Source organism: Bacillus sp. FSL W8-0645, assembly GCF_038007905.1.
Lineage (GTDB): Bacteria > Bacillota > Bacilli > Bacillales > Bacillaceae > Bacillus > Bacillus pumilus.
In genome coordinates this window covers 1,556,944-1,614,614 of sequence record NZ_JBBOYC010000001.1, presented here as the reverse complement: position 1 = coordinate 1,614,614, position 57,671 = coordinate 1,556,944, and the positions used below count along the sequence as shown (strand labels likewise).

57 protein-coding genes, 1 riboswitch and 1 other annotated feature (2 of these 59 only partly in view) are annotated in these 57,671 nt (G+C 42.9%); of the genes, 1 reads left to right on the top strand and 56 read right to left on the bottom strand.

What is annotated here, in order from left to right:
- From rlmN to NST39_RS08070, 11 genes are all read right to left on the bottom strand, one after another.
- Positions 1-136, bottom strand: partial view of a 23S rRNA (adenine(2503)-C(2))-methyltransferase RlmN gene (gene rlmN, locus NST39_RS08120; RefSeq protein ID WP_265208346.1) — the 5' portion only. 947 nt of this gene lie to the left of the window's left edge; only the first 136 of its 1,083 coding nucleotides appear in the window; it begins with the start codon at positions 134-136; its stop codon lies beyond the left edge, outside the window.
- A gap of 3 nt (positions 137-139) precedes the next feature.
- Positions 140-1,483, bottom strand: a complete 1,344-nt coding sequence (gene rsmB / locus NST39_RS08115; RefSeq protein WP_113767653.1) for a 16S rRNA (cytosine(967)-C(5))-methyltransferase RsmB — start codon at positions 1,481-1,483, stop codon at positions 140-142.
- Positions 1,470-2,423, bottom strand: a complete 954-nt coding sequence (fmt, locus tag NST39_RS08110; RefSeq protein ID WP_265208345.1) for a methionyl-tRNA formyltransferase — start codon at positions 2,421-2,423, stop codon at positions 1,470-1,472. Before fmt ends, rsmB begins: the two co-directional genes overlap by 14 nt.
- A gap of 5 nt (positions 2,424-2,428) precedes the next feature.
- On the bottom strand, positions 2,429-2,911 hold the full coding sequence (gene def, locus NST39_RS08105) for a peptide deformylase (protein WP_003211767.1): 483 nt from the start codon (positions 2,909-2,911) through the stop codon (positions 2,429-2,431).
- A 15-nt stretch (positions 2,912-2,926) separates the two neighbouring features.
- A complete protein-coding gene (priA, locus tag NST39_RS08100; protein ID WP_341027831.1) occupies positions 2,927-5,335 on the bottom strand; it encodes a primosomal protein N' in 2,409 nt (802 codons plus the stop codon).
- Positions 5,332-6,549 (bottom strand): bifunctional phosphopantothenoylcysteine decarboxylase/phosphopantothenate--cysteine ligase CoaBC, encoded by a 1,218-nt coding sequence (gene coaBC, locus NST39_RS08095; protein ID WP_341027830.1) that lies wholly within the window; start codon positions 6,547-6,549, stop codon positions 5,332-5,334. The genes priA and coaBC overlap by 4 nt, the downstream gene beginning before the upstream one ends.
- 117 nt (positions 6,550-6,666) lie before the next feature.
- On the bottom strand, positions 6,667-6,870 hold the full coding sequence (gene rpoZ / locus NST39_RS08090) for a DNA-directed RNA polymerase subunit omega (RefSeq protein WP_003211647.1): 204 nt from the start codon (positions 6,868-6,870) through the stop codon (positions 6,667-6,669).
- Between the two features lie 3 nt (positions 6,871-6,873).
- On the bottom strand, positions 6,874-7,488 hold the full coding sequence (gmk, locus tag NST39_RS08085) for a guanylate kinase (RefSeq protein ID WP_044141952.1): 615 nt from the start codon (positions 7,486-7,488) through the stop codon (positions 6,874-6,876).
- Positions 7,489-7,497: 9 nt separating this feature from the next.
- Entirely contained in the window at positions 7,498-7,767 is a 270-nt protein-coding gene (gene remA / locus NST39_RS08080) for an extracellular matrix/biofilm regulator RemA (protein ID WP_008344898.1), read from the bottom strand.
- Between the two features lie 76 nt (positions 7,768-7,843).
- Positions 7,844-8,719 carry a YicC/YloC family endoribonuclease gene (locus tag NST39_RS08075; protein WP_065097253.1) on the bottom strand — a complete coding sequence of 292 codons (876 nt, stop codon included), beginning with the start codon at positions 8,717-8,719 and terminating at the stop codon, positions 7,844-7,846.
- A gap of 82 nt (positions 8,720-8,801) precedes the next feature.
- Positions 8,802-11,477 (bottom strand): calcium-translocating P-type ATPase, SERCA-type, encoded by a 2,676-nt coding sequence (locus tag NST39_RS08070; protein ID WP_065097252.1) that lies wholly within the window; start codon positions 11,475-11,477, stop codon positions 8,802-8,804.
- A gap of 164 nt (positions 11,478-11,641) precedes the next feature.
- Between NST39_RS08070 and NST39_RS08065 the strand changes: the two genes are divergently transcribed.
- On the top strand, positions 11,642-13,351 hold the full coding sequence (locus tag NST39_RS08065) for an Rqc2 family fibronectin-binding protein (protein ID WP_341027828.1): 1,710 nt from the start codon (positions 11,642-11,644) through the stop codon (positions 13,349-13,351).
- Positions 13,352-13,381: 30 nt separating this feature from the next.
- Here NST39_RS08065 and NST39_RS08060 read toward each other — a convergent pair whose 3' ends face one another.
- The 45 genes from NST39_RS08060 to NST39_RS07840 all read right to left on the bottom strand — a co-directional run.
- Positions 13,382-13,885, bottom strand: a complete 504-nt coding sequence (locus NST39_RS08060; protein WP_341027826.1) for a precorrin-2 dehydrogenase/sirohydrochlorin ferrochelatase family protein — start codon at positions 13,883-13,885, stop codon at positions 13,382-13,384.
- The gene (locus NST39_RS08055; protein WP_111911487.1) at positions 13,866-14,651 is read right to left on the bottom strand and encodes a sirohydrochlorin chelatase; all 786 of its coding nucleotides are present in this window, start codon (positions 14,649-14,651) and stop codon (positions 13,866-13,868) included. Before NST39_RS08055 ends, NST39_RS08060 begins: the two co-directional genes overlap by 20 nt.
- 74 nt (positions 14,652-14,725) lie before the next feature.
- Positions 14,726-15,481: a uroporphyrinogen-III C-methyltransferase gene (gene cobA / locus NST39_RS08050; RefSeq protein WP_065097248.1), complete on the bottom strand. Its 756-nt coding sequence runs from the start codon at positions 15,479-15,481 to the stop codon at positions 14,726-14,728.
- A 29-nt stretch (positions 15,482-15,510) separates the two neighbouring features.
- A complete protein-coding gene (gene cysC, locus NST39_RS08045) occupies positions 15,511-16,104 on the bottom strand; it encodes an adenylyl-sulfate kinase (RefSeq protein WP_044141963.1) in 594 nt (197 codons plus the stop codon).
- Positions 16,105-16,118: 14 nt separating this feature from the next.
- Positions 16,119-17,255 (bottom strand): sulfate adenylyltransferase, encoded by a 1,137-nt coding sequence (gene sat / locus NST39_RS08040; protein ID WP_106065260.1) that lies wholly within the window; start codon positions 17,253-17,255, stop codon positions 16,119-16,121.
- 57 nt (positions 17,256-17,312) lie between these two features.
- A complete protein-coding gene (locus NST39_RS08035; protein ID WP_341027823.1) occupies positions 17,313-18,377 on the bottom strand; it encodes an inorganic phosphate transporter in 1,065 nt (354 codons plus the stop codon).
- Between the two features lie 13 nt (positions 18,378-18,390).
- The gene (locus tag NST39_RS08030) at positions 18,391-19,092 is read right to left on the bottom strand and encodes a phosphoadenylyl-sulfate reductase (RefSeq protein WP_003211029.1); all 702 of its coding nucleotides are present in this window, start codon (positions 19,090-19,092) and stop codon (positions 18,391-18,393) included.
- Positions 19,093-19,133: 41 nt separating this feature from the next.
- Positions 19,134-19,271, bottom strand: coding sequence for a DUF2292 domain-containing protein (locus tag NST39_RS08025; protein WP_113754944.1), 138 nt, complete (start codon positions 19,269-19,271; stop codon positions 19,134-19,136).
- Between the two features lie 68 nt (positions 19,272-19,339).
- Positions 19,340-19,442: riboswitch (SAM riboswitch) on the bottom strand.
- Positions 19,443-19,731: 289 nt separating this feature from the next.
- Entirely contained in the window at positions 19,732-20,370 is a 639-nt protein-coding gene (gene pyrE / locus NST39_RS08020) for an orotate phosphoribosyltransferase (RefSeq protein ID WP_180309033.1), read from the bottom strand.
- A 7-nt stretch (positions 20,371-20,377) separates the two neighbouring features.
- Positions 20,378-21,082 carry an orotidine-5'-phosphate decarboxylase gene (pyrF, locus tag NST39_RS08015; protein ID WP_341027818.1) on the bottom strand — a complete coding sequence of 235 codons (705 nt, stop codon included), beginning with the start codon at positions 21,080-21,082 and terminating at the stop codon, positions 20,378-20,380.
- On the bottom strand, positions 21,054-21,986 hold the full coding sequence (locus tag NST39_RS08010; protein ID WP_341027816.1) for a dihydroorotate dehydrogenase: 933 nt from the start codon (positions 21,984-21,986) through the stop codon (positions 21,054-21,056). Before NST39_RS08010 ends, pyrF begins: the two co-directional genes overlap by 29 nt.
- Positions 21,980-22,756 (bottom strand): dihydroorotate dehydrogenase electron transfer subunit, encoded by a 777-nt coding sequence (locus NST39_RS08005; RefSeq protein ID WP_044141971.1) that lies wholly within the window; start codon positions 22,754-22,756, stop codon positions 21,980-21,982. The genes NST39_RS08010 and NST39_RS08005 overlap by 7 nt, the downstream gene beginning before the upstream one ends.
- On the bottom strand, positions 22,753-25,968 hold the full coding sequence (gene carB / locus NST39_RS08000; RefSeq protein WP_341027814.1) for a carbamoyl-phosphate synthase (glutamine-hydrolyzing) large subunit: 3,216 nt from the start codon (positions 25,966-25,968) through the stop codon (positions 22,753-22,755). Before carB ends, NST39_RS08005 begins: the two co-directional genes overlap by 4 nt.
- Positions 25,953-27,047 carry a carbamoyl phosphate synthase small subunit gene (locus NST39_RS07995; RefSeq protein ID WP_065097241.1) on the bottom strand — a complete coding sequence of 365 codons (1,095 nt, stop codon included), beginning with the start codon at positions 27,045-27,047 and terminating at the stop codon, positions 25,953-25,955. Before NST39_RS07995 ends, carB begins: the two co-directional genes overlap by 16 nt.
- Positions 27,044-28,330: a dihydroorotase gene (locus tag NST39_RS07990; protein ID WP_341027813.1), complete on the bottom strand. Its 1,287-nt coding sequence runs from the start codon at positions 28,328-28,330 to the stop codon at positions 27,044-27,046. The genes NST39_RS07995 and NST39_RS07990 overlap by 4 nt, the downstream gene beginning before the upstream one ends.
- Positions 28,314-29,237 (bottom strand): aspartate carbamoyltransferase catalytic subunit, encoded by a 924-nt coding sequence (locus tag NST39_RS07985; protein WP_341027812.1) that lies wholly within the window; start codon positions 29,235-29,237, stop codon positions 28,314-28,316. The genes NST39_RS07990 and NST39_RS07985 overlap by 17 nt, the downstream gene beginning before the upstream one ends.
- Before the next feature lie 130 nt (positions 29,238-29,367).
- The gene (locus NST39_RS07980; RefSeq protein WP_319610797.1) at positions 29,368-30,696 is read right to left on the bottom strand and encodes a solute carrier family 23 protein; all 1,329 of its coding nucleotides are present in this window, start codon (positions 30,694-30,696) and stop codon (positions 29,368-29,370) included.
- 154 nt (positions 30,697-30,850) lie between these two features.
- The gene (gene pyrR / locus NST39_RS07975) at positions 30,851-31,393 is read right to left on the bottom strand and encodes a bifunctional pyr operon transcriptional regulator/uracil phosphoribosyltransferase PyrR (protein WP_012009892.1); all 543 of its coding nucleotides are present in this window, start codon (positions 31,391-31,393) and stop codon (positions 30,851-30,853) included.
- 170 nt (positions 31,394-31,563) lie between these two features.
- Positions 31,564-32,478 (bottom strand): RluA family pseudouridine synthase, encoded by a 915-nt coding sequence (locus NST39_RS07970; protein WP_341027809.1) that lies wholly within the window; start codon positions 32,476-32,478, stop codon positions 31,564-31,566.
- Complete coding sequence (gene lspA / locus NST39_RS07965; RefSeq protein WP_012009890.1) at positions 32,475-32,942, bottom strand: signal peptidase II; 468 nt, start codon at positions 32,940-32,942, stop codon at positions 32,475-32,477. The genes NST39_RS07970 and lspA overlap by 4 nt, the downstream gene beginning before the upstream one ends.
- Positions 32,943-33,036: 94 nt before the next feature.
- Complete coding sequence (locus NST39_RS07960) at positions 33,037-33,411, bottom strand: TraR/DksA family transcriptional regulator (RefSeq protein WP_265208337.1); 375 nt, start codon at positions 33,409-33,411, stop codon at positions 33,037-33,039.
- Between the two features lie 160 nt (positions 33,412-33,571).
- Positions 33,572-36,337, bottom strand: coding sequence for an isoleucine--tRNA ligase (gene ileS, locus NST39_RS07955; protein ID WP_341027806.1), 2,766 nt, complete (start codon positions 36,335-36,337; stop codon positions 33,572-33,574).
- 59 nt (positions 36,338-36,396) lie between these two features.
- Positions 36,397-36,633 (bottom strand) — a binding site (T-box leader).
- 59 nt (positions 36,634-36,692) lie between these two features.
- On the bottom strand, positions 36,693-37,187 hold the full coding sequence (locus NST39_RS07950) for a DivIVA domain-containing protein (RefSeq protein WP_044141980.1): 495 nt from the start codon (positions 37,185-37,187) through the stop codon (positions 36,693-36,695).
- 26 nt (positions 37,188-37,213) lie between these two features.
- Positions 37,214-37,990 (bottom strand): YlmH family RNA-binding protein, encoded by a 777-nt coding sequence (locus NST39_RS07945; RefSeq protein WP_265208335.1) that lies wholly within the window; start codon positions 37,988-37,990, stop codon positions 37,214-37,216.
- A 53-nt stretch (positions 37,991-38,043) separates the two neighbouring features.
- The gene (locus NST39_RS07940; protein WP_217013039.1) at positions 38,044-38,325 is read right to left on the bottom strand and encodes a YggT family protein; all 282 of its coding nucleotides are present in this window, start codon (positions 38,323-38,325) and stop codon (positions 38,044-38,046) included.
- Positions 38,326-38,331: 6 nt separating this feature from the next.
- Positions 38,332-38,790, bottom strand: coding sequence for a cell division protein SepF (gene sepF, locus NST39_RS07935; protein WP_003212271.1), 459 nt, complete (start codon positions 38,788-38,790; stop codon positions 38,332-38,334).
- Position 38,791: 1 nt separating this feature from the next.
- Complete coding sequence (locus tag NST39_RS07930; RefSeq protein ID WP_044141983.1) at positions 38,792-39,481, bottom strand: YggS family pyridoxal phosphate-dependent enzyme; 690 nt, start codon at positions 39,479-39,481, stop codon at positions 38,792-38,794.
- Between the two features lie 6 nt (positions 39,482-39,487).
- Positions 39,488-40,327 (bottom strand): peptidoglycan editing factor PgeF, encoded by an 840-nt coding sequence (gene pgeF, locus NST39_RS07925; RefSeq protein WP_341027805.1) that lies wholly within the window; start codon positions 40,325-40,327, stop codon positions 39,488-39,490.
- A 237-nt stretch (positions 40,328-40,564) separates the two neighbouring features.
- Positions 40,565-40,801: a YlmC/YmxH family sporulation protein gene (locus NST39_RS07920; protein ID WP_008344958.1), complete on the bottom strand. Its 237-nt coding sequence runs from the start codon at positions 40,799-40,801 to the stop codon at positions 40,565-40,567.
- A 79-nt stretch (positions 40,802-40,880) separates the two neighbouring features.
- Positions 40,881-41,657 (bottom strand): ABC transporter ATP-binding protein, encoded by a 777-nt coding sequence (locus tag NST39_RS07915; RefSeq protein ID WP_341027802.1) that lies wholly within the window; start codon positions 41,655-41,657, stop codon positions 40,881-40,883.
- A gap of 130 nt (positions 41,658-41,787) precedes the next feature.
- Entirely contained in the window at positions 41,788-42,144 is a 357-nt protein-coding gene (locus NST39_RS07910) for a PTS glucitol/sorbitol transporter subunit IIA (RefSeq protein WP_007499733.1), read from the bottom strand.
- 26 nt (positions 42,145-42,170) lie between these two features.
- Complete coding sequence (srlE, locus tag NST39_RS07905; RefSeq protein ID WP_044141984.1) at positions 42,171-43,181, bottom strand: PTS glucitol/sorbitol transporter subunit IIB; 1,011 nt, start codon at positions 43,179-43,181, stop codon at positions 42,171-42,173.
- Between the two features lie 13 nt (positions 43,182-43,194).
- A complete protein-coding gene (srlA, locus tag NST39_RS07900; protein WP_003210918.1) occupies positions 43,195-43,725 on the bottom strand; it encodes a PTS glucitol/sorbitol transporter subunit IIC in 531 nt (176 codons plus the stop codon).
- Between the two features lie 18 nt (positions 43,726-43,743).
- On the bottom strand, positions 43,744-44,175 hold the full coding sequence (locus tag NST39_RS07895; RefSeq protein WP_003212289.1) for a transcriptional regulator GutM: 432 nt from the start codon (positions 44,173-44,175) through the stop codon (positions 43,744-43,746).
- Between the two features lie 12 nt (positions 44,176-44,187).
- On the bottom strand, positions 44,188-45,432 hold the full coding sequence (locus NST39_RS07890) for an NAD(P)H-dependent oxidoreductase (RefSeq protein WP_012009880.1): 1,245 nt from the start codon (positions 45,430-45,432) through the stop codon (positions 44,188-44,190).
- Between the two features lie 243 nt (positions 45,433-45,675).
- Complete coding sequence (locus NST39_RS07885) at positions 45,676-46,614, bottom strand: sugar-binding transcriptional regulator (RefSeq protein ID WP_050945093.1); 939 nt, start codon at positions 46,612-46,614, stop codon at positions 45,676-45,678.
- A 151-nt stretch (positions 46,615-46,765) separates the two neighbouring features.
- Positions 46,766-47,545: an RNA polymerase sporulation sigma factor SigG gene (gene sigG, locus NST39_RS07880; protein WP_003211879.1), complete on the bottom strand. Its 780-nt coding sequence runs from the start codon at positions 47,543-47,545 to the stop codon at positions 46,766-46,768.
- Positions 47,546-47,688: 143 nt separating this feature from the next.
- A complete protein-coding gene (sigE, locus tag NST39_RS07875; RefSeq protein ID WP_007499746.1) occupies positions 47,689-48,408 on the bottom strand; it encodes an RNA polymerase sporulation sigma factor SigE in 720 nt (239 codons plus the stop codon).
- 59 nt (positions 48,409-48,467) lie between these two features.
- A complete protein-coding gene (gene spoIIGA, locus NST39_RS07870; RefSeq protein ID WP_003211533.1) occupies positions 48,468-49,397 on the bottom strand; it encodes a sigma-E processing peptidase SpoIIGA in 930 nt (309 codons plus the stop codon).
- Positions 49,398-49,634: 237 nt separating this feature from the next.
- Positions 49,635-53,138, bottom strand: coding sequence for a S8 family serine peptidase (locus tag NST39_RS07865; RefSeq protein ID WP_341027799.1), 3,504 nt, complete (start codon positions 53,136-53,138; stop codon positions 49,635-49,637).
- A 290-nt stretch (positions 53,139-53,428) separates the two neighbouring features.
- Positions 53,429-54,574, bottom strand: a complete 1,146-nt coding sequence (ftsZ, locus tag NST39_RS07860; protein WP_106065245.1) for a cell division protein FtsZ — start codon at positions 54,572-54,574, stop codon at positions 53,429-53,431.
- A 33-nt stretch (positions 54,575-54,607) separates the two neighbouring features.
- On the bottom strand, positions 54,608-55,930 hold the full coding sequence (gene ftsA / locus NST39_RS07855; protein WP_044141988.1) for a cell division protein FtsA: 1,323 nt from the start codon (positions 55,928-55,930) through the stop codon (positions 54,608-54,610).
- 159 nt (positions 55,931-56,089) lie between these two features.
- Positions 56,090-56,458, bottom strand: coding sequence for a small basic family protein (locus tag NST39_RS07850; protein WP_003210988.1), 369 nt, complete (start codon positions 56,456-56,458; stop codon positions 56,090-56,092).
- On the bottom strand, positions 56,458-57,183 hold the full coding sequence (locus NST39_RS07845) for a DUF881 domain-containing protein (protein ID WP_341027797.1): 726 nt from the start codon (positions 57,181-57,183) through the stop codon (positions 56,458-56,460). The genes NST39_RS07850 and NST39_RS07845 overlap by 1 nt, the downstream gene beginning before the upstream one ends.
- Before the next feature lie 20 nt (positions 57,184-57,203).
- A protein-coding gene (locus tag NST39_RS07840) for a DUF881 domain-containing protein (protein ID WP_003211621.1) crosses the window boundary here: on the bottom strand, positions 57,204-57,671 show its 3' portion. It continues 222 nt past the right edge of the window; 468 of the gene's 690 nt are visible here — the last part of the coding sequence; the start codon falls outside the window, past its right edge; its stop codon occupies positions 57,204-57,206.

Genomic DNA, 57,671 nt, shown 5'->3' with positions numbered 1-57,671 from the left:
GCCACTCAAAAATTTGCGCTGCGCGGAAAGGCTTTTCGTCTTGTTCTTTTAACCATTCTTTCATTTCGTGAAGCTCAAATGAATAGATCGACGGCATATCTGTTTTCAGTTCTTTTCTTACTTTTTGTTCTGTCATTTTTTATCCCTTCTTTCTCATGCTGCAAATAAAGAAACCATCTGTTCCGAAATAATGAGGAAGAATTTGCACACTTCCGTTTTGAACAAACGGAGCAACCTGCTCAGGCAGCCGTTCATTAAGAGATAGATCGGGTTCGAAGTCTTGGTGTTCTTGTAAAAACGCATGGATCACTTGTTGATTTTCTGTTGGGTCCATTGTACATGTACTATATACAAGGGTTCCGCCAGGCTTTAAAAGCGGAGCTGTTTCTTTTAAGATTGCCTGCTGAATTGCAGCAAGCCTTGCTGAGTCTTCTTTAGACTTTGTATATTTCATATCTGGTTTTCGTCTAATGACGCCAAATCCAGAACACGGCGCATCAATCAGAATCCGGTCAAATGAAGCTTCGCTGTAATCGCCCTTTGCTTTCCTTGCATCAAGCGCTTTTGCCTCAATTTGAGTAAGGTTCAGACGTTTTGCTGCTTGTTTGATGAGTTTCACTTTATGTTCGTGCAAATCAAGTGAAACAATTTGTCCTTCGTCATTCATACGCTCTGCGATATGTGTTGATTTTCCGCCTGGAGCCGCACAGGCGTCAAGCACAGCTTCTCCCGGCTGAGGGTCTAGTGCTCTTGCGACAAGCATTGAGCTTTCATCTTGAATGGTCACATAGCCTTCTTGAAAAGAAGGGGTTGAAACGATGGACCCTTTCATCAGCTTAAGTGCATCTTCTGATAAGTCGCCAAGCTCCGTTTCAATTCCGGCATCCAGCAGTTCTTGCTGCAGTGCTGCGCGGCCGGTTTTCAATCGATTGACACGAAGGGTTTGCTTTGGCGGCACTAAATGAATGCGGCACATGCTTTCTGCCGCTTCAAATCCGTACGACTGAACCCATTCCTGCACGAGCCATAATGGGTGGCTTGTCTCAATCGAAAGCCGCTTGACTGGATCTTTGATGTCATCAAAAGCCGGAACGCCTTCTCTTTGCACGGATCGAAGAACGCCGTTCACAAGTGAAGATATGCCCTTGTGCCCTCTCTTTTTCGTTAGCTCAACTGCTTCATGGATGGCTGCACGATCTGGAATCTTTTCAAGGTACACCATTTGATAAAGGGACATCCGCAAAAGTTGCATGACCCACGGAGCCACCTTTTGCGGTTTTTTCACAAATGGTGCCAGCATATAATCTAATGCCAGCTTGTTTTGCAGTGTACCGTACACAAGCTCTGTTAAGAGCGGTTTGTCCTGATCTGCCAAGTCTTTGTCTTTCATGACTGACTGCAAAAGTAAATTACTGTAAGCTTGGTTTTGTTCGAGTTTGATTAAAGCGTCCAGCGCTACTTCTCTCACATTACTTTTCTTCATTCATTAACCCTAATTTCTGTCCCATTTCGATATTTGCGCCTCTTAGGAAGTCTTCGCCGCTCATTTTTTTCTTACCAGCTGGCTGTACACCTGTTAATAAAAGGCCTTGTTTATTCCCAGTTCCAATGACTGGACCTTCTTTTTGAAGCTCAATCACTTTCCCAGGTTCTTCTTGCGCTTCGAGTGGAACTTTTTTCGCTTCCCATACTTTTAGATGAGCCCCGTTCCATTCAGTATAGGCAACTGGCCACGGATTTAAGCCGCGAACTTGGTTGTAAAGCTCTTCACCAGTTTTTGCCCAATCTATTCTTTCTTGCTCCCGCTTAATATTAGGTGCGTACGTTGCCGCTTCTTCATTTTGCGGAATTGGCGAAATAGATCCGCTCAGAACATTTGGCACAGTATCTTTCAATAGTGCAGCGCCTGCAACACTTAATTTGTCATGCAATGTTCCGACATTGTCTAATTCGTCAATTTCTACTTCTACTTTACTGATCATGTCCCCTGCATCAAGTCGTTCCACCATGTACATGATCGTGACGCCTGTTTTCTTTTTGCCTTGAAGGATCGCATAATGGATCGGCGCGCCCCCTCTTAGTTCTGGCAGCAGTGAGGCATGTACATTGATACAGCCAAACTGAGGTTCATCTAGTAATCGTTTTGGCAAAATTTGTCCAAATGCCGCCGTGACAATTAAATCCGGCTTTAAGGCAAGCACTTTATCAATTTCTTCATCAAGGCGCACCTTTTCAGGCTGCAAGACCGGAATGCCGTGCTTTAAGGCTTCCACTTTCACAGGAGGCGGCGTGAGTACTCGTTTTCTGCCTTTCGGGCGATCTGGCTGCGTGACGACCCCGACAACTTCGTATCCTTCTGTTATGAGTGTCTGCAGCACAGGTACTGAGAAATCAGGGGTTCCCATAAATATAATACGTGCCATTTTCTTCACCCTTCCATTTCCGCAAGTTCTTTTTCTGTATAGGTTTGAATGATTTTCGACGTAAATAATATCCCGTCTAAATGATCAATTTCGTGCAATAAGGCTCTTGCTAAAAATCCTTCTGCTTCTATTGTAAATGGTTTGCCTTTCTTATCAAAGGCTTTTACCTTCACATAGCTCGGTCTTTCTACTGTGCCGTATAAAGATGGAAAGCTGAGGCAGCCTTCAATATCTGTTTGACTTCCTTTTATTTCAAGAACCTCAGGATTCACTAAATCAATTCTGCCAGGTTCTTCTCCGATATCGACAACAGCAATTCTTTGTGAAATGCCAATTTGTGGTGCTGCTAGTCCGACTCCATCTAGCTCAAGCATTGTATCATACATATCATCAAGCAGTTTTTTGAGCTTTTTATCGAACGTATCGACAGGCTCTGCCTTTTGTTCAAGTACTTCTGCCGGATGCATGACTATTGGTTTTACTGCCACTTAAAGCCCTCCGTTTTACATCATCATATATGGATTCATATCTATTGAAATCATCAATTGTTTTTGTTCCATTTCCTTTTGATAATGATCTTGTATTTTCCGTAGTAAACTTGCCAGTTCATTTTCCCTTTTGTATTTTATCACGCATTGATATCGATATCTATCTTTGATCTTAGCGATTGGTGATGCAGCCGGACCAAGAATTCTTGTATTCGGTGCACAGTTCATTTTGAGGAACTGAACAATTTGATCCGTGACATGTGCTGCCTTCGTCACTTCCTCATGTGATACTGTCACCATCGCCAAAAAGTAATACGGCGGATAGGACTGGTGGCGGCGATGCAGCATCTCCTGTTCATAAAAGGCTTCGTAGTCATGCTGCTTCGTTAATTCAATACTATAGTGAGAAGGCGTATACGATTGAATGATCACAGAGCCCTCTTTTTCATGTCGTCCTGCCCTGCCGCTGACCTGCGTGAGAAGCTGAAATGTTTTTTCACTTGAACGGAAATCAGGGATATGAAGAGACGTATCCGCACTTAGAACACCAACAAGTGTGACATCTGGGAAATCTAGCCCTTTTGCAATCATCTGCGTCCCAAGCAAAATATCTGCTTCTTTATTGCCAAAAGATGTGAGGAGCTTTTCGTGAGCACCTTTACGAGACGTTGTATCCACATCCATTCGGATGACTCTTGCCTCTGGCAGTACTTTTGTCAGCTCTTCTTCTACACGCTGCGTACCCGTACCAAAATAGCGAATATGCTCACTATGGCATTCTGGACATTCAGCTGGCACCGGTGCCTCGTGACCGCAATAATGGCATTTCAGCCGTTTTTGATAGCGGTGATAGGTGAGAGAAATTTCGCAATGAGGACATTGCTCCACATATCCGCAATCACGGCACATCACAAAGGATGAATAGCCCCTTTTATTCAGAAATAAGACGGCTTGTTCTTTTCTTTCAAGCACTTCCTTTAATCTGAGCATTAATTCTTCTGAAAACATGGACCTGTTGCCATTTCTCAATTCTTCTCTCATATCAATTAACGAAACGTGCGGCAGCTGCTGCTGGTTGACTCGGTTTTTGAGCGTCAACAATGTAAACACGCCTTTTTTGGCACGCGCATAGGTTTCAAGTGAAGGAGTTGCACTACCTAAAACAACTGGGCAACGATGCCTTCTGGCTCGTTCAATGGCGACGTCCTTGGCATGATAACGAGGCATTTCCTCTTGTTTATAAGAAGATTCATGCTCTTCATCTATGATAATCATGCCTAGATTTTCAAATGGTGCGAAAACAGCCGATCTCGCGCCCACGACAAGTTTGACTTCCTTGCGGTGGATTTTCCGCCATTCATCATATTTTTCCCCTGTCGATAAGCCGCTATGAAGTACAGCCACATTTGAACCGAATCGTTCTTTAAACCTCTGAACCATTTGAGGGGTTAACGAGATTTCTGGAACGAGGACGATCGCTTCTTTTCCTTTTTGTAGGGCATGATCAATCGTCTGCAAGTAAATCTCCGTTTTACCGCTTCCTGTCACCCCGTGCAGCAGAAAGGTTTCATGCCGGTCGTCACTGACTGCTTGATGAATATGTTTTGCCGCTTCTGCTTGTTCTGGCATAAGGTCAAGTGAAGCAGAAGGTGTAAATGCCCGGTCACGATAAGGATCCCGGTAGACCTCTTCATAGCTTTCTGTTAGCAGCCCCTCTTGAATAAAGGTTTTAAGCGTTTGAGAACTCGCGCCTGTTTGCTGCTGCAAGTCTTTCGCTAAAAAGGTCGTCTCACTCGCTTGAAGCAAAAAGGAGAGCAGAGCCTTTTGTTTCACCGCATTTTTCTTCAGCTGCTGCTGTTTTTCTTCAAGCTTATCTTTTGATGCAGCTAGTTGGAGCGTGCGCACTTTTTTCTTTCCAGATTTTTGCGAGACGTGATACCTTACCTCTAAATGACCTTTTTGGACATGCTTTTGAATCTGTTTTAGTTGTTCGGCTGGGATGTCAGCGTAAAGAATGCTGTCTCGCTGACCGAAAAGCTCTTTCAATGACTGCGGAAGTTCTTCATCTGACAGCACTTGAATTTCTTTTTCATACTTCGCCTTCATGGCTGCAGGCAGCATCGATTGAAGTGCCGTAATGTGATAGGACAATGTTTTTTCCGTCAGCCAGTGGGAAAGCTCCAATAGCTCATCTGTCAGAACAGGTGATAAATCAAATAAATCGACAATGCCCTTTATGCTTCCTGTTTTTACATCTGTTTCTTCTTTGACTTTTGTCACAAACCCTTGAATCTTCCTCGGGCCAAAGGGGACGACCACCCTCATTCCCGCTTTGACGAGATCTTTGAATCGATCTGGTACACGGTAATCGAATGGCCGGTCAATGGCTTTCGTTGTGACATCTACGATGACTTCAGCAATCATGCGCGATCACGCTCTTTTGGCAACAGCTGTTTTGCCTCCTTTAAGATTTCAAAAGCGAGGTCTTTTTTGCTCATCATCGGCAGTTCTGTTGTTGTACCATCTGCTTTGATGATTGCTGCTACATTTGTGTCTGTGCCAAAACCTGCACCTTCTTTTGTGACATTGTTGGCTACAATCATATCTAAATGCTTGGATTCGATTTTCTTTTTCGCATAATATTCTACATCCTGCGTTTCAGCTGCAAAACCGACAAGCACTTGATGCTCTTTTCTTTTCCCCAGCTCTTTTAAAATATCTTTTGTCCGGGTGAATTCAATTTCTAAGCCGCCGTCCTGTTTTTTCATTTTATGAGGATATGAGGTCACAGGGGTATAGTCGGCGACTGCTGCTGATTTAATGACAAGGTCCGCTTCCTCGTACACAGCTAATGAGGCTTGATACATGTCCTCTGCCGATTCAACGTGTACCACATGTACATGATCAGGTGCCGTTAAAGAAACAGGTCCTGAAATAAGCGTGACATCAGCCCCCATCTGCTGCGCAGCCTCTGCAATTGCATAGCCCATTTTTCCTGACGATCGATTTGTAAAGAAACGCACAGGATCGATGACTTCTCGTGTAGGACCTGCTGTCACCACGACTTTTTTACCTGAAAGTGGTAAATTTTTTAGCTCTTCAAAAAATGCACGGATGTGCTCAACTATTTTTTCAGGCTCCTCTAATCGCCCTTTTCCAATATAGCCACAGGCTAAATAACCTTCACTCGGTTCAATAAACCGGTAGCCGTCCTCATATAATGTGCGAATGTTCCGCTTTACAGCCGGGTGATCATACATATGCACATTCATAGCTGGTGCGATCCATACAGGAGCAGTTGAAGCAAGTAAGGTCGTCGTGAGCATATCATCTGCAAGCCCTGCCGCCATTTTGCCAATCGTATGTGCTGTTGCAGGGGCAACAAGAATGAGGTCGGCCCAGTCAGCTACGTCAATATGCGCAATGACTTTTGGATTGTTTTCTTTAAATGTATCCACATACACCTCATGCCTAGACAGTGCTTGGAAGGTAAGCGGAGACACAAACTCACGGGCAGATTCTGTCATAATCACTCTTACATTTGCGCCCGCCTGTACGAGTTTACTAGTAAGTGCAGCTGCTTTATATACGGCGATTCCTCCGCTGACGCCGAGCAAAATATTTTTTGACTGTAACATTCGTTTGTCCCCCTTAACGGCCTTTTTCACAAATTCGTCTACAATTCAAAAAAGTCAAAACCAATCATAGTTTTGACTTTTTTGAACGTATCGTATCTGCATAGCAGAAGCGATGTGTTATTCTTGATCCTCTTTTTCAAATGTCAAAAGACCGGCATCAATTTCTTCAAGTGCTTTGCCTACAAATTTGTAAGACTTTGTATTTTCAATTTGCTGATCTTGATGGATCTGCATTTCACGTGCACGGCGTGCAGACACTGTCACAAGTGTGTATTTTGAATCAAGTTTGTTCATCAATGAGTCAATTGAAGGATCTAACATAGTTTATTCTACCCCCAGCATTTTTTTATATCTTGGTGCGACTCTGTCTCTGCGCAGGTGTTCTGCAAGGACGATCGCTTTGATTCTTTCACAAGCAAGCTCGACATCATCGTTTTCCACGACATAGTCGTAAGCATCCATCATTTCAATCTCTTCTTTTGCAGCAGCCATTCGATTTCGAATGAGCTCCTCAGACTCTGTACCACGTGTAATGATGCGGTTCTGAAGTTCTGAAAGACTAGGCGGTGCAAGGAAAATAAAAAGACCTTCTGGGAATGCTTCTCTTACTTGAAGTGCACCTTGCACTTCGATTTCAAGGAAAACATCTTTTCCTTCGCTTAATGTCTGTTCTACATAGTCAACAGGCGTGCCGTAGTAATTCCCGACATACTCTGCCCATTCTAACAGCTTTTTGTTTTCAATCATATGTTCAAATTCTTCCCTGGATTTAAAGAAATAATCGACACCATTTCTTTCACCTTCACGCGGTTTACGTGTTGTCACAGAAATTGAGTATTCAAATTTCGTATCTTTCTGGGAGAAAATGGCTTGTCTGACCGTTCCTTTTCCAACTCCCGAAGGTCCAGAGAGAACGATTAATAGTCCTCTTTCTTTCATAATGGCGTATTACCCCTGCCCTTCATCTATGATTTCTTCTTTTACAGAAAGTCTTTGCGCGACAGTCTCAGGCTGAACGGCAGATAAGATGACATGGTCACTGTCCATAATGACAACAGCACGGGTTCTTCTTCCGTATGTAGCATCTATGAGCATGCCTCGATCTCTTGCGTCTTGTATCATTCGTTTAATCGGTGCTGATTCCGGACTGACGATCGAAATCATCCGATTCGCTGAAATGATGTTTCCAAATCCGATATTGATCAACTTTATGGTCATCTTCTAACGTCCCCCTGTATTATAAACGTCTCTAGTCTCGCCGAAAGAGACGTACTGTAAACAGCATACACAATGACTATTCTATATTTTGCACTTGTTCTTTTATTTTTTCAATAGCACTTTTCATTTCAACCACCAGCTTTGTTAAGTGATGATGGTTCGCTTTTGAGCCAATGGTGTTCACTTCACGGTTGAGCTCCTGTACAAGAAAATCAAGTTTTCTGCCAGCAGCACCGCCTTGCATCAAGATTTGCTGGAATTGCTGAAAGTGACTTTTCAATCTCGTAATTTCTTCTGTAATGTCACAGCGGTCAGCAAAGATCGCAGCCTCTGTTGTCAATCTGCTTTCGTCAAGCGCCTCTCCGATCCATTCTTGCAATCTCTGATTGAGCCTGTCTTTATACTGACTCACAACCTCTGGTGCAAAGACTTTGATTTCTTCTGTATAGGCCTCTAATTCAGAAAGCCTCAGCTCACAGTCTTTTTGAAGTGATGTTCCCTCCTGCTCTCTCATGAAGCAAAGCTCCTTGACAGCCGTTTCACAAGCTTCCATCAGCAATTGCTCTAATTGCTCATTTCGGCTGGACGATTCTTCTACTTGAACGGCATGCTCTAGCCCCAGTAAGTCATGTGCATGCTGAATGCCTGAAATGTGATAGCGTTTCTCGAGATCTTTTGCGGCTTTCATGTATTCATCAAGCAGCGGCCAGTCGATCTGCAAGGACCGGCTTGCTAGTTTACCGCCTTCAATCGTAACAAACAACTCAATTCTACCACGCTGCACGTGACGAAGAATGATTTTTTTTAATATGTCTTCGAAATATAAAAGCGGCCTCGGCAAACGGGCATGAACCTCTTTAAAACGGTGATTGACCGATTTTAACTCAACTGACACTGTCAGTTCTCCATCCGTTTTACTCGCTTGACCGAATCCCGTCATACTGCGTATCATGTCAAAACACCCAATTCTTTCATATTAATAAATGAAAAAGGTAATAGCAGACACTATTACCTCAAAATTATACCATAACGAATTATTTTTTTCTTGTCAAAAGTGATCCTGCCAGTAAAAAAGTTGGCAGTGCAGACATACCGATGATCAACAGCCAATCAATTGGTGCAATCGCCACCGTTTTGAAAATCGGCTGAAGCGGCGGATAATAAATGACCACAAACATCAGTAAAAGTGATGACAAAACCGCACCGATTAAGTAGAGATTCCCGAATGGATTGCGTTCAAAGATAGATCGTTCACTTCGGCAGTCAAATACATGAATGAGCTGCGCCAACACAAGCGTACTAAATGCAACAGTCTGTGCATATGGCAGGTTGTTTGGATCACGGTGATACACAAACATAAATGCTAAAAGGGTCGCAAGTCCAATGAGGAACCCTCTAGATACAACCTTCCAGCCGAGCCCTCTAGCAAAAATCCCCTCTTTCATATTCCTCGGCTTCCTTTTCATGACATCGCCTTCTGGCTTATCCATACCAAGCGCCATCGCCGGAAGACCATCTGTGACAAGGTTGACCCATAAAATTTGAATAGGAACGAGAGGAAGCGGAAGCGCTAGAAGCATCGCAAACAGCATAACCAAAATTTCTCCCACATTTGATGCGAGCAAATAGCGAACAAATTTACGAATGTTTTCATAAATATTTCGGCCTTCTTTAATGGCCGATTTAATGGTCGCAAAGTTGTCATCAAGTAAAATAAGAGAGGACGCTTCCTTGGCTACGTCTGTTCCAGTGATGCCCATGGAGATACCGATATCTGCTTGCTTAATTGCAGGCGCATCATTGACCCCGTCACCTGTCATCGCTACAATATGTCCATTTTTTTGATAAGCCTTCACAATTCTCAGCTTATGCTCCGGTGATACCCGTGCAAAGACGTATACATTTTCAGCCGTTTGCTCAAGCTCTTTGTCACTCAGCTGATCCAGCGCTTTTCCGTCGAGCACCTTTCCTTGCTTTGGTAAAAGGCTCAAGTCTTTTGCGATCGCTTTGGCTGTTTCCACGTGATCCCCTGTAATCATGACTGTTTTTATGCCCGCATCCCTACACTCTTTAATCGCTCGTCTCACTTCAGGACGAGGCGGGTCGATCATGCCCTCTAGTCCGATAAATGTTAAATCAGTTTCAGCCTGCTGGACAGTGGTGATTTTCTCTGTCAGACCAACTTTTTTATACGCAATGGCAATCGTTCTCAGCGCTTGTCTTGCTAATCCTTGAATCGCAGCCTCTGTTTCTTGCCTGTGAGTGGTTGAAAATGAAGCTGTGCGTCCGCCGTGCATGATATGGCTTGAACGGTTCATCAAGACATCCGGCGCACCTTTTGCAATGACGTACCGCTCTTTTTGATTCGTTTCGACGACGACTGACATCATCTTTCTTTCTGAATCAAAAGGAAACTCTTCTACTACGTGAAATCCTGCTTCAATGAATTGCTCTGTAAAACCCGCTTTACGTGCTGCGGTGAGAAGTGCCCCCTCTGTCGGATCACCATCAAGCCTCATTTCGCCATCTTTTTCAACGATGGTCGATGTATTACAAAGCGCCCCGTATAATAACACCTTTTGCAGGCTTGGATGTTTGTCTACATGGACAAGTTCTCCGTTCAAGGTGAAATCACCAGATGGCTCATAGCCCGTACCAGAAATATTCCACGTTTTGCCCTCTGCCCATACATGGGTCACAGTCATTTTATTTTGCGTCATGGTTCCTGTTTTGTCTGAGCAAATAATCGACGCACAGCCAAGAGTCTCCACCGCCGGGAGCTTTCTGACAATCGATTTTTGTTTGATCATCCGCTGTACTCCTAAGGAAAGTGCGACGGTGACAATCGCCGGCAGCCCTTCAGGAATGGCAGCAACCGCAAGAGATACTCCCGCCAGGAACATATGATACAAATCATGTCCTTGCACAATGCCAAGAACCACAACGAGCACAGTTAAAAATAAAGCAGCCACAATGAGGATTTTCCCCAGCTGTTCGAGACGTCTTTGCAGCGGTGTTTCCATATTCCCTGCTGCATCCAGCATGCCGGCAATTTGTCCCATCGCTGTATTCATTCCTGTACCAATGACAACGCCCATGCCGCTTCCTCTAGTGACAAGCGTCCCCATAAAGGCCATGTTCGTCAAATCTCCAAGCGAGACATGATTACTAGAAAGCGGACTTGCGTGTTTGACTGCTGGAATGGATTCGCCAGTGAGAGCAGACTCCTCGATTTCCAGGCTCTTTGTTTCTAGTAATCTAATATCTGCCCCAATCCGGTCTCCACTTGAAAATTTCACAATATCCCCTGGCACGAGATGTTTGGACGGGATCTTGATCCATTCATTATTTCTCTTTGCATATACATGCGGGGTTGATAATTCCTTTAGCGCTTGAAGGGATTTTTCCGCCCGGCGTTCTTGATAAAATCCGAGCACTCCATTAATTAGAACAATCGCTACAATGGCGACTGCATCAATGTATTCGCCTAGAAAAGCAGAAATGATCGTTGCTGCAAGCAAGATTAACACCATAAAGTCTTTAAATTGCGCTAAAAAAATGATCAGAGCCGACGCCTTTTTCCCTTCTTGCAATTCATTTGGCCCGTGTTTTTCAAGCCGTTTTTGTACATCTTTTTCTGACAGTCCGTCACCTATCGATGTATTCATTGTTTTTAATAAATCGGTTTGGTTCAGTTCATGCCAATTCATTTGACCTCGTCCACTCCTCTTTTGTTCTCTCTCATATGCAGTGTTCTATAAGCCAGTTTATTCAGACTCGTCCTAAATCATGCTATAATAATAAGACTGCCTAAAGAACGAGAAATGAAAGGTTCTTTCAGTAGATTTGTGTGAAAGAAGAGGGTGTATCCAACATGTCATTTGACGGCATTTTTACATATGGTATGACAAATGAATTGCAAGAGACATTAACTGGTGGAAGAATTTCAAAAATTCATCAGCCATATAAGCACGAGTTGATTTTTCATATCCGGGCAAACGGAAAAAATCACAAGCTCCTTTTATCCGCTCATCCGAGCTACGCTAGAGTGCAGCTCACAGAGCAGCAATATGACAATCCAAGCGAACCTCCAATGTTTTGTATGCTCCTTAGAAAACATCTTGAGGGCGGATTCATTGAGCGTTTCGAACAAATTGGATTTGACCGTGTGATCGTACTTCATGTACGAAGTCGCAATGAAATTGGCGACGAACAGACTCGAAAGCTCTACATTGAAATCATGGGAAGGCATAGTAATTTGATTCTTGTCGAAGATGACACGCAGCAGATCATCGATGGCTTGAAGCATCTTTCTCCATCTGTGAACAGCTATCGAACAGTGCTTCCTGGTCACGAATACCTTCTGCCGCCTGCGCAGCAAAAATTAAATCCGTTTGCAGTAACGAAGGACGATATTTTAAAGCATTTACGCTTTCAAGAAGGAATGATCGCAAAGCAAATTGTCGATTCATTCTCTGGGGTTTCTCCGCTGTTTGCAAAGGAAGCTGTACACAGGGCCGGTCTTGCCAATAAGGAAACGATTCCAAATACACTGCTCGACATGTTCCAGCTGATTCGCATGCATTCCTTTACCCCGCAGCTCACAAGAAAAGACGGGAAAGAATATTTCTATTTATTAGAACTGCAGCATGTCGATGGTGAAATAAAGACATTCGACTCTCTCAGCCAGCTGCTTGACCGCTTTTATTTCGGCAAAGCTGAAAGAGACAGAGTGAAACAACAAGCGTCTGACCTTGAACGGTTTGTCGTAAATGAAAAAAAGAAAAATGAAAACAAACTCAAAAAACTGAACAGAACCCTTGAAGAATCTCAAAATGCCCATAAATACCAGCTCTATGGCGAATTGCTAACAGCCAATTTATATGCCATCAAAAAAGGGGATAAAGAAGCGACTGTCATCAATTATTACGATGAAGATGGCGGAGAGATCACAATACCGCTCAAAACAAACAAAACCCCTTCTGAAAATGCGCAAGCATATTTCATAAAATATCAAAAGGCAAAAAATGCAGTAGAAGCGGTCAATGAGCAAATTGAGCGGACGCATGAAGAGATTGTTTATTTTGATGAGTTGATTCAGCAGCTCTCCTCTGCCTCACCGAGGGATTTAGAGGAAATGAGAGAAGAGCTTGTTGAAGGGAAATATTTACGCGCCAAACAAAAGCGTAACGCCAAAAAGAAAAAAACGGCGGCCATTCAGCTTGAAGCGTATGAATCGTCTCAAGGGATTCCGATATTAGTCGGAAAAAACAACAAACAAAACGAGTATTTAACCACAAAGGCGGCTGCCCGTGACGACATTTGGCTACACACGAAAGATATTCCTGGATCACATGTCGTCATCCGTCATCAAACGCCTGATGAACAGACGCTACTTGAAGCGGCTCAAATCGCTGCCTACTTCTCGAAGGCAAAAGAGTCGAGCTCCGTTCCTGTCGATTACACGAAAATCCGGCATATGAAAAAACCAAAGGGAGCCAAGCCCGGATTTGTGACGTATGATCAACAGCAAACATTATTTGTCACGCCTGACGAAGATGTGGTGCTAAAGCTGCGAAAATAATAAAAGCCGATAAAATCCTTTCAAGAGATTTTATCGGCTTTTTCTTTGTTGTTTTTTTCTTTCGATATAGAGAGCATCAAGTGCATCTACATCCTCTTGTTCAAGCAATGTCTCAATTTCCGCAGCCAGCTGTTTTGTCCGGGCTGGGCTTGCACCGCTTGTAGAGACTGAAATCGTCACTTTCCCTGCTTTGACCACCTTTGGCACGATCACATTGCCAAGCTCTGATTGACTCACACAATTCACAAGCTGGTGAGGCCGTGCTGTTTGTGCAATCCATTCATTTACCACCGGATCATTTGTAGCAGCGACAATGAAAAATGCATCCTCTACATCTTGAGCTTCCACTTTCTTTTCTTTCCAATTCAGGTTGTATGTATCAATGAGACGTGCCATCTCTTTAGAAATGTCAGGACTCACGATGGTGATGTGGCAAGGCTCTATGCATAGCGCCTCTGCCCTTCTTGCGGCTATTTTTCCACCGCCGGCGATGAGCACTTGTTGATTGGTTAAATCAAGATGGACTGGAAGCATGGCTTTCTCCTTGGAAATGAAACGCATCGTCTTTGTTTAAAATGGTTTCTTGCACGCGTTCAATATAAGCTGCTTTTACATGCGGATGAAAGCCAATATACCGGCATACCCGGACATCTTTCAGCCTCTCTCTCGCCTGAGCCGCTTCGCTTTCAATCTCTTTCATTAAAATACCCGTAAACAACAAGTAAGGAACGAGATAGACAGGCGTATCATCATCTGCTGTTAATTGCGCCAGAACATCTCGGTAATTTGGCTCACATGCTGTAATAAAACATGGCAAGACCTCAGCAAGAGGCAGCAGGCGCCGGACATCGTCCGCAATGCCAAACACATCTCGCTTCACATCTGGATCAGAGCTTCCGCGGCCAATTAAAAGAATCCGTGCTTTCCCGCCTTGATATCCTGCTTCTTCAATTCTTGCAGCAACTGCTTTTGTCACTTCTTGATTGACCCCAATTGGTTTCCCGTATGTGACCTTCACTTGCGGGTATCGTTTTTGAACTTTCTCAATCTCAACTGGAATATCCGATTTAGCATGCATAGCAGTTAAAAGGAGGAGCGGGACAATCGCAATGTGTGTAGCTCCTTTTTTCACACAGGCTTCAAAACCTTCCTCTATAGAAGGGGCTGTCAGTTCTAAAAAACAAATTTCTTGTATTTCGGCTTCTACTAACGGCATACAGCTTTTCATAAAAGAAATGGCTTTATCTTGTGCTTCTTTTACCCTGCTTCCATGCCCAACATAAAGTACAGCTTGTTTCATGCGGCTCCTCCCTCTCACTTGTTTTGTTCAGACGAAAAGACACGATCAATGTACGTGTCTTGTCTTTATCAATCTCATTTCTCAATAAGGGCAGGTTCAAACCAGTTCAGCTTTTGGTGAAAATGAACGACATCTCCAACAACTATTAAGCTTGGATGCTCGATGCCTTCTTTTTCAACGGTTTCAGACAGTGTCGCCACAGTGCAGCAAGTCGTCTTTTGCCTCGTCGTGGTTCCCCAGTGTATAAACGCTGCTGGCGTTTCAGGATCACGTCCATTTTTTAAAAGAAGCTGCTGCACTCTTTCTACGTTTTTGACGCCCATGTAAATCACAAGGGTATCAATCCCCGTAGCCAGTGCCTCCCACTTTTCTTCAAAATGCTCATCTTTTTGATAGTGACCCGTGACAAACGCAACATTCGAGCTGAATTCACGGTGCGTCACAGGAATACCTGCATAAGCAGCTGCTGCAATACCAGAGGTAATCCCCGGGACAACTTCATATGGAATTCCGTGCTCAGCTAAGCATTCGATTTCTTCACCGCCGCGGCCAAATACAAAGGGGTCGCCGCCTTTCAGACGGACGACAACATTCCCTTCCTTTGCATGGGTCACAAGGGCTTCATTGATGGCTTCCTGTCTCATCGTATGATGATTCGGGAGCTTGCCGCAATAGATTAATTCCGCCTCGGGTTTGGCGTGGGCGAGTATTTCTTGATTGACAAGGCGATCATATAAAATGACATCTGCCTGCTGTATTGCCTTATGGGCTTTTAATGTAATTAAGTCTGGATCCCCAGGTCCAGCCCCCACAATGTATACTTTCCCCATCGTGCTTTTCTCCCCCTGCCATCAGGCGATTATTTCGCTCTTCCCTTTACATAATCAACAAGACGCTGTTTGGACTCTTCACGCGATAATTCACCTGTATCTAGAACGAGCTCAGGTGCAGCTGGCTCTTCATACGGTGAATCAATTCCGGTGAAAAATGGAATTTCACCATTTCTAGCTTTTTTATATAAACCCTTTGGGTCACGCTCTTCGCATACGTTCAGATCACATTTCACAAACACTTCGTGAAATTCTCCCGCTTCAACTAACTGTCTGACAATGCGGCGGTCTTCTTGAAATGGTGAAATAAAAGCCGTGATGACAATCGTTCCTTGCTCAACAAATAATTTCGCCACTTCTCCGATACGTCGGATGTTCTCTTTTCTGTCATCATCTGAAAACCCTAAATCTTTATTCAGTCCATGTCGCACATTATCACCATCAAGAACAGTGACTTGATAACCTTGTTCAAACAGTTCTCTAGCCGCTGCATTTGCGATTGTTGATTTACCTGATCCACTTAGACCTGTGAGCCAAATAATGCCGCTTTTATGATTGTTTTTTTGTTGATATTCTTTTTTTGTAATAGATGAATCATGCCACACGATATGTTCGTTGCTCATGTCATACCCTCCCATTAAGATACCGTCGTTTTTAACCCTTCGATTAATGTTTCAATGACTTCTTTTCGGCTGAACGTGCTTGGCGGTAATTCTCCGTTTCTCAGCATCGTTCGAACCTTTGTACCTGAAAGAATGACATGCTCGCTTTTATCGTGAGGACATGTTTTTGGTGTTGCCATTGCTTCACATGTATTACAGTAGAAGCTATGTTCAAATTTTAACGGGGTAATGCCAATTTCTTCGCTTGTAAATTGTTCAAATAACTCCTGCGCCTCGTATGTGCCGTAATAATCACCAACACCTGCATGATCTCTTCCCACAATAAAGTGAGTACAGCCGTAATTTTTACGAACAAGCGCGTGAAAGATTGCTTCCTTTGGTCCAGCATAACGCATTGCCGCAGGAAAAACACCTAAAAAGACGCGATCCTTCGGGTAATAACCGTTCAATAACACTTGATAGCTTTTCATTCTCACGTCTGCCGGAATATCGTCTGATTTTGTTTCACCGACAAGTGGATTTAAAAATAAACCATCGACGGTTTCAAGTGCTGTCTTTTGAATATATTCATGGGCACGGTGAACAGGGTTTCTCGTTTGGAAACCAACAATCGTTTTCCAGCCGTTCTCTTTAAAATGACGTCTTGTTTCTTCCGGCTCATACGTAAATTGAGGGAATGGTTTTTCGCTGCGTTTTGTCAGTGTAATTTTACCGCCAATGTACGTGTCACCGCGTTCAAATAATTTTTTCACGCCTGGATGATTGCGGTCATCAGTTTTATACACATTCACCGCTTCTTTTTCCTTATCTGGTGTGTATTGATCCTCTACTTCAATCACGCCATATACAGTTCCGTTATACGATAGACGCACAATATCGCCTCGATGAATTTCCGCTGCCTTTTCCTTTGTCACTGGCAGTGTAATAGGAAGAGACCAAACGACACCACTTGCTAGCCGCATACTGCTCACAACCGCTTCATAATCAGCTTTTGTTAAAAACCCTTCAATTGGACTATACCCGCCAATTGCTATGAGTTCAAGGTCTGCAAAAGAGATAGCATCTAGTTCAATTTCCTTTGCAGCCGTACTGAGGTCATACTCTTCATTTACTCGATTAATTAATACGCCACCATGTGGTGTTAAACTCATTTGTTCATCTTCCTCTCAATGTTCTTATTTATTAGATGTAAATAGTCGGATTTGTCGTTAAATCCCGCCGCCCTGTTCATGAATCGAGCTGCTTTCATTTTTGACTGCCTTCATCAGACTTAGCGCACCAAGTGAGGCAAGCAGTACACTCATCATGATAAAGATAGAGTAATAGTCTCCTTTTAAGAAAAGACTCACCAGCAAATACGATAGACTGAGTGATAAAAAGGGTGATACAACCCACACTTTCAGCATTTTTTTCACCACATGTTTATGAAAAATATTAGGTCCGCCTTTTGCCATGCCAAGCCCAATGATAGACGAGGAGGTGATTTGGGTAAGTGGGACTGGCAGCCCAAAAATAGAGCTGACGATGACAAGTCCAGCACCGGTACCGGAAAGCAATATCCCTTCGCCCGTTTGATAGCGGGTAATTTTCTTTCCGTTTGTTTCCAGTACTCTTCTACCAAGCAAGAGGGCTCCAATGGCGACAAAGATTCCGCCGTAAAGCGTTCCTTGCCCAACTGACAAAACGCCCGCGGCAACAAGTGGACCGACTGCATTTGCCACATTGTTCATGCCTGCTGAAAATGCTTCTAAAAATCCACTAAGGATTAAAACAATGGATAAAATAATTGTTCCTTTTTTAGACAACTTACGTTTAGGGAACATTCTGATGATTTTGACTACAACAAAGGTAAAAAGAAAGGCGACAAGCGGAATGATGACCCAAAATGCCACAATGACTAAAATGGATTTCACATACAATACTTTATATGCGACCGCGACACCAACCACAGCTCCTACTGTCACCTCACTCGTTGACAAAGGAATGGCCATCAGATTCGCTATAAAGAGTGATAATGCAGCAGAACCAATAATAATACAAACAATTTCAAGTGTAATGACGGATTCAGGCATAATCCCAGAGCTAATCGTTTTGACAACCTCACCACCGCCAATAACTGAACCTGCTAAAATCCCAACTGCGCATACACTGAGTGCATAGGTCGGCTTTCGAATCGCACCTGATCCGTACGCGATTCCCATCGAAGCTGCTGCACCACTCGCGCCAATGTTTAGAGCGAAAAATAAACTAAATAAAATTGCGGCAATTTCCATACACTATGCTCCCTTACTCATGTAATCCGCACTCAGTCTTAGCTGTGCCTGACCATCTGCCAGACCGCAGATCCTCGGCAGTAAATGCTGGCTGTGTACACGGGGCACACCCGATACTTGGATATCCCTGATCATGCAGCGGATTATAAGTAAGTTCCTCTCTAGATGCATATCTCCATATGTCCTTCCACGTCCAGTGGATAAGCGGACATACTTTCACTGATTTGAATTTTTCATCCTTATTTAAAAAGTTCGTCCCTGCTCGCTTAGGTGACTGCTCTCTCCTTAAGCCAGAAAGCCATGCCGGATAGCCAGATAGCGCTTCTTGCAAAGGAATGACCTTACGCATATGGCAGCAGCTTTGAGGATCTGTTTTCCATAGCTGATCACCATGCTGCTCGTTTTGCTCCTCAACCGTCAGCTCAGGGGTTTTCAGCACAATATCTAAACCGGGGTATCTTTCCTTTACCGCATCAATTGTGTCGTACGTTTCCTTAAAATGCAGACCTGTATCTAAAAAGACAATTCTTGCATCCTTTTTTACTTTCGCAATCAGATCAATGAGGACGATGCCTTCAATACCAAAACTGCATGCATAAACGAGCTGATCACCATAATGACCGTATGCCCATTTCAGCACAGATAAGGCCCCTTTATACAAATCATCTTCTTGAAATGTAATGGACGGCTCTTGCCAATTTTCATAAGTTAACATTGTTTCTCCCCTTCCGGAGTATCACTACTCTCCGCACTACGTCAACTGAATTTTTTTCTGTCTTCTGCCACTTGAATCACTTGACCGTCCTGAACAATCAGTGTAACTAAACTGAATTCATATCCCCAATCAGTTTCTGCATAGGCTTCAATTAAGTCTTCATCCTGCTTTTGCTTCACTTCCCCCTCACCGTTAAAATAAAAAAACTTCCTTTCAGTCCGAAAGAAAGATGAGGAAGCTCACGATTTCCTTATCTTTCAAAATAGAATCATTTTGCAGGAAGTAGCACCTTGCAAATCGCAGGTTGCCGGGCTTCATCGGGCCAGTCCCTCCACCTCTCTGGATAAGTGTTTTAATTTGTCTTAAATATTAACACAATTCAAACAAAAGTCAACCCGACTTTATTGATAGGATTAGTTTTTATTTAAATTTGAGTCTATTTTACTATTTTTAACCAAATAAAAAAGCTGTGCGGGGAGGCGCAGCTTCAGATTGTATTCAGCGTGATAAAAACCTTTGCAGTCTAGGAAAGACGAGGAGCGGAGCGAATTGAACATTCGTGAGCACCGGCACGCAGTCCTGACAAAGAATGCGAGGGTTTGTCCGCGCGCTGAAAGCTGTGCGGGTACGCACAGCTTTTTAGACGGTTTCTTCCATCCAAGATTCAGAGGAAGGATCTTGTCTCCAGCGTTTCAATTTATTCATAGCAGAAGGCTCAATCGCTTTCAGCTCAAGTGCCACGTCTGTGAGGGTATCATAGTCTGTTAGGGTAACATATAGAATGTTTTTCTCTTGGAATGCTGCCGCAGCTTTTGGCAGACCGTATGTGAAGATCGCGGCAACGCCTAGTACGTCACAGCCCGCTTCTTGAAGAGCAGCGACCACTTCAAGCACACTGCCTCCTGTTGAAATCAGGTCTTCTACGACGACCACCTTTTGGCCTTTAGATACGGCGCCTTCAATTTGATTTCCTTTTCCATGTGCTTTTGGTTTACTTCTGACATAACACATTGGGACGTTCAGACGGTCTGCCGCTAATGCCGCATGCGGGATGCCTGCTGTTGCAGTACCAGCAATCACCTCTGCTCCCTCAAAATGAGTGAGAATCAGCTCTTTAAGACCTTCAGCAATGTCATGTCTGACTTCTGGATAGGACAAGGTGAGACGGTTGTCACAATAGATCGGTGATTTGATACCGCTTGCCCATGTAAACGGTTCGTCTGGTTTCAATGAGACCGCTTTGATTTGTAATAGGTGTTTAGCGATTTTTGTTTTCATCTGGCAGTCACTCCCACTCTTTCAAAATTTGATGATAGGCTTCCAATGGTTCTTCAGCTTTTGTGATTGACCTTCCGACAACAATTTGTGAAACACCTTGCTCTTTTGCATAAGCAGGGGTTGCCACACGCTTTTGATCATCGGTTTGATCATTTAGTAAACGAATCCCTGGCGTAACAGTGAGGAAGTCAGATGAGATGTGCTCATGAAGGGCTTTGGATTCATGAACAGAGCAAACAACACCGTCTAGTCCACTTTCATATGCCAATTGACCGTACCGGATAACAGTCTCTTGCAGCGGACGGTCTATGAGTAATTCACTTCTCATCATGTCTTCAGATGTACTCGTCAGCTGAGTCACTGCAATAATGCCCGGACGTTTTTGTCCAGCAGGCGTTCCGCTTTCAAGCCCTTCTAACGCAGCTTGCATCATCTGTTTCCCGCCAGCAGCATGTACATTGACTAGATCAACGCCAAGTGCGGCAAGCCGGTTCATTGCTTTTTGCACCGTTGTTGGAATGTCATGTAATTTGAGGTCGAGGAAAATGCGACAGTTTTTTTCTTTAAGTGCGTCAAGGATGGCAGGTCCTTCTTGGTAAAACAGCTCCATGCCGACCTTCACAAATAATGGTGTCCCTTCAAAGGGTTCTAAAAAGGCAAGCGCCTCCTGCCCTGATGGAAAATCAAGCGCGATGATGGGCGAGTGCTTCATGTTTCCAGCTCCTTCCGGTACATTCCTCTACAGATGAATACCCGTAGGCTGCTAATACATTTGGCAGTTCTTCTATGATTTCTGGGCAAATAAATGGGTTTACAAAATTGGCTGTGCCAACAGCTACTGCACTCGCACCTGCTAGTAAAAATTCAAGTACATCTTCAGCATTTTGCACTCCGCCCATTCCGATAATCGGGATAGAAACCGCTTGGCTGACCTCATGTACCATGCGCACAGCGACAGGTTTGACAGCAGGGCCTGATAATCCGCCTGTTTTATTGGCAAGAATCGGTTTCCCCGTTTTTAAATCTAAACGCATACCGATTAACGTGTTAATCATCGTGAGTCCATCCGCTCCAGCAGATTCAATCGCTTGCGCAATCTCCACAATATTGGCTACGTTAGGAGACAGTTTGACATAGACAGGAACGGAGGACACGTCCTTCACCGCTTTTGTCAATGCTGCTGCCATTTGAGGATCTGTACCAAAAGCAATTCCGCCTGTTTTGACATTCGGACACGAGATATTCAGTTCAAGGGCATGGACATTTTTTGCTTGGCTGATCTGCTTCGCTACTTCAACATAATCATCGACCTGTGAGCCAGCGACGTTTGCAATAATAGGCGTATCAAACTGCTCAAGCCAAGGCAATTCATTTTCCAGCACGCCTTTTAGGCCAGGATTTTGAAGACCGATGGCATTGAGCATCCCGGCACCTGTCTCTGCTATCCTTGGTGTCGGGTTGCCAAATCTCGGTTCTAAGGTTGTGGCTTTGATCATGATACCGCCAAGCACGGATAAGTCGTATAATGAAGCAAATTCTCTCCCGAATCCAAAGCAGCCTGATGCAGGGATAATCGGATTCTTTAAAGATAAGCCTGGTAACTCAACGTTTAGCATGACAACGCCACCTCCTCTGCTTTAAATACAGGTCCGTCCAGACAGACTTTGACGTAAGCTTTTTCATGCTGGTCTGTATGACAGACACATGCAAAGCAAGCACCAATTCCGCAGCCCATTCGTTCTTCCATAGAAATGTAGACAGGCTTATCGGGGTAAGAGTCTTTTAGTGCTTTTAACATAGGGGTCGGCCCGCAGGAAAGCATGACATCAAAGCTCAAATCATTCTCTTCAATCACACCTGTCACGAAGCCCTTTGCGCCATATGTTCCATCAACTGTCGCGATAAATGTATCTCCGAGTGCTTGGAATTTCTCCTCGTAAAATACATCCTTTTTCGATTGAAAGCCAAGGACATGCTTGACGATGACGCCTTTTTTCGTTAAACGCTTGGACAGCTCATATAAAGGCGGTACTCCAATTCCACCACCGACTAGCAACGCTGTCTGACCTGGCTGAACAACTGATGGATCATACCCGTTGCCAAGCGGCCCTAATACATCGATGGATTCCCCATCGCGCCTTTGGGAAAGGAGCTTTGTGCCCTCTCCCTCTGCACGGTAGATGATGGTTGCTTCTTGTTTCTCGGCATGAATATTGGCAATACTGATCGGTCTTCTCAGCAGCGGTGTCATGGACTCGCTGACCTTGATATGAAGAAATTGTCCAGCCGTTTGAAAGGAGTCCACAAGGTCACCTTTTAATGTCATTTCGTAAATATGATCAGCGATCTCTCGATTTGAGACGACCGTCAAGTATGCTTTTTTCATATCGTTACTGTCACCTCAGCATTCGTTTTCACTTCTGGCATTTCGTCCGCTCTAAATGTCATGCTTTCTAGCACTCTTAAAATCGCTTCTGCTGTATCTAGCGACGTTAAGCAAGCTACGTCATTTTCAACAGCTTCACGTCTGATTCTAAAGCCGTCTCTTGCCGGCTGTTTTCCTTTCGTCAGAGTGTTGATGACAAATTGGGCTTCCCCGTTTCGAATGACATCGAGAAGGTTTTTGCCTTCTTCTCCTATTTTGCCAACAACACTTGATGGGATGGAGGCTTGTTTTAAGTAATTCGCCGTTCCTTCTGTCGCTAAAATATGGTAGCCGATTGAATGGAATCTTCTCGCAATCTCAAGTCCTTCTTCTTTATCCTTATCAGCCACTGTCAGAAGAACTGTCCCGTCTTTAGGAATTTGAATGCCTGATGCAATTAACCCTTTGTAAAGAGCTTTTTCGATTGTGACATCTTTCCCCATGACTTCACCTGTTGATTTCATTTCAGGTCCGAGTGTAATATCGACTCTTCTTAGTTTTGCAAAAGAGAAGACTGGAACTTTGACGTACACCCCTTCTTGCTCTGTATGAAGTCCTTCTTCGTAGCCATAGTTTTTCAGTTTTTCTCCTAAGATGACTTTTGTCGCTAGGTTTGCCATCGGGATGCCCGTGATTTTACTTAAGAAAGGAACTGTCCGGCTTGAACGCGGGTTCACTTCAAGTACGAACACTTCACCTTTTGAGAGAACAAATTGAATGTTTAGCAGCCCAATAATATTGAGTCCTTTTGCGAGCTTGATCGTGTATTCTGCGATCTTCTCTTTGATCTCTTCAGACAATGTTTGCGGCGGGTAAACCGCAATCGAGTCACCAGAGTGAACCCCAGCTCTTTCAATATGTTCCATAATGCCTGGGATCACGACAGTTTCGCCATCAGACACGGCATCTACTTCGAGTTCTTTCCCTGTCAAATATTTGTCAATTAGCACTGGGTGCTGCGGATTGACTTTCACTGCATTCTCCATGTAGTGAAGAAGCTCAGCTTCTTGATAAACAATTTCCATTGCGCGACCGCCTAATACATAGGAAGGACGGACAAGGACTGGGTAGCGGATCTGATTGGCAATCGCTACAGCTTCTGGCACAGACGTAGCTGTTTTCCCTTTAGGCTGCGGCACGCCGAGTGCTTCTAATGTTTGTTCAAACTTGTCCCTGTTTTCGGCTCGGTCTAGGTCTTCAAGAGAAGTGCCGAGAATCTTCACCCCTCTATTTGATAATTCATCTGCTAGGTTGATTGCTGTTTGTCCGCCGAACTGGACAACGACTCCTTCAGGCTGCTCAAGATCGATAATGTGCATTACATCTTCTACAGTAAGTGGTTCAAAGTAGAGCTTGTCTGAAATACTAAAGTCTGTTGAGACCGTTTCAGGGTTGTTGTTAATAATGATTGCTTCATAGCCTGCTTGTTTGATTGCCCACACAGAATGAACGGTCGCATAATCAAATTCTACTCCTTGACCGATTCTGATAGGACCTGAGCCTAATACGATGACACTTTTCTTGTCTGTACGTTCTGATTCATTTTCATCTTCATACGTGCTGTAGAAATATGGCGTCTCGGATTCAAATTCAGCCGCACAAGTATCTACCATTTTGTAAACAGGTACGATGCCTGCTTCTTGTCTTAGCGTGTAGACGTCCGCTTCATTCATATTCCACTCGCGGCTAATATAGATGTCTGAGAAGCCTTTTTCTTTCGCTTCTTTTAATACGTCTGTATTGCCTTTGTTTTCTTTTAATGTCTTTTCAAAAGCGATGATGCCTTCCAGTTTATGAAGGAAGAAGTAATCAATTTTTGAGAATTCATGTATTTGTTCAACCGTATAGCCTCTTCTAAGCGCCTCGGCGATATAGAATAATCGTTCGTCTCCCGCCTTGATAATCCGCTTTTCAAGCACTTCGTTTGTGATATCTGCTTCATCTTTTAATTCAATGTGATGCACATCAGCTTCAAGTGAACGGACAGCTTTTAGAAGAGACTCTTCTAACGTACGACCGATCGCCATTACTTCACCCGTTGCTTTCATTTGTGTGCCAAGACGTCTGTTGGCAGATTCGAATTTATCAAACGGCCAGCGCGGGATTTTAGACACAATATAGTCGAGTGCCGGTTCGAAGGCGGCATAGGTTTTACCTGTGACTGGGTTCATCATTTCATCAAGCGTTAAGCCGACAGCAATTTTCGCTGCAAGTTTGGCAATTGGATAACCTGTTGCTTTCGACGCAAGTGCAGAAGAACGACTCACGCGCGGGTTTACTTCGATGATATAGTATTGAAAGCTGTCTGGGTCAATCGCCAACTGTACGTTACATCCACCTTCAATCCCAAGTGCTCGGATTAGCTTGAGCGACACATTGCGAAGCAGCTGATATTCACGGTCACTTAACGTTTGGCTTGGCGCCACAACGATACTGTCACCTGTGTGGATACCGACTGGATCAAAGTTTTCCATGTTACAAACAACGATCGCAGTATCACCGCTATCACGCATGACTTCATATTCAATTTCTTTAAAGCCTGCAATACTTTTTTCAAGTAAACATTGTGTGACTGGGCTTAGCTTCAAACCATTTTCGACGATTTCCTTCAGCTCTTGCTCGTTTGTACAAATTCCGCCGCCTGTTCCGCCTAATGTATAAGCTGGTCTCACAATGACAGGGAAACCGATTTGATTCGTAAACGCCATCGCTTCTTCTAGGTTATGGATGATTGCACTTTCTGGTACAGGCTCATTTAGTTCATTCATCAGATTACGGAATAGATCTCTGTCTTCTGCTTTTTGGATTGCTGACAGCTTTGTACCGAGTACTTCAACGCCGCATTCAGCTAATACACCAAGGTCTGATAATTCAACAGCAAGGTTAAGTCCAGTTTGTCCGCCAAGTGTTGGCAAGATCGCATCAGGACGTTCTTTTCGAATGATTCGTGTTAAGAATTCTGGTGTCAGTGGTTCGATGTATACCTTATCGGCCATTTCTGTATCTGTCATGATGGTCGCTGGATTGGAATTCACAAGAACGACTTCATAGCCTTCTTCTTTCAGTGCTAAGCAAGCCTGTGTGCCTGCATAGTCAAACTCCGCTGCCTGACCAATGATGATTGGACCTGAACCGATAACTAAAATCTTTTTGATGTCTACGCGTTTTGGCATACTTCTTCCCCTTCTTTCTCAGTTGTATGAATCATGTCCATAAACTGGTCGAATAAGTAGTTCGCATCTTCTGGACCTGGTGATGCTTCTGGGTGGTACTGGACAGTGAATGCTGGTGCTTCTTTATGTTTTAACCCTTCAATCGTATTGTCGTTTAGTGCGATATGTGTGACTTCAAGCACGTCCTCGTTAATCGCACTGACTGTGTAGCCGTGGTTTTGAGCTGTCAATGTCACCTTGCCAGTTGCTAGTTCCTTGACTGGGTGATTCGAGCCTCTGTGACCGAATTTCATTTTTTCAGTACTTGCACCGCACGCAAGAGCGAATAATTGATGTCCAAGGCAAATGCCAAAGAGTGGAACTTTCCCAATCAAGTGCTGAATCATCTCGACTGCTTCTGGTACATCAGCAGGATCCCCGGGGCCGTTTGAAAGCATGATTCCATCAGGCTTTAACTGCAGCACTTCATCTGCCGTGATATTGTACGGCACCACGATGACATCACAGTCACGTTTATTGAGTTCGCGCAAAATGCCGTGCTTCATGCCGAAATCGACAAGGACAATTCTTTTTCCTCTTCCTGGGCTAGGATACGCATTTTTCACAGATACTTGACTCACTTGATCAGTTGGCAGCTGCATTGTTTGAAGGCGGCGGACCACATCTTCCACTTGTTCATCCGGTCCTGCAAATGCCCCTCTTAAAGTACCTGCACTTCGAATCATTCTCGTCAGCTTCCGTGTATCGATTCCGCTAAGGCCTGGAATGTTTTTCATTTTCAAATACTCATCAAGCGAGTATGAAGAGCGCCAGTTTGAGGGCTTTTCACAAAGCTCCTTCACAATCAGCCCTTTTACAAACGGTGTGATCGATTCAAAATCATCACGGTTGATGCCATAGTTGCCGATAAGCGGGTAAGTGAGTGTGACAATTTGTCCGCAGTATGATGGATCAGACAAAATTTCTTGATAGCCCGTCATCCCTGTATTAAAGACGACTTCTCCGACTGACGATTCTAAGCTGCCGAAGCCTGTTCCTTCGAATACTGTTCCGTTTTCTAGCACTAAGCGTCTCTTCATTTTACTAGTCTCCCCTCTTCATACACGACTTTCCCAGATGCAAGTGTCATGACCGGCCATCCTGATACAGTCAATTTGTCAAACGGTGTATTTTGTCCTTTAGATAAGAAGCTTTTTTTATCGATTGCCATTTCTTTGTTTAAATCAATGAGTGTCATATCAGCTGTTTGTCCTTCTTCCAGCTTTCCATAAGGAAGGGAGAAAGCTTCTGCTGGCTTGATCGTCATATAATCAACGAGTTCTTTTAATGTCCATTCGCCCGTTTTGACAAATCGTGTGTACAGAAGCGGGAACGCTGTTTCAAGTCCGACTATTCCAAAAGGTGCGCGCTGCATCGTTTCGTTCTTTTCTTCTTCTGTATGCGGTGCATGGTCTGTTGCGATGAAATCAATCGTTCCATCTAACAGTCCCTCAATTAGTGCCTCGCGATCCTCTTTTCCTCTGAGCGGCGGGTTCATTTTATAGTTTGTGTCAAGTCCTGGGATGTCTGCATCACATAAGAGCAGGTGATGCGGTGACACCTCTGCCGTCACACGGATGCCTGCTTTTTTTGCATCGCGAACGACTCGCACAGATTCTTTCGTACTGATATGACATACATGATAATGACAGTTCGCTGCTTCTGCTAAAAGAACATCTCTTGCAATATGCACCGATTCACAAATGGACGGTATTCCGTTTAATTCATTTGCTTTTGAAAATTCTCCTTCATGAACGCATCCGCCGTAAATGAGCGAGTTATCTTCACAGTGTGCCACAATCGCTTGATCAAGGCTTGCTGCCTTTTTCATCGCTTCGTACATCATACCTGCTGTTTGGATGCCAACCCCGTCATCTGTGAAAGCGAAGGCGCCTGCTTCTTTTAGTGCTGTAAAGTCTGTCATCTCTTCCCCAATTTGCCTAGTTGTGATGGAGGCGTATGGCAGTACTCTGACAGAAGAGGTCTCTTCGATCCGATTCATGAGCCACTCCATTTGCTCTTTTGTATCCGGAACTGGGCGTGTATTCGGCATCGCTGCAATCGTTGTATAGCCGCCTCTTGCTGCTGCTTTAGAGCCTGTTTCAATCGTTTCCTTTTTCTCTCCACCTGGCTCCCTTAAATGTACATGCAGATCAATTAAGCCTGGTGAAACAAATAGCCCTTTAGCATCAATGACCTCTTCTCCATCTTCTCTTTCTAAGTGACCAATCGCTTGAATCACTTCTCCTTCTACCCTAATATCCTGCTGCACTTTTTCACCTGTGCTTGTTAAGATAAAACCGTTTTTAATGAGATACGACATAGACAGAATCTCTCCCTTTTTGATGTAGTCTGCTATTTTGAAAAGCTCTTTTTAATACCGCCATTCGGACATAAACGCCATTTTCCATTTGCTTGAAAATTCGTGACTGCTTTGATTCCACTAAAGAATCATCTATCTCCACACCTCTGTTTACTGGTGCTGGATGCATGATAATGGCTCGTTCTTTCATGTTGTTTGCCCTGTTTACTGTTAATCCATAAGTCGATAAGTAATCTTCATTGCCCATTTTTTCAGCGTGCCGTTCATGCTGGATTCTAAGCAGCATCACCACATCAGATTGTCTAATGGCTTCGTCTACTTGGACATACGTTCCGTGAGGGTTTTGCTCATCTTGGAAGGAAGTAGGCCCTGAGAAAAGGACTCTCGCTCCGAGCCTTGAGAGTACTTCAGCATTTGACCTTGCCACCCTGCTGTGCTTAATGTCTCCATGAATCGAAATCGTTAAGCCCTCAAAGCCGCCAAACTCTTCATAGATGGTCATTAGGTCAAGCAGTGATTGGGTCGGGTGCTGCCCGCAGCCATCTCCAGCATTGATGATGGGAATCCCAACCTTCCCGATTAGCTCGTTGTAATATTCATCAGTGCTGTCTCTAATCACACAAGCTTTCACACCGATGGATTCAAGCGTTTTTACCGTATCGTATAGGGTTTCGCCTTTTTGAACGGAGGTGCTTGCCGCATCTAAGCTCAGTACATTCATCCCCAGTTTCTTTTCGGCGACTTCGAAGCTAAATCGTGTTCTTGTGCTTGGTTCAAAGAAGAGGTTTGCTACAAATTCTCCCGCTAAGCCAAGCTCTTGCTTCCCCTTTTTGAGAGCCGTTGCTTCTTCAATCAGCTGTAAAATCTCTTCTGTAGACAAGCTGCTCATAGTCGATAGATCATTCATTTTTTCTTCCCCCTCTAGTTTTTCATCACTTTCAGGTTCAAAAAAACCCTAAGCCTCGGCAGCTTAGGGTTCTCCAAAAGAAGCAGCGGCACGTTCGTGCATTCTGCTCATTTTAGAACCCTTGTCAGCCTCACTGGACTTCTTTTAAAAGGTTTTCTGTATTCGATTCATTTGACTCGTCATCATCCGCTTTTTGCTGCGGCAGGATCAGGTTTAACAGGACACCCGTGATGGCAGCAAGTGCCATTCCAGATAGTGTGAGGTTGATTTGTTTCACCTCAATGAATGCCCCGCCAATTCCGATGACTAAGATGACTGATGCGATAATGAGATTACGCTTTTCTTCAAAATTCACTTTATGATCAATCAGGATTCTCAGACCGCTTGAGGCAATGATTCCAAAGAGCAGGAATGAAACGCCTCCCATGACCGCGGACGGCACTGTACTGATTAATGCTGAAATTTTTCCGACAAAGCCGAAGCAGATTGCAAATACCGCTGCTCCACCGATGACGAAGATACTGAACACTCTTGTGATGGCAAGGACGCCGATGTTCTCTCCATACGTTGTTGTCGGCGGTCCGCCAATGAGTGAAGCGAAGATTGTCGCCGCACTGTCTCCTAAAATGGAGCGATGAAGACCAGGTTTTTTAATGAAATCTTGCCCTACAACTTTACTTAACACCACTTGGTGACCGATATGCTCAGACATTGTCACAAAGGCAACCGGCACCATCACGGTGAGAATGCTTAAAGTCACAGCAGGTGTGTAATTGACAAATGGTACGACGAAGTCTGGTACAGCAAACCATTTTGCATCAATGACCGGCTGGAAGTTCACAATGCCTTGTGATAAGGCAAAGAGATAGCCGCTGATAATGCCGATTAATACTGGGATCAAGCTAAGGAATCCTCTTAGGAAAATCATGCTGATAATCGTGACAGCCAGTGTGAAGCCGGCGACCGTTAAGTGCTTCAGGCTGTAAACAAGCTCGGTTGCATTCGGATCAACATACATCGCCATGTTGACAGCTGTTCCAGCGAGTCCGAGTCCGATGACCATAATGACCGGTCCTACGACGACAGGCGGTAGAAGCTTCATCAGCCAGCCTGTGCCGAGCCATTTAATAAATAGTGCAATGAGTGCATAAGCGACACCCGCCATGAAGGCACCGACCATTGCGGCTCCAGGACCGCCTGTGGCTTTCACATTCAGTATGGGGGCGATAAAGGCAAAGGACGATCCAAGATACGCCGGAATTTGGCCTCTTGTGATGATTAAGTAAACAATGGTTCCAACACCACTTGAGATGAGCGCGACTGCTGGACTCATATCAATAATCTTTGGTACAAGTATGGTCGCACCAAACATGGCAAACAAATGCTGAAGGCTAAGTGATAGCCATGTGAACGGTTTTGGGATATCTCGAATGCCTAAATTGGCTTTTTGCTGACTCATGATTTTTCCTCCTAGATGTGTCCTTCTTCATTAAAAAAGCCTCTTTGCGAGTATGCGCAAAGAGGCCTAGAAAAACCGTACACGTCATGTTTGCCGTGCTCGGTATCTCTGTTATTGCCCTCTTTGCAAACTCTCTGGAATGCATTTAAAAAGGTTATTTTTCATATATAGCGACAAGGTCGTTTTGATCTACTTCATTCAGTTGAACCATAACTGTCTCTGCTTTTGATGTCGGAATGTTCTTCCCGATATAATCCGCTCGAATCGGCAGCTCCCGGTGTCCCCGGTCGACGAGAACAGCAAGCTGAATGGAAGATGGTCTTCCTACATCCACAAGGGCATCCATGGCCGCTCTGACGGTTCTGCCTGTAAACAGGACATCGTCAACGACGATCAGTGTTTTGTCATTAATGTCAGCTGGGATGTCTGCACCCTTTACAAGCGGGTCTTGGTTGTCTGTCTTTTTTGTCAGGTCATCACGGTATAGCGTAATATCAAGTTCACCCACTATGACTGGATTTCCTTCAATTTGCTCGATGCGCTCTGCAAGGCGCTTTGCAAGATGAATGCCTCTTGTCTTGATCCCCGCAAGGATGACATCTTTCATCCCTTTGTTGCGCTCAATCATTTCATGTGCAATTCGGGTAAGCGCTCGTCTGATCGCTTGTTCATCAAGAATGACTGCTTTTTGTTCCATCTTTTACACCTCTTTTTGACAAATAAAAAGCCCCTTCTGCAAAGGGCAGAGAGGGGCGTTCATTTGTGCATACACGTGCACAAATTGATCCGTTATCCTTCTCAGCCTCTCTGGACTGTTTTAAAGAATCTTCATTTCTTCGTTTATTATTTCAAAAAAAGAACGGCCTGTCAATCGTTATTTCTTAATGAATCGATAAAAGCTTGCATATCAGCAGGAATCGGTGCTGTGAACTCGATATATTCTCCTGTTCTAGGATGATCAAATCCTAAAACACCTGCATGCAGCAGCTGACCATTGAAATCGACTGTCTTTCTCGGTCCATATTTCGGATCTCCTGCAAGCGGATAGCCGATATATTTCATATGAACACGAATCTGGTGTGTTCTTCCTGTTTCAAGTCGGCACTCCACCACCGTGAAGTCCTCAAAGCGTTCAATCACATCAAAGTGAGTGACGGCTTGTTTTGCACTTTCTTTTGTCACCGTCATGCTTTGGCGGTCTTTTTTGTCTCTGCCAATTGGGGCATCAATTGTGCCTGTATCATGCTGGATAATGCCATGGACAACGGCCGTATATTTTCTTGTGACGGTCTTAGCCACAAGCTGATTGACGAGTGATTCATGCGCCATATCGTTTTTTGCGACCATTAACAGTCCAGACGTGTCTTTATCAATTCGGTGGACAATTCCAGGACGCATCACACCATTAATGCCTGATAAGTCCGTGCAATGTGCCATCAGGCCATTCACAAGTGTTCCGGAGACGTGACCTGGCGCTGGATGAACAACCATTCCTCGTGGTTTATTCACCACTAGCACATCTGCATCCTCATAATAAATATCAAGATCCATTGGTTCTGCTTCTACATCTAGTACTTCTGGGTCTGGAATCTCGACTTTAATCTGATCTCCAGATTGTACTTTGTAATTGGCTTTCACTTGTTTCCCGTTTACTTCGATCAGCCCATCCTTTACCCACTGCTGGACCTGGGTTCTTGACCATTCTGGTTCTGTCGTGCTTAGAAATTTATCAAGCCGTTCACTCGTTTGTTCTTCTGAAACGGCAATATTTACTTGATTCATGTAGTTGACTCCTTCGTTTTCTTTCCATCTAAAAGCATTTGAATAAAGAGCAGAATAACCCCTACACATAGAGAAGAATCTGCAATATTAAAGATTGGGTAGTGATAATTCCCAAAGACGAAATGAGCAAAATCTACCACTTCCTGACGGAAAACGCGGTCGATAAAATTCCCAATCGCTCCGCCAAGCATTAAGGCCAGCGCAACTCCAAGCAGCTTGTCCTTTTGTCCATGCTTTTGCAAATAATAAACAATTCCCGCAATAACAACGAGTGTGATCACATAGAAAAACCACATTTGTCCTTGGAGAATTCCCCACGCGGCGCCTGAATTTCGGTGTGACGTGATATAAAAGAAGCCATCAATCACTGGATAAGAATCTCCGAGCATCATATTTTTGACAATGAGCCATTTTGTTAATTGATCTAAACAAATCATCACGAATGCGATTATGTAATAGAACACACACGTTCCTCCACTTTCATACTTTGATCTTTAAGCATTTTATCAAGAAAACAGGGAGGAGTAAAGAAACTTTAGTTGACAGACAAAAACCTCCCTACATGTGGAAGGCTTCAAAATGAGAATCATCTGATTCATGAGGATAAGGAGTGAATGCTTTTTTCTCGTATTGCTTATGATATAAAAAGTCGTCAGCCGTGCGGGCGGTAGGAAGAATAATCATTTGTTCAAGCGGAATGACATGACCTGTCGCCTCACATATACCATAGGTTCCTTGCTCAATTTTCGCAATAGCGAGAGACACATCTTGCAGCTCTTCTTTGATGTGATAAAGAAGCGTGGTCGTTTGGACCTCGTTCATTGAGACATGCTCAGCGGGTGAACGAAATGATGCGTATTCAAACAGTTTAGCTTGCAGCTCTTCTTTCATTTGAAGGAGTTCCGTGTAAATCGTCTCTAGATCGCCATTCATGTCGCTATTTCAACTCCTGCCCTGTCGTGATAATCATATTGTTACCCCGCCTGATCACTTTAAAGCCATAAGATTTTTCCTTTCGTTCTAAACGCTGTCATTTTCTCAGAATAGAAAACGCCCCGCTTATGGCGGGGCGCTAGTTGGTCATATCACACTGTTAATTCTGGTAATATTTTTCCACGATTTCAGCATTTTTAAGTGACAATGTTGGATATTTCGGATTTGCACCAACATCTTTTGAAATAACGCGAGAACGTTCGCACAATTCTCCTTCTGCTTTTTGAACCACAATACGTCCTGATGTGTATTCAGGTGCTGATGCATCTGCATTCTGCTTATCTTCTACCGTTAGTTCAGAGATGATAAAGAGCTGCTTCACATCTTCTTTAATGGATGCAAGAAGGTCTTTCACTTCATCTGTCGCGTAAAGTGTCACACTTGCTTCAAGAGAACGTCCGATGACTTTCTCGTTACGCGCAATTTCGAGCGCTTTTAGCACATCGTCACGCACTTCCATGAAGCGGTCGAACTTCGCTTCTGTCGCTTCTGCTTGAGAAACAGCAACACCTTCTGGCATATCTGTTAACTGAACACTTGGCTCTTCAACAAAGCTTAAGTGGCTCCATAATTCATCTGCTGTATGCGGAAGAATTGGTGCAGTCAGCTTCACTAACGCCATTAATGTTTCGTAGAAGACCGTCTGCATGCTGCGGCGGTCCGGATGGTCTGCATGCTCAATGTACACGACATCCTTTGCAAAATCGAGATAGAAAGAGCTTAACTCAATCGTACAGAAATTGTGAATCGCATGATACACGACAGCAAATTCGTAATCATCATAAGCCTTTTTCACTTTATCAATCAGTTTGTTTAATTTGATCAAGATATATTGATCCACTTCGCGAAGCTCTTCTACAGGTACTGCATGGACTGCTGGATCAAAGTCAAATAGGTTACCGTGCAGGAAGCGGAATGTGTTACGGATTTTACGGTACACCTCTGCTACTTGTTTTAAGATATCATCAGACACCGGGTGATCGGCTTGATAGTTGACAGAAGATACCCAAAGTCTAAGAATTTCAGCACCTAGTTGTTTAGCTACTTTGTCAGGTTCAATGGTATTTCCTAAGGATTTACTCATTTTACGTCCTTCTTTATCCAAAGTCATTCCATGGCTAACCACTCCTTTGTAAGGTGCTTTTCCTGTGATAGCTACAGAAGTAGATAAAGATGAGTTAAACCAGCCGCGATATTGGTCAGATCCTTCAAGGTAAAGGTCTGCTGGACGGACAAGGTCCTCTCTTTCTTCTAAAACGGCTTGGTGAGAAGAACCGGAATCAAACCATACATCCATGATATCCTGCTCTTTTGTGAATTCTCCGTTCGGGCTGCCTGGATGTGTAAAGCCTTCTGGCAAGAGCTCTTTCGCTTCTTTTTCAAACCAAATATTCGAGCCATGTTCTCTAAATAATTGAGAGACATGCTGAATGGTTTCATCTGTGATGATTGGCTCACCATTTTCGGCATAAAAGACCGGAATTGGAACGCCCCATACACGCTGTCTTGAAATGCACCAGTCACCTCTGTCACGCACCATATTGAATAGGCGTGTTTCGCCCCATGCTGGCACCCATTTCGTTTCTTTAATATTGTCTAATAGCGCTTCTCTGAAATCTTTAATCGAAGCAAACCACTGAGCGGTTGCACGATAAATCGTTGGCTTTTTCGTTCTCCAGTCATGCGGGTAAGAGTGCGTGATAAAGTCGAGCTTTTTTAGCGCGCCTTTTGCTTCAAGCTGTTCTGTGATGGCTTTATTGGCATCCTCGTAAAATAGTCCTTCAAAACCAGGTGCTTCGTCTGTCATGACACCTTTTTCATCTACTGGACATAGCACATCAAGACCGTATTTCATACTAACATTAAAGTCATCTTCCCCGTGACCTGGTGCTGTGTGAACACAGCCTGTACCTGCATCCGTTGTCACGTGGTCACCAAGCATCACAAGGGAATCTCTACCATAGATCGGATGCTCTGCAACGACGTTATCTAATTCTTTTCCTTTTAATGTTTTCACGACTTCATACTCTTCAAAGCCAAGCGTTTTTGCCACTTGTTCAACAAGCTCAGATGCGACAACATATCGCTCAGCACCCACTTGAAGAACGCTGTACTCTAGGTTTGGATGAACACAAATGCCAAGGTTTGCAGGAAGTGTCCAAGGTGTTGTTGTCCAGATGATGAATTGTTCGCCATTTTCAAGTACGCCTTTTCCATCTTTCACTTTAAATGAAACGTAAATGGATGGTGAACGTTTGTCTTTATATTCAATTTCCGCTTCAGCAAGAGCTGACTCACTTGAAGGAGACCAGTTAACAGGTTTTAGTCCTTTGTAAATATAGCCTCTCTTCGCCATTTCACCGAAGACAAGAATTTGCTGCGCTTCATACTCAGGCTTTAACGTGACATATGGATTGTCCCAGTCTGCTCTGACGCCTAATCGCTTAAATTGATTGCGCTGACCTTCGATTTGCTTCCAAGCATACTCCTCGCATAGTTTGCGGAATTCAGCTGTCGACATTTCTTTACGTTTGACTTTTTTATTTTTAGTGAGCGCTGTTTCAATTGGTAAGCCGTGTGTATCCCAGCCCGGTACGTACGGTGCATGGAAGCCATTCATTGATTTAAAACGGACAATAAAATCTTTTAGGATTTTATTGAGTGCGTGCCCCATATGAATGTCACCATTCGCATATGGAGGTCCATCATGCAAAATAAAGGTCGGGCGTCCTTTTGTACGCTCTAAAACCATTTGATAGATGTCTTTTTCTGCCCACTCCTCTTGGATTTCAGGCTCTTTGTTCGGCAAGTTCCCTCTCATTGGGAATTCTGTTTTCGGCATTAATAAGGTGTCTTTGTAGTTCATACCCATTCCTCCATATGCAAATTCTGATTAAAAAACAATAAAAAAAGCCCTCTCATCCCATAAGGGACGAGAAGGCTTGTCTCGCGGTACCACCCTTTTAGACAAGCGCTATGACACAGCCTCTTATCCACTCTAAAATCGTAACGTGATCAGACGCCTTTTCTTACTGGTCATTTCAGAAAAGGAACTAAAGGGGTGATCTCATTGCAGCGTCTCGTAATGTCAGGCTTCCACCATCCCTGATTCGCTTTATTACGCATATGACAACTGCGAGTGTCCCTTTCAAACGTTTATCTCTTGTTAATTTATGATGGTATTATATGCAACTTGTACGCATCATGTCAAGATGATGCGCTTATTCTTTTTCGTCAAAGACAGCGTCAACTTCATATTCCAGTAAATGATCCCAATCGTCATTTTTTAGAAGATCAAGCTGAGCTTCGATGAGCATTTGGAAGCGAGTTCTAAAGACTTTCGACTGCTTCTTGAGCTCTTCGATTTCCATCGCAATCTTTCGTGATTTAGATAGCGCTTCGTTGATAATACGATCTGCATTTTTCTCCGCTTCACGAATAATCAATTTCGCTTCTTTATCAGAATGACGTTTGACGTCTTCTGCTGCTTCCTGCGCCACAAGAATTGATTTGTTTAATGTTTCTTCAATTATTGCAAAATGACCTAGTCTTTCGTCAAGCTCGTTTACTTTTTCTTCGAGTTCATTCTTTTTGCGAAGCACGATTTCGTAATCTTTACGTACTTGGCTTAAAAACTCGTTTACTTCATCTTCGTCATAGCCGCGAAAGCTTTTTGTGAACGTTTTATTATGAATATCATTAGGTGTTAATGGCAACCTCGCCACCTCCAGATTCAAGTTCGTTATATCAGAAGCTCAAATGTTACTTTAAACTTATCTTTTTTGGTCTTCCCATCAATCGTTTTGAGGCTAAAGCGGCCAAATCCCCTGACAGAGAGCTGATCGCCTTCGCCAATTGTAAAGGAAGGGTCCTCAGTGACTTTCCAGTTAACTTTGACAAGCCCATTTTTGACCAAAAGCTGTGCCTTTTGCCGAGACTGACGGCTGATTGCAGCACATACCGCATCAAGCCGCAGTGAAGAAATTGTATCTTCTTTGATGTCAGTCTTGCTGATAACCGGCTTTAAATCTGCTTGCGTGATTTCCTCTAATGAAACGGAGGCTCTGCCGACATGCGTCAGCTGCGCTCGAACAAAATCGGCGACATCACTCGTACAAATAAACTGCACATCTTCCTCTGAAAATAACAAATCTCCAAATTTTTGACGCTTCAAGCCTGTCCCAATCAGTGAACCAAGGAGCTTCGGGTGTTCTAGCGAAATAAATTTTTTCGCATAGTTCACCTGAAAATAAGACAGCTCAGCATCCTGAGTAGCCGGTTCTAAATATTCAGGATAAATGAGCGCTCTTTTACGCTCCGCTCCTTCATACCCGCCAAAAAACATGATTCCAAGCTCATCAGCATGCTGGATGATGGACTCGGTAATAAACTGCTCACGCGGATCAAGAAAGTCTGTTAATTTCATTCGATACTGGTCGAGTGCGATTTTTTTCCAGCCTAACACTTGGTCGACAAATGGCTGTTCGTCTTTTCTAAAATGTTGATAAATATCGCTCATTTTGTTCCCCTCTTATGTAAAAGAGCCTGGCAGCGCCAAGCCCAGCAGCCTGTCTACATGAAGCGTGCAATCATATTGTAAAGACCAGTTAGTCCATATGTTGATGCAAAACGAATCACAAGCAATGCCACAATTGGCGAGATGTCAATCATGCCAATTGGCGGAATAATTTTACGAAATGGTTCTAAATACGGTTCGCAAATATTTGTCAGAAAGCGGCCAATTGCTGTTTCTCTTGCTGATGGCACCCATGACATAAAGATGTAAATAATAATCGCGAATGAGTAAATCGTTAATACCGTTTCTAAAATACTAAAAATGAAATTTAGAATCACTATGATTTACCACCTCTGAGGTTCTTCCTCTGTCAAAAGTTCTGATATTGTGCCAGATACATCCACATTATCAGGTGTGCAGAGGAATATATTCGAGCCAATGCGCTGGATGTCTCCACCGATTGCATAAACAGTTCCGCTTAAGAAGTCGATGATTCGCTTTGCTTGATCGTGCTGAATGCGCTGCAAATTCACGACGACTGCACGTCTGTTTTTAATATGGTCTGCAATCTCCTGCGCTTCTGCATAAACACGCGGCTCACTTAACACCACTTTAGAGGATTTCTGCACGCTTTGCAAGCTGACGACATTTTGTTTTCCTGTCTGCGGACGCTCTTGAAATGCCGCTTTGTCCTTCGTTCCTTTTTCTTCTTGGACTGGTTCTCTTTCTTCATCAATATATTCGTACTCATACTCTTCATCGTCGAGAGTGAAAAAGCTTTTAAACTTATTTTTTATGCTCATGTCACGCACCTCCTGTTTCATTTCCAACAAGTGAAGAGCCAATCCGAACGAATGTCGCACCTTCTTCAATTGCGATTTCAAAATCATTTGACATGCCCATCGATAAATGCTGACAAGGTGCATTTACTTGGTTAAGATGTTTTACTTCTTCTTGAAGGTTTTTTAATGTTTTAAAGCAGTTTCGTATCACAGTGTGATCGTCTGTAAATGGAGCCATCGTCATCAGTCCAGCAATTTCAATCTTTTTGAAATCGGCGAGCTGCTTCACAAATGGAATCACGTCTTCACTTTGTAAGCCATGTTTTGACTCCTCCAGCGATGTGTTCACTTGTACAAAACAGCGAACCGTGTGATCCACTCTTTTTTCAATTTCATTCGCAAGAGAGATCCTGTCGAGCGAATGTAAGTAGTCAATGCTCTGAATGACAGATTTTACTTTTCGTGTTTGTAAACTGCCGATGAAGTGCCAGCTAATGCTTTCATCGGTTATGGCCGCTTGTTTTTCAAGTAACCCTTGGTCACGATTCTCTCCAAAATGCAAAATTCCTGCTTCTTTGGCTTCTTGTGCTCGCTCAATCGAGACATATTTTGTGACAGCGACGACTGATATATCGTCTGGGTTCCGGCCGGCTCTTTTACATGCTTCGTTTATTTGTTCATTTATTTGTCTGAGATTCTCTCGTACATTCAATTGCTCTTATGCCTCCTTAAACCCGACAAAAGACATCATACGTCCTGTTTTTCCTTGATCACGCCGGTGTGAGAAGAATAGCTGATCATTGCAGCTTGTGCACATCGAACTGACATGTATGTTTTCTTCTTTCATCCCTGCATGAAGCAATACGTTTTTGTTTAATGTTTTTAAGTCTAATTTATATTGTCCTTGTGATATCTCGGAATACACATCCTCTGTCAAAAAGGGAAGCTGTTTCACTTGATTTAAGACCACATCATCAACTATGTAGCAGCAGCTGCCAATGGATGGTCCAATGACGACTTGTATTTGATCGGTCTTAGCACCTTCTTGATTGACCCATAGATCTATCATTTTTGCACCAATTTGCTTGACGGTTCCTTTCCACCCGGCATGGGCTGTTCCGATGAGTCCATGTTGCAGAGCTAGAAAATAAAGCGGAACACAATCGGCGAAACAAAGAGCGAGCATGATGTTCGGTTCAGACGTATATAAGCCGTCTGTTCCAGGCAGTGCCTCATGATAATGAAGACTTCCTCTTCCTCTTTGCTCCTTGGTGACTTTCTTGATGCGGTCCTCGTGTGTTTGGTCTGCAAACACCCAATCAGAGAGCGGCACAGCAATAGCATCTGCTATGACTTGACGATTCAGTTGGACACTAGAAGCATCATCTCCTACATGGAGTCCAGTGTTCAATGATTGATATGGAGAAAGGCTGAAGCCGCCATTTTTTGTCGTAAATCCGGCCAATACCTCTTTACCAGAACATGTCATGTTCGTCCAATCATGAATCATCATTGCATAAGGTGATTTCTGCTGAAAGGGGTCATAATTGTGTGTCAAAGCTGCCCTCCCACCTTTCATTCATCTCTCTTTATATCGCTCCTATTTTACCACAAGACATGCGTAGACAGTTAGTGGGATTCATTAAATATTACACTCAAATGTGCCCTTTCTACAGGTTTTTTTGCAAATTGATATGAAAACGTAATCTTTTTACCCGAAAAAGACATTGTTTGCTGAGAATGGAGAGCTTATGTTACGGATCATTAAATGATTCATTGAGGAGTTATACGAATTTTAAGAAGACAATCGGACAAGTATCACATCTTCGCCAATTTTTACTATATTTCGCCACGGGACAATCATTTCCTCTTCTTTCCCGAAAAATCCCATCATTTTACCTGTGCCGCCGATAATGATTGCTTGTATTTTACCGCTCGTGACATTAATATCAATGTCCCCAATGGTGCCTAGTTTTTTTCCGCTGGACACATCGACAACATCCTTGATTTGGAATTCAGAAATACTGATCATCTGTCCTTCCCCGCCTTTCGTTTTCTACTATAATATGTATGATGGAAAAGCAGGGACGCAGACCAATAGTTTCTTTTATCTACAATTTACTTAAGTGAGGACGGCCATTTCTCCACATCACATCTACCGGACATTCAAAGAAGGAAGAAAGCAAGTCGCTTGTCATCATCTCTTTTGTTTCTCCTTGATCAAAAACAGTCCCATCTTTTAATAATAAGGTGTGCTGAAAAACAGGCAAAATCTCTTCTGCATGATGGGTCGTGTAAAGCAAAGTAGGCGCATCAGGCTTTGAAGCAATGAATGAGATGGTCTCAAGCACCTGTTCTCTTGCTAAAAAATCAAGACCTGTCACAGGCTCATCTAAAATCAGGAGCTTGGGATCATTCATTAAAGCCCTCGCAATCAGGACTTTCTGCTTTTCTCCTTGTGAGAGTGTTTCATATGTCCGGTTTGCATATTTGAACGAACCAAATGCTTTTAATAGATCAATGGCTTTCTCCCTTATCTCATCTTTCGGGGTTTCATAAAGCCCGATGGAGGCAAATGCCCCGCTGAGAACAATTTCAAATGCATTGTCGTCTCTGTGCAGTTTCTTTTCAAGTCCCGCAGAAATGAGGCCAATTTTCTTCCTGAGTTTTTCGCCAAGAGCCTCCTTGCCAAAGACATGTCCCAGCACGGTCATCTCACCTGATGTAGGGAAATAATATGAGCAGAGCATATTTAATAAAGCGGTTTTCCCCGCACCATTTAAACCGTAAAGCACCCAGTGCTCCTCTTTGTTCACATGCCAGTCAACAGACTGAAGCAGCCATTTTCCATTTCGTTTTAAAGAAACATTCTTCAATTCAAGTGACACCATCATTTCCCCCTGAGTAAAAATTCTGAATAAACAAATAATGAATGTTTACAGCATATCGCAAATGCTCTTTCTGGTAAACCTCACATAAAAAAAGCTGCTCCATTTACGGAACAGCTTTTCTTCATAGCTACGAAATTTCAATTCGTACGCCTTCTTTTATATCAGGAAACGTGTGCGGGGATGCAAAGACAGCTCCCGGTAATACATCATCAAACGGCTCTTGGAAGTAGATCGAAATATGGCCGAGTTCTTTAAAGTTGTCATTTGCTTTATTGCCAAGGGCTGTGATCGTGTACGTTTGATCGCCCACTTGAATGGTACCGCCCAGTTTCAACGGCTCTTCTTCTAAATGTTCGAACTCATGAATGACGGACATATCTCTTAATTCCTGCGGCGCTGCGGGTCCAAATAAAACAATCAGCTTATCTTCTTTAAATTGCGGGACTAAGATCCCGATTTCTTTTACAACAGATTGTGTGACCATGTATCTCGATTCCTCCTTTAATACGTTTAATACATACCGAAGCTGGCAGCGTATGCGATCACAACAGATAGAACCCCTGTAATGAGACGGCTATACAAAACAGCTGGTACTCCATATTGTACCGTTTCCGGCTTCGCTTCACCAAGTGATAGCCCAACTGGAATGAAATCACACCCTACTTGACCGTTGATGGCAAATAGTGCAGGAAGTGCAAATTGAGGCGGAATATTTCCTAGTGCAATTTGACTCCCAATCAGAACACCGATCACTTGTGCAATGACTGCACCAGGTCCTAAGACAGGTGATAGGAATGGCAATGTACAGACCACAACGAGCAGTAAGAGTCCCCAAATAGATCCTGCCAGTGGTGATAGAAAATGGGCAATCAAGTCACCAATTTTTGTATAATTGATAATTCCAATTAACATACTGACAAATGCCATGAATGGAATAATGTTTTTCAAAAGCATATCAACGGAATCACGACCAGCCTGATAGAACGTACCGGTGACTTTCCCAATTCCTCTTGAGAACCTCATCAGGAAATTACCTTTTTCCTGACGCTCGAGATTTTCCTCTTTCAGTTTTGAATAGGTTTCTTTGAAATTCTCCTTGTCAATCGGCTCACTGTTTTCCTGACCTTCTACTTTTGCCTCACCACCCGATGCTTCCGCAAAGGAAATATCTTTTTCTGTAACGCCTGATACGAAGATATCCTCTGTAATATGTTTTGCCAGCGGTCCAGAAGGAGAGGATGCCAAAACGTCTACAGTTGGAATGCGCTTCATTGGATAAAGTCCGATTCGCGCGGTTCCTCCGCAATCAATGACAACACACATCATTTCATCTTCTGGTATCGAGTTTTTAAAGCCATCACATGCTTCTGTCCCTGTCATTTCTGCAATTTTACGTGCAACTGGGTGAATGCCTCCCCCTGTAATGGAAACAACCTTTCTTTTTTTACCGGTTGGTTCAAGCTCCAAGCCTTGTCCCCATCCGCCAGCACCTTTTGCAACAAATACTTTGTGGTTTGTCATGTCTAACCCTCCCCTATTGTGAATTCGCTTTCATTTTTCCTGCTAAGTACTTTGTAATCCATTCAGTAATAATACCGCGAAGTAAAATGACGACGATCCCGACTAAGAAGTACCGAACAGCAAGCTCTGACATTGAGTATCCTGCCTCTTTAATACCGTTCGCAATCCCTAAGTAGACAAACAGTTCTCCTGCGTTGGCATACGGAAACAGTGATGTCACCGGATGAACAAATGAAACAGCTGAATCATAGAATGCTGGTTTTTGTTTTTCGGGTAAGAAGCGGCCAAACGTATAAGCCATTGGATTTGTCAAAATAAGAACGGATAAGATCGGCATTAACGTGTAGCGCAAAATGGTATATTTCGCAGCAAACTGAATCGCTCTATTCACTCGCTCTTCTCCAATAAACTTCATGACAGCATAAGTGAAAGTAAGTAACACAACAAGCGTTGGAACGATACCTGTAACAAGACCCATGAATTGCTTTCCGCCGGCTTCAAACATTCCGATAAAGTGCTCTCCAAACCATTGAATCCATTCCATGTTTCATCTCCCCTTTCTTTAGTTCACATTTGTTATATTTTTTTTCGAAATCGAGACAAGTGCCTGTTCAGCCGCCATGGAAAGTGCGTGCATGACAGCTGGCCCCTTTTTGCGTTTTTTCAACGTCTGCTTCATCATATGGTGTTCGTCTAACACAGCCCCTACATGCTTTCCTTCATATGAAGGGACTTCTTTAAATTTAGATAAGATCGACACACCGCCAAGCACATGGCATTTTTGAATGATATACGATTCATCTACAATGATGAGCGCAATGGCTCCAGGGCCAACTTTGCGCCGCTCCATTCCTGAAAATAAGTGATAGCCCTGCTTCCCTCTGTAATCATCAATAAGTGAATCCATGCTCTTGCGGTAGTACTTGATTTGAATAAAAGATAACCCGTACTGCACAATGAGAATGATACAAAGTACGATAGCTAATTTTTCCACAGCTTCACGTCCTTATGATTGAAATAAATGATCTTGTAATGAACGCAGCTTCCAGACCGTTGTGTTTGAATCAAGCTCTACATCATCATGAGTCAGGAATTGTCCTAGTTTGATGTCTTTTTTCGCTACGACTTTTCCGCTGATTAAACCAATTGGAATGTGGCCGTTCGTTTTCATGTCTTGATGTGTTTCAAGAACACCTCTTACGGAGTATCCGCCAATCCCGTCAAGTGATTCTCCAGCTTTAATATCTCTTTTTGCCACAGCGACTGTTTCTGATACTGGTACACCAATTGGGTGGATGGATGAATCATGCTGTAAAACTGCTTTTGCGATGGTAACAGGTGTTTCAAGACTCGCTAAGTGGAAAGGACGGTAAAGTGTATAGTGTGGGCCTTTTCCAACTTTTAAGTAGCGAAGCTCTTCATCTACTGGCTCAAGGTCACTCTTCACGATGACAAATACACCTGGTGCAAGTCCATTTACATATTCAACGACTCCGAAGTTATCGAGCACGCCGCCTTGCTGTTTTTGATTCAATTTATCTGCTACATTTTCTAAATTGGCTTCGACTCCGTGCATACCGACTTTATCTGGCAGAAGCCCTGTCGCGTTACTTAATAAGTTCATTTCCGCCATTGTTTTTGTTCCGTCCTGGAATGCAGCCAGCATATGTGCACTCATATGTTTACTATCTGCTTCTGCTTTACACGTATCTGGATTTGCTTCTGGGAAGAATGGGTTGTTCTTTCCTTTCCCTGCAACGAGTACCTCAAGACCCATTGTTTTCGCAAATTCATATAATTCTAGTGTTGCTGCTGGTTCGTCTCCAGCTGATCCTGAGTAAACAAGTCCTGCATTTGTGAATAACTTATGCATGACCAACCCGATGGTAATATCAACTTCTACATTTAAAAGAACGAGATGTTTTTTCGAATTAAGCGCTTCCAAAGAAATGTTTGCTCCGACCTCTGGGACACCTGTTGCATCTACGACAACTTCTACGGAATCTGATTGAATCACTTCTCTGTAATCATTTGTGACAACCATTTGATGCGGCTTTGCATGCTGCTTGTAAAAATTCGCTGCCTTCTCTGCTGCACTAAGGTGAATATCACAAACACCAGCAACAATCATGCCTGGAATTTTAGAAATTTGTGAAATGAGTCCAAAGCCCATTTGGCCTGCTCCAATAATCCCTACTTTGATTGGATCTCCACTGCGTTCTCGAGCTAACAATTGTTGATAGATAGACATTTAAATCATCCTTTCAGGTTTTCTTGCTTCTCAATAGATTGCTAGAAATATAATCTGAAACTTTTAACAAATGTTATAAAAATTAACAAAAATCTGATTCTTTTAACATTTGTTATTTTATTTATCATTTGTTATGAACTTAGTTTATATGATGTGTCAACTTTGTGTCAAGCTAAAATCGATAAAATTTTCAATCTTTTTGAGTCTAAAGACTCAAAAAAACTACCTAATGATATTAGGTAGTTACTTTAATAAGGCATCTCCAGTTCGTTCATCGGTAATTAATACATGAATTAATCCACCTGCTAATGCCGCCCGAATTGCTTCAATTTTCTCTTCGCCACCAGCGACACCTATGACAAGCGGAATTTCTTTTAGCTTTTGGGGGCTTATGCCCATCACCCGGTCGTTCCATGGGTGGGGATATACTTCCCCTTGATGATCAATAAAGTTATAGCAAATGTCACCTGCTACATCCTTTGCTTGAAGGATGTCCTCTTCGCCGCTTGTCATATAGGATTTCACCATCGTTGAATGCTGCGGAACACCACCAATTCCGACAACCGCGATATTTGATGATTCTCCTAGTTCAATCACTTTTTTGATTGACGGCTGCCGGATCAGTACATCTTTCGCTTCTTTCGTATCAAGCATGACAGGTACATGTAAAAACTCACATTTAGATTTGAGTGCCTCTGTGCATCTCGCAATAATATAGTTGGCGTGGATATCGACATCTTCATTTCCCACACCTCCGACAAGCGGAACAAATGTCACGGATGGATAGTGCTGAACAGACGTAACCGCTTTCGCCATCTCATGCAGCGTTGTCCCAGAGGAAAACCCAATAACTTGTCCATCCTTCATTACTTTTAATAAAAAGCTTGCCGCCGCGGCACCGATTCGGCTTTTGGTTGTGTCTTTGCTGAGTGTTTCCACACAGACGACTTCTCGGAGCCCATATTTACGTTCTATTTTTCTTTCTAACGATCCATACTGTTGGTTGACTTCATCATGAATAATGATTTCCACGATTCCTGCTTCACGTGCTTTTGCCAAATATTTCGATATGAGCGAACGGCTAACCCCAACCGCTTCTGCAATGTTAGATTGAGTGGCGCCTTCTTCATAATACATATGCGCAACCTTAATGAGCAGCCTTCTTTCATCATGGAATGTCATAATAACCCTTCTTTCCGCTTAAGTGTTCCCTAACAAATGCTATCTAAAATAACATTTGTTAAAAACAGATTAAATGAAAAAAATAACAGAGTCAATACTAGAGGCGTGTTCTCTCACAAGAATGAAAAAAGCCGCACATGAAGCGGCGGCTTTAAAAGATGTTTTTATTCATTTGTTTAATGGCTGCTTTTTCAAGCCTAGAGACTTGTGCTTGAGAAATCCCGATCTCTTCGGCAACTTCCATTTGCGTTTTGCCCTGGAAGAAGCGTTTGCGAAGAATCATTTTTTCCCTGTCGTTCAACCTACGCATGCCCTCTTTTAAGGCTAATTCTTCCACCCATTGTGTGTCTTTGTTCCGTTCATCACTAATTTGATCCATCACATAAATCGGATCTCCTCCGTCATTATAGATCGGTTCAAACAAAGATACAGGATCTTGAATCGCATCTAGGGCAAAGACAATTTCCTCATGAGGCACTTCCAGCACTTTGGCAATGTCTTCTGCTGTTGGCTCCTTGCTTGTCTCACTAATCAGCCTCTCACGGACCTGAAGTGCCTTATAGGCAATATCTCTTAGCGAGCGAGACACCCGAATCGGGTTGTTATCACGCAAGTATCGACGGATTTCTCCTATGATCATAGGAACCGCATAAGTTGAAAATCTGACATTGTGGCTTAAATCAAAATTATCAATTGATTTCATTAATCCGATACAGCCTACTTGGAAGAGATCGTCGACATATTCGCCTCTGTTGTTAAAACGCTGAATCACACTTAAAACCAACCGTAAATTACCATTGACTAGCTTTTCTCTTGCTGTATCGTCACCCTCATCTTGCAGCTGTCTGAACAATTTTCTCATCTCGTCGTTTTTCAGAACAGGCAACTTGGAGGTGTCGACTCCGCAGATTTCCACTTTATTTCTGGACACTTTTTTCCCTCCCTACAGGAGCTGTTGTACAAAGTTCAGTATCTCCTTGGGATGGAAAAATATGCACGAGCGATGACGAGAATTATGAGAAAAAAGGTTGTTTCCTTTGACAGTGCAGGGACAGAGCTTTTTTAAAAAAATTTTTAGACCATTTTATTAAATTCTTTTTGTAATCGTTTAATAATTCTTTTTTCAAGTCTCGAAATATAAGACTGTGAAATCCCAAGCATGTCAGCGACATCTTTTTGGGTTTTTTCCTCACCGCCAACTAAGCCAAATCTTAGTTCCATGATCTGCTTTTCGCGGTCATTTAATTGCTCGAGCGCTTTTTTCAGCAGTTTTTTATCTACATTTGCTTCGATATCCCGCGTGATAATATCATCATCTGTTCCAAGTACATCTGATAAAAGCAGTTCATTTCCGTCCCAATCAATGTTGAGCGGCTCATCAAACGAAACTTCTGACCGGATTTTATTATTTCGACGCAAGTACATCAAAATCTCATTTTCAATACATCTCGAAGCATATGTTGCAAGCTTGATCTTTTTTTCTGGGTTAAATGTATTGACTGCTTTGATCAGACCAATGGTTCCGATACTGATTAAATCCTCAATATTAATACCTGTGTTTTCAAATTTTCTTGCGATGTAAACGACTAAACGCAAATTTCTTTCGATTAGAATCGCTCTTGCGGTTTGATCACCCTTTGGTAATTTGACAAGCAGCTCCTGCTCTTCATCCTTTGATAATGGAGGCGGCAGCGCTTCACTTCCACCAATATAATAAATTTCATCACTCTTTAGACCTAGCTTCATGAGGAGTTTATACCAGTAGTAAGTGAGTTTAAATTTTAATTTTTTCATCTTCTTCTCCCTTCTAAATGTCAAGTTGACCTCGTAAGATAAAAGACATCACCAAAAAACTACGACACCCCCTGGATGATTTTCCCGTCTAACATATCTGGATGAATGATGGATTGAAATTCCTGATCTGCCGATAAACCGCTCAGACTCAACCCTACAAAACACTTAGCTGGCTGAATCATGTGCGTCTTTGAATAAATGAAGACTGTATCTGGTTTTAGGCATAGTAGAAAGCCGTGATCATGACCGACCGCTCGATATGGAACAAGTCTTAATCGATCAAGAAGAGGAAATTGATCATCGATCTTTTGCATGACTTCAACAGGATGAGACTGTTTCATGAGCTCTATAAATGGCTCTCCGCAAATGGCCGTTAGCTGGTCGGCCTGGACGATCATGACAGGTGTTTTTGTCATAGGATCATACAGCTGGTTACCAGAATCGACGAGTCCCTTTAAACGGATGGTCTCTCCATGAATGTGTATTTCCACAAGCACTTGTTCATCAACCTGTCTTTTTTTCGTACCCACCTCGCCTAATCTTTTCTTTGAAAACAGCCAAATCGCAGGAAACCCAGTTAAAACAAACAGCCAACTAATCGGATCACCAAAGCCATCATTTTGTGAAATCAGCAGGCCATCTTGAATCACTGTATTGGTTTGCAAAAATGAATGAACCCCGATCATACCTCCTCCCATCAAAAATGTTACAAAGTAAAAAGCAAACAGATTTTGAAAAAAGGAACGAAATCTTTGAAAACCAAAGGTTGCAAGAACGATGAAAACAGAAAAAAGTAGTTTGCCTAAAGGGTGTGACACAACCATTGCAAATGGTGTAAAGAGCAAGAGAACAATGCTCGATCCAATGAGAGCTCCTAACATATATCGCCTTTTTTTTACTTGTCGTTTGAGAATAAATGCAGTGAGTAAGAGAAGCAATAGATCAAAACAAAAGTTTAACAGCCAAATCACATCTAAATAAATGACCACCTTCTGCTCCTTTCATCTGAAACAAAGAATCAAAAGCAGTACTTGCACTTGTTTGTACCAGTATAAAACAGTCATGAGATGGAAGTCTGTCAATTCTTGTTGGGGATGATAGAGAACTTTTGGTGGATTGTTATTGTTTTTGTCGAGGAATGAGAGAGAGTATTCTTCTGGACAAGCCTTCAAACAATTGTTGAAAGAAAAAAGACACGCTCCTAGAAGTCGTGTCTTTTGTTTAAGTTACTTTTCATTGATGTTTAATGTGCCTGAAGCTTTTTGTCTTGTGACATTTCCATAATCATCTCGCACAATTACTTCAATGACCGCACCTTTTGCTTTAGCGGTAGAAGTAGCAGTCCAGTAACCTTCATACATTCCGCTCGATACTTCGCGAAGCGGCAGCTCTGTAGTATTTTGAAGCTTTGATCTCGCGTTTGTCAGCGGCATGTGAATGACAAATGTTGCGTCTAGCTTTTCTCTGCTGTGAAATGAAATTTTAACAGACTCCCCTGATGCCAGATAGACATTTTCTGCTGGAGTCAGCTTAGAAATCTCAGGTGCCTCGTATTGGACATCGATATTGATTTTTTTAGTCGTTTTGTTTCCTGCTGCATCTTTCGCTGTGACTTTGATCGTATTTTTCTCGTTCTCAAGCAGTATTCTTGCGGAATATTTCCCACCTTTTATGGTTGCCTTTTTTCCATTTACAGTGACTTGATCAAGATGATCATCTGTGACCTTTCCTTCTACAGTGAGCGATTCTTTATTCGTCTTTTCCCCTTTTTTCGGTGTATCGATGGTGAGCACCGGAGCTGTTTGATCAATGATCACCTTTACTGGTTTGGATCGTTTTGTTGCACCTTTATCCGTAACAGTTGCAGCCGTGAATACATGCTCTCCACTTGAAACTGTGACCTTTTCTTTGAAGGCGCCTAACTGATCTGTTTTCACTTTGGCAATCTCTTCATCGTTTTGATAGATCGCTATATCGAGCCCAGGAGAGGCTTTTCCTTCGATCTCCAGTTCATCTTTGTTCGTAATAACTCCTGTCTTTGGAGATGTAATCTCTGGCACATCTGCTTCATAGTCAACAAGCGCACGAATCATATAATTTCCCTCTTCTTTTGGAGAAGGAGAAAATGCACCGCTTGTCAGCTGCCAGCTTCTTTCAGCATTTGGTCCATCTTCATCTGTTGCAAGCCCTGGAGATTCCGTATTTTTTTTCGTTTGAATATAGACAAGATAGAAATCTCCATCCACCGTAATGGCTTGATCTTCTAAATCTACTTTTGTCCATTCCCCATTACGCAGCGCTCTCGCTTTTAGAGGTCCTATCATTTTCTTCCCTGGAGCTCCGTTCTTCCCAGAAGCGTCATACACTTCAACTGCAAATTCATTCCCTCCAGGAGCTGGCCACTCTGATGACCAGAAACGGAAAAGCCCTCCTGTGAGTTGCGCTTGTTTCTTCCCCTTTTCTAATGAAAATTTCACAGCCCAGCCATTGCCAGGATCATAGAAGGCTCTCGCATTTTCAGCTGTTCCATCATCATAGCCAATTTCCCCAGCAAAGCCGATGAATGGCTCTAGCTGAATGGCTTTTTCCACCGGCTTTTTTGTCACATCTGCTGTAAAAGAATATCCTTTAAACCCTTTGGCAAATACTTTGACGGTATAGACACCGCTCAATGCCTTTAGAGAAAATTCGCCAGATTCATTTGTTTTCACCGGCTTAATTTTCGCATCTTCTACAAGATAAACCGTGGCATCCTTTATTTTTTCACCCGTTGTTTCGTTGGCAATTGTGCCAGATATCGTTCTTTTCTTTAGTGGCTGTAAGGCGAAATTCGCCTCTGCCGTTTCATTTGAAGAAATATGGACGGTTTGTGTGCGTGATTCAAATCCGTAAGCTTCCGCTTTTACTGTGAATTCTCCTGCACTGTGAGGAAGCTGATATCTCCCTGTCGCTTCATCTGTGTACGTTGACTTGCCGCTTTCAAGAACACTAATTTCCGCTTTCATAGGAAGAGCTTTGATGGACGAAGCAGCTAGATTTCTTTCCTTTTTCATTTTTTTTATGTTCGCAGGCTTCTTAAGTGGGTGTACAGCCTTATCTTTTTGAGGCAAGACTTGATCTGTTATTTTCATATCATCTAAATGAACATCTTCGTTTGTCACCTGTCCTTCAATCATGCCAATTCCATCTGTTAATACCGTAATTGCCTCTCTTGCATCAACTAAACCTGCCCCATAGCCATTGTTTGGGGATTCCGGGAATTGCTGATCAGTTAACGGCTTCGCTGTATTAATCAGAATTTGTTCAATTTCTTCAACAGAAAGATCTGACTGTACTTGGCGAAGAAGAGCCACAACAGCTGAAACATGCGGACCAGCCATCGACGTCCCATTCCAGCCATCCTCATACCCTTTCCCAGGAATGGATGAACGAATGTTTACCCCTGGGGCCGCAATGTCTGGTTTCATGACACCATATGGAGACGGACCTTGCAGCGAGAAAGACCCCAATTTGTTATCTTGATCCGTAGCACCCGTTGCAAAGACCTCTTGATAGTTCGCAGGATTCGCAATGGATCCTTCACCACCAGGGTTGAATAAATCGGTATTGCCAGCTGAAAACTCTGGGAAGATGTCCGCCGCTCTCCAAGCATTGACGACATCTTTATACCAATCATCAAGGCCAGGCCCACCGCCCCAAGAATTATTGACGACATCTGGTGCCTGTTCTGGATGTGGGTTGCCGGCCTCATCTTTTGGTGCTAAAATCCACTCACCTGCGTCAAGCAGATCAGCATCTGTACCACCATCTTCTGAGAAAGCTTTCACCGCAATCCATTTTGCGCCCGGTGCGACTCCGATTTGATTCTTTCCATCTGGCTCAGAGCCAACCATCGTTCCCGTTACATGTGTACCATGCTCTAAATCATCATATGGCGCTTCAGATCCTGTCGTAGCATCGTACCAATTGAATTCATGAGTTGGTTTATTCGGATGTGCTGGATCAAATCCGCGGTATTTTTCCTTTAAAGCAGGATGATCCCATTCCACTCCTGTATCAATACTTGCCACAACTGTACCAGTACCGTCATAACCTAAAGCCCACGCTTCTGGAGCATGAACTTGAGAAATGTTCCACTCGACTCCATCTACTGCTTTCATTTGTTTTTTCTGCTTCGTCTTCAAATCAACCGGCCGGTGAATTTGACGGGTTTCATTTGGCAGCACTTGATCTACTTCTGGGAAGGCAGCCACCTTTTCCATGACTTCTTTCGTTCCCGTCACCGCTAAACCATTCACAATATAGTACGAATGAATCTCCTTCACTTGCTTTTTCTTTTGTTCCTTTTGTAAATACGTAAGGAGCGCTTCCTGCGTCTCCTCAGACGTTGCTCTTAATTCGGATACGACAGCTGATCTTTTTGTGTATTGCGTTTTAACCGCTGTTAATTTCTGTTTTTTGGCTTTGGACACCGCTTCCTTCGCCACTTTTTGCGTATTTGTTTGCTCTTTCATTTTGATTAAAAAAGTCACCTGATCATCCTGCTCAAACTGCTTCATTAATCTAGATGAGATCTTTGCTTTTGTTGTCTTAGAGGAGACAGCTTCCTCCTGATATGAGGTAGAAGTCGATGTTGCTTGAACCGTCCCAAAGCTTGTCATCGTTAAAGTACCAATCACCAAAAGACTCATCAAACGATAGCCGGCGGTCTTGCGAAACTTCAATTTCAATCAAATCCCTCCTCCTCAAGTGGCCAAACAGAGTATAGGTCTCACTCCTTTCATTCTGTTGTTCATGACAAGATTCATGGTGTTCTATTTAATGTAGTCAAATAAAGTTCATCATTTTGTCGCTTTTTGTAGGAGGGAGTAAAAATGATTCTTTTTTCTTAAACACCATAAGTCAAATTACATACGGAAATTGAAAGAGCTCTCACGCATTTAAGACTTTTTGATTAGAAACCCTTATAAGTTGAGACATAAAAAACCCCTTCCAATGGAAGGGGTTAAGCTATACTCGATTAGCGTTTATTGCGGTTGCGTAAGAACGTTGGAATGTCCAGCGTATCATCACTTGATTGTGTATTTTGTCTTGACTGAGATGATGGCTGTTGATGTTCCTCACGTTTTACTTCACGTTTTTGAGGAATGGATTGATTTTGCTTTAATCCTTGTCCTAATGGGTTTCTTTGTGATTTTGTCACTTCTGGTTCTTGCTCAATGAATCCAGTAGCGATCACAGTCACCACAATTTCATCCTTCAAGTTATCATTGATGACAGACCCGAAAATCATGTTTACATCTTCGTCAGATGCAGAAGCCACAATATCCGCCGCTTCTTGCACTTCATAAAGACTTAGGTTCGTACCACCCGTAATGTTCATAATGACACCTTGAGCACCATCGATTGCTGTTTCTAGAAGTGGCGAGGAAATGGCTTTCTTCGCGGCTTCCGCAGCACGATTTTCGCCTGTTGCAACGCCAATACCCATTAGAGCCGAACCTTTATTGGACATGATGGTTTTCACGTCAGCAAAGTCAAGGTTAATCAGACCTGGTGTTGCAATTAAATCGGAAATCCCTTGAACACCTTGTCTAAGCACGTTATCTGCCGCGCGGAATGCTTCCAGCATTGGCGTGTTTTTATCAACAATTTCAAGCAAGCGATCGTTTGGAATCACAATTAATGTGTCAACTGCTTCTTTCATAGAAGCAATTCCTTCTACTGCTTGAAGCTGACGCTTTCTTCCTTCAAATGTGAAAGGACGAGTCACAACTCCAACTGTCAATGCACCAGAATCTTTTGCGATTTTTGCAATGACAGGTGCAGCACCCGTACCAGTTCCACCGCCCATACCAGCTGTAACGAAGACCATGTCTGCGCCTTTTAATACTTCTTCAATCTGCTCTTTGCTTTCCTCAGCAGCTTTTTTACCGACTTCAGGATTCGCACCTGCTCCAAGCCCTCTTGTCAGCTTAGCACCGATTTGCATTTTAGTTTCTGCTTTTGATAGATTTAACGCTTGTGCATCAGTATTGACTGCAATAAAATCGACACCTTGTACGTCATTTTCAATCATTCGGTTGACAGCGTTATTCCCGCCGCCACCTACTCCGATTACTTTAATTGATGCTAGGCCGTCTATATTTGTTTCAAACTCCAACATGCTGAATCCTCCTAATCCGTCGAAAATCTAATTCTATTCCCAGAACATATTAAATAGTTTTTTCATTTTGCCCGGTTTTTTATTTGTCTCTTGTTGTGCTTTTTGTTTTACTTTCGGTCTTGGCTGCGCTTCTTTCACTTGTGGTGCAGAAGAAACCGGCTCCATGGATGCGCCTACTTCATGAAACGCCTCATCTGGCATTTGGAATCCAACCTGTCTGCCCTGAATCTTTGCATTGCGATAAGCAAAGTGGATCAGACCCACTCCTGTCATATATTGAGGCTCTCTCACCCCGATATAATTCGGACTTGCAATCCTAACATTGTTTTGCAAGACCGTTTGTGCAAGAGAAAGGATACCTGGAATAGCTGCTTGTCCACCTGTTAGAACGAATCCACCAGGCAAATCATGCACATCCATATTTCTTAATTCCTCCGCCACAAAGAGCAAGATTTCTTCCAGCCGCGCTTCAATAATGTTGGCTGCATCAAGCTGTGTATACGTTTGTTTTTGATCGGTACCGATTACAGAAACTTCAAATGTCTCCTCCGTCGATGCCTCATCATAAAACGCATGCCCAAATTGTTTTTTGATTCGTTCAGCTTCTTCAGTGGAAGTTCTAAGTCCTATAGACAAATCTTTTGTTATGTTCTCTCCGCCCAAAGGGATACTGTGAGTAGAATAGAGATGCCCGTTTTCAAATACGGAAATCGTTGTAGATCCGCCGCCAATATCGACAAGAGCTACCCCAAGATTTTTTTCATCTTTCGATAATGCTGCCGAGCCCGATGCGAGTGGCTGCAAGCATATATCCATTATTTCAATTCCAGCTCTTTCTACACATCGGAGCCAGTTATGTAGAATCGTTTTAGAACCTGTAATTAACGATCCTTCCACTTCTAGCCGAACACCAAGCATTTTTTTCGGATCTGTGATTTCATCTCTTCCGTCGACGATAAATTGTCTCGGAATCACGTCTACGACGAGATGTTCTTGAGGAATAGATACTACTTGTGCAGCATCTAAGACACGTCTCACATCTTCAGCATGTATTTCTTTGTTTTCACTAGATACTGCGACTACGCCGCTCGTATTCTGAATATGAATATGGTTTCCGTTAATTCCGACAATCGCCTTTTGTAAAGGAAAACCTACCATTCTCTCAGCCTGTTCAAATGCTTGTCTAATAGAATGAACTGTCTCATCTATATCAACAATCGATCCTTTTTTTAACCCCTCTGAAGGGACATTTCCAACACCTATAATGTTAAGCGAATCATCCGCCATTTCTCCGACGATGACTTTTATATTGGATGTACCGATGTCAAGGCTGACGTAAATTTCATTGTTGTTCATTCTATGGCACCTCCTCACATTTCAATACTTTCTATTCTATTATTTGCTGAACAACAATACAATGAATGTGTTTTTACAAGTGTGTAACAAAACTTAAAAAATCAACATTTTTTATTAGGATTACTAAAAATATTCGTTACATCATATGTATATCCTTTTTTATGACTCACTTTTTTTCTTTTTTTCTCTAGAAATTGTCCATTTTGTTAGGAGAATTCTTCTAATCACTGCTATATTTTGAAACAATCTAACGCCGAATGCAAACATTCCGACTAAGTACAAGTCTACACCAAGATGGACGCCCAGAAAAGCTAAACTTATTGCCAGTATAATATTAAAGAAGAAGCCTGATACAAACACTAGTTCATCGTATGCCCCTTGCAGATGTGCCCGGATTCCACCAATCAATGTATCAAGTGCAGCAAGTACAGCGAGGGAAAGATAATTAGAATACTCATTCGGTATCGTAAAATTAGTTAAGAAACCGATCGCAACTCCTATGATTAAGCCAAGTACAGGAAGCCACATTATGATTTTTCCTCCTTTACATCGTCAAGAGGCTTCAATTCGTTTACTTGAATTGCACCGTCATATGCTTTTAAGTGGATTTTTTTCTTCGGCTGGCTCATACTCAAGCTGAAGTTTTCCTGAGCAAACAAATCTCCAATATCTGATACATTTAAACGGCTGTATAATTTGTCGGCCTGCTCACTAATCATTTTAATGGTGACTTCATCACTATCTAAGCTGTAACCATCCATTTTTGTCGTGCCATTAATATCTCGAATCACGCTTGTATTAATGACACGGCGATCATTGATGGAAATATGTTTTGCCCCAAACATATTGGCTTCATTCATTAACTTTTTCAGAAGATCAGGTGGGATATTTTTCACTTCTTCTCCGGTAAGGTCCTTGGAAAAAAGCTGAGATATTTCAATTTCAATCCCCTCCCCTTCCACTTCTGTAAAACCAGCCTTTTCTTTTAAATCCTTTAACGTTTTTGTTAATTGTGCTTCTTTTGATCGATCTCCTTGATGACCATATTTTTTTAGCATCTCGTCGTATTTATCAATTTCTTTGAGCAAATCCAATTCCTTACTTTTAGATGTAGATAAATCCTCTCTCAGTTCCCACACATCACGAGTATCACGAACTTTGGGCTTTTGTAAGGAATTAAATTGGATGGAAACCATGATGCCAAATATGATCATTAAAGCTGTTAAACTAAGTAAAGGCTTCTTTTTCCTCAACACCACTCACCTTTTCACTTTTAATCTTTGTTTCTTAAAAGAGGGTTCATACGAATATCCGTTTTCTCGATCGTCATTGAAATGTGATCACTTGTCAGCTGATCGACCACTCCCCCTGCAATATTTAAAGCAGGTATTAACACAGCAGGATCACCAATAGCAGATATGACAAATGGTGCTGGATGCTGAACACCATCTACTGTGACAACTGGACCGTTACAATGTATGTATGATTGGTGTGTGATTCTTTGCCCATTAATAGATACAGCAGAAGCCCCTGATATAAATAGTTCGTTTATCACATGAAAAATGTGGCTCTCATGCACAATGTAATTATTAACATTTTGTCCACTCGGGATATAAGATGCATCTTCAAGAGACACTTTTACCCCTTTTCCTTTTACACCGATCTCTCCTGTAAACATTCTATATTTCTCAACATCTTCCAGCACATTAAAATACTGCTCTTTTTCATTTTTCAAATTGGA

Excerpts from the sequence above, each read along its gene's own strand:
- rsmB (WP_113767653.1), bottom strand. The coding sequence starts at position 1,483 with ATGAAGAAAAGTAATGTGAGAGAAGTAGCGCTGGACGCTTTAATCAAA.
- fmt (WP_265208345.1), bottom strand. The coding sequence starts at position 2,423 with ATGGCACGTATTATATTTATGGGAACCCCTGATTTCTCAGTACCTGTG.
- priA (WP_341027831.1), bottom strand. The coding sequence starts at position 5,335 with ATGATTGCTGAAGTCATCGTAGATGTCACAACGAAAGCCATTGACCGG.
- coaBC (WP_341027830.1), bottom strand. The coding sequence starts at position 6,549 with ATGTTACAGTCAAAAAATATTTTGCTCGGCGTCAGCGGAGGAATCGCC.
- rpoZ (WP_003211647.1), bottom strand. The coding sequence starts at position 6,870 with ATGTTAGATCCTTCAATTGACTCATTGATGAACAAACTTGATTCAAAA.
- gmk (WP_044141952.1), bottom strand. The coding sequence starts at position 7,488 with ATGAAAGAAAGAGGACTATTAATCGTTCTCTCTGGACCTTCGGGAGTT.
- remA (WP_008344898.1), bottom strand. The coding sequence starts at position 7,767 with ATGACCATAAAGTTGATCAATATCGGATTTGGAAACATCATTTCAGCG.
- NST39_RS08075 (WP_065097253.1), bottom strand. The coding sequence starts at position 8,719 with ATGATACGCAGTATGACGGGATTCGGTCAAGCGAGTAAAACGGATGGA.
- NST39_RS08070 (WP_065097252.1), bottom strand. The coding sequence starts at position 11,477 with ATGAATTGGCATGAACTGAACCAAACCGATTTATTAAAAACAATGAAT.
- NST39_RS08065 (WP_341027828.1), top strand. The coding sequence starts at position 11,642 with ATGTCATTTGACGGCATTTTTACATATGGTATGACAAATGAATTGCAA.
- NST39_RS08060 (WP_341027826.1), bottom strand. The coding sequence starts at position 13,885 with ATGCTTCCAGTCCATCTTGATTTAACCAATCAACAAGTGCTCATCGCC.
- NST39_RS08055 (WP_111911487.1), bottom strand. The coding sequence starts at position 14,651 with ATGAAACAAGCTGTACTTTATGTTGGGCATGGAAGCAGGGTAAAAGAA.
- cobA (WP_065097248.1), bottom strand. The coding sequence starts at position 15,481 with ATGGGGAAAGTATACATTGTGGGGGCTGGACCTGGGGATCCAGACTTA.
- cysC (WP_044141963.1), bottom strand. The coding sequence starts at position 16,104 with ATGAGCAACGAACATATCGTGTGGCATGATTCATCTATTACAAAAAAA.
- sat (WP_106065260.1), bottom strand. The coding sequence starts at position 17,255 with ATGAGTTTAACACCACATGGTGGCGTATTAATTAATCGAGTAAATGAA.
- NST39_RS08035 (WP_341027823.1), bottom strand. The coding sequence starts at position 18,377 with ATGGAAATTGCCGCAATTTTATTTAGTTTATTTTTCGCTCTAAACATT.
- NST39_RS08030 (WP_003211029.1), bottom strand. The coding sequence starts at position 19,092 with ATGTTAACTTATGAAAATTGGCAAGAGCCGTCCATTACATTTCAAGAA.
- pyrE (WP_180309033.1), bottom strand. The coding sequence starts at position 20,370 with ATGAAAACAAAAATCGCTAAACACCTATTACAAATCAAAGCGGTCTCA.
- pyrF (WP_341027818.1), bottom strand. The coding sequence starts at position 21,082 with ATGAAGCACTCGCCCATCATCGCGCTTGATTTTCCATCAGGGCAGGAG.
- NST39_RS08010 (WP_341027816.1), bottom strand. The coding sequence starts at position 21,986 with ATGCTAAACGTTGAGTTACCAGGCTTATCTTTAAAGAATCCGATTATC.
- NST39_RS08005 (WP_044141971.1), bottom strand. The coding sequence starts at position 22,756 with ATGAAAAAAGCATACTTGACGGTCGTCTCAAATCGAGAGATCGCTGAT.
- carB (WP_341027814.1), bottom strand. The coding sequence starts at position 25,968 with ATGCCAAAACGCGTAGACATCAAAAAGATTTTAGTTATCGGTTCAGGT.
- NST39_RS07995 (WP_065097241.1), bottom strand. The coding sequence starts at position 27,047 with ATGAAGAGACGCTTAGTGCTAGAAAACGGAACAGTATTCGAAGGAACA.
- NST39_RS07990 (WP_341027813.1), bottom strand. The coding sequence starts at position 28,330 with ATGTCGTATCTCATTAAAAACGGTTTTATCTTAACAAGCACAGGTGAA.
- NST39_RS07985 (WP_341027812.1), bottom strand. The coding sequence starts at position 29,237 with ATGAATGATCTATCGACTATGAGCAGCTTGTCTACAGAAGAGATTTTA.
- NST39_RS07980 (WP_319610797.1), bottom strand. The coding sequence starts at position 30,696 with ATGAGTCAGCAAAAAGCCAATTTAGGCATTCGAGATATCCCAAAACCG.
- pyrR (WP_012009892.1), bottom strand. The coding sequence starts at position 31,393 with ATGGAACAAAAAGCAGTCATTCTTGATGAACAAGCGATCAGACGAGCG.
- NST39_RS07970 (WP_341027809.1), bottom strand. The coding sequence starts at position 32,478 with ATGAATCAAGTAAATATTGCCGTTTCAGAAGAACAAACGAGTGAACGG.
- NST39_RS07960 (WP_265208337.1), bottom strand. The coding sequence starts at position 33,411 with ATGAATGGCGATCTAGAGACGATTTACACGGAACTCCTTCAAATGAAA.
- ileS (WP_341027806.1), bottom strand. The coding sequence starts at position 36,337 with ATGAACTACAAAGACACCTTATTAATGCCGAAAACAGAATTCCCAATG.
- NST39_RS07945 (WP_265208335.1), bottom strand. The coding sequence starts at position 37,990 with ATGAGCGATATTTATCAACATTTTAGAAAAGACGAACAGCCATTTGTC.
- sepF (WP_003212271.1), bottom strand. The coding sequence starts at position 38,790 with ATGAGCATAAAAAATAAGTTTAAAAGCTTTTTCACTCTCGACGATGAA.
- NST39_RS07920 (WP_008344958.1), bottom strand. The coding sequence starts at position 40,801 with ATGATCAGTATTTCTGAATTCCAAATCAAGGATGTTGTCGATGTGTCC.
- NST39_RS07910 (WP_007499733.1), bottom strand. The coding sequence starts at position 42,144 with ATGGTCACACAATCTGTTGTAAAAGAAATCGGGATCTTAGTCCCGCAA.
- srlE (WP_044141984.1), bottom strand. The coding sequence starts at position 43,181 with ATGACAAACCACAAAGTATTTGTTGCAAAAGGTGCTGGCGGATGGGGA.
- srlA (WP_003210918.1), bottom strand. The coding sequence starts at position 43,725 with ATGGAATGGATTCAATGGTTTGGAGAGCACTTTATCGGAATGTTTGAA.
- NST39_RS07890 (WP_012009880.1), bottom strand. The coding sequence starts at position 45,432 with ATGTCTATCTATCAACAATTGTTAGCTCGAGAACGCAGTGGAGATCCA.
- NST39_RS07885 (WP_050945093.1), bottom strand. The coding sequence starts at position 46,614 with ATGACATTCCATGATGAAAGAAGGCTGCTCATTAAGGTTGCGCATATG.
- sigE (WP_007499746.1), bottom strand. The coding sequence starts at position 48,408 with ATGAAAAAATTAAAATTTAAACTCACTTACTACTGGTATAAACTCCTC.
- ftsZ (WP_106065245.1), bottom strand. The coding sequence starts at position 54,574 with ATGTTGGAGTTTGAAACAAATATAGACGGCCTAGCATCAATTAAAGTA.
- ftsA (WP_044141988.1), bottom strand. The coding sequence starts at position 55,930 with ATGAACAACAATGAAATTTACGTCAGCCTTGACATCGGTACATCCAAT.
- NST39_RS07850 (WP_003210988.1), bottom strand. The coding sequence starts at position 56,458 with ATGTGGCTTCCTGTACTTGGCTTAATCATAGGAGTTGCGATCGGTTTC.